General features: G+C 67.7%; 48 protein-coding genes (1 of these 48 running past the window's edge). 25 read left to right on the top strand and 23 right to left on the bottom strand.

The window, feature by feature from the left end:
- Together PMI12_RS13365 and phbB are read right to left on the bottom strand one after the other, a co-directional pair.
- A partial coding sequence (locus PMI12_RS13365; RefSeq protein ID WP_007833121.1) for a cation:dicarboxylate symporter family transporter occupies nucleotides 1-234 on the bottom strand: 234 nt, incomplete at its 3' end.
- A gap of 129 nt (nucleotides 235-363) precedes the next feature.
- Nucleotides 364-1,101, bottom strand: a complete 738-nt coding sequence (phbB, locus tag PMI12_RS13360; protein WP_007833119.1) for an acetoacetyl-CoA reductase — start codon at nucleotides 1,099-1,101, stop codon at nucleotides 364-366.
- A gap of 203 nt (nucleotides 1,102-1,304) precedes the next feature.
- On the opposite strand from phbB, the gene PMI12_RS13355 reads away from it, so the two are divergent.
- A complete protein-coding gene (locus PMI12_RS13355) occupies nucleotides 1,305-1,952 on the top strand; it encodes a DJ-1/PfpI family protein (protein ID WP_007833117.1) in 648 nt (215 codons plus the stop codon).
- Nucleotides 1,949-2,470, top strand: a complete 522-nt coding sequence (locus PMI12_RS13350) for a CinA family protein (protein ID WP_007833116.1) — start codon at nucleotides 1,949-1,951, stop codon at nucleotides 2,468-2,470. Before PMI12_RS13355 ends, PMI12_RS13350 begins: the two co-directional genes overlap by 4 nt.
- Nucleotides 2,471-2,475: 5 nt before the next feature.
- Here the strand turns inward: PMI12_RS13350 and PMI12_RS13345 are convergent, their stop codons facing one another.
- Genes PMI12_RS13345 through PMI12_RS13325 form a run of 5 tightly spaced genes read right to left on the bottom strand, consistent with a single transcriptional unit; the run spans nucleotide 2,476 to nucleotide 7,448 of the window.
- Nucleotides 2,476-3,480 carry a tripartite tricarboxylate transporter substrate-binding protein gene (locus tag PMI12_RS13345; protein ID WP_007833115.1) on the bottom strand — a complete coding sequence of 335 codons (1,005 nt, stop codon included), beginning with the start codon at nucleotides 3,478-3,480 and terminating at the stop codon, nucleotides 2,476-2,478.
- Between the two features lie 29 nt (nucleotides 3,481-3,509).
- Nucleotides 3,510-4,361, bottom strand: a complete 852-nt coding sequence (locus PMI12_RS13340) for an HpcH/HpaI aldolase/citrate lyase family protein (RefSeq protein ID WP_086012103.1) — start codon at nucleotides 4,359-4,361, stop codon at nucleotides 3,510-3,512.
- A 2-nt stretch (nucleotides 4,362-4,363) separates the two neighbouring features.
- Nucleotides 4,364-5,545 (bottom strand): CaiB/BaiF CoA transferase family protein, encoded by a 1,182-nt coding sequence (locus tag PMI12_RS13335; RefSeq protein ID WP_007833113.1) that lies wholly within the window; start codon nucleotides 5,543-5,545, stop codon nucleotides 4,364-4,366.
- Nucleotides 5,546-5,560: 15 nt separating this feature from the next.
- A complete protein-coding gene (locus tag PMI12_RS13330; RefSeq protein ID WP_007833111.1) occupies nucleotides 5,561-6,457 on the bottom strand; it encodes an FAS1-like dehydratase domain-containing protein in 897 nt (298 codons plus the stop codon).
- A 10-nt stretch (nucleotides 6,458-6,467) separates the two neighbouring features.
- On the bottom strand, nucleotides 6,468-7,448 hold the full coding sequence (locus tag PMI12_RS13325; RefSeq protein ID WP_007833109.1) for a tripartite tricarboxylate transporter substrate binding protein: 981 nt from the start codon (nucleotides 7,446-7,448) through the stop codon (nucleotides 6,468-6,470).
- Nucleotides 7,449-7,558: 110 nt separating this feature from the next.
- On the opposite strand from PMI12_RS13325, the gene PMI12_RS13320 reads away from it, so the two are divergent.
- Nucleotides 7,559-8,470, top strand: coding sequence for a LysR family transcriptional regulator (locus PMI12_RS13320; RefSeq protein ID WP_007833108.1), 912 nt, complete (start codon nucleotides 7,559-7,561; stop codon nucleotides 8,468-8,470).
- Between the two features lie 441 nt (nucleotides 8,471-8,911).
- Here PMI12_RS13320 and PMI12_RS13315 read toward each other — a convergent pair whose 3' ends face one another.
- Both PMI12_RS13315 and yghU read right to left on the bottom strand, forming a co-directional pair.
- Nucleotides 8,912-9,502: an NADPH-dependent FMN reductase gene (locus PMI12_RS13315; RefSeq protein ID WP_007833106.1), complete on the bottom strand. Its 591-nt coding sequence runs from the start codon at nucleotides 9,500-9,502 to the stop codon at nucleotides 8,912-8,914.
- Nucleotides 9,499-10,380: a glutathione-dependent disulfide-bond oxidoreductase gene (gene yghU, locus PMI12_RS13310; protein WP_007833104.1), complete on the bottom strand. Its 882-nt coding sequence runs from the start codon at nucleotides 10,378-10,380 to the stop codon at nucleotides 9,499-9,501. Before yghU ends, PMI12_RS13315 begins: the two co-directional genes overlap by 4 nt.
- A gap of 28 nt (nucleotides 10,381-10,408) precedes the next feature.
- Between yghU and PMI12_RS13305 the strand changes: the two genes are divergently transcribed.
- A complete protein-coding gene (locus PMI12_RS13305) occupies nucleotides 10,409-11,041 on the top strand; it encodes a glutathione S-transferase family protein (RefSeq protein ID WP_007833102.1) in 633 nt (210 codons plus the stop codon).
- 30 nt (nucleotides 11,042-11,071) lie between these two features.
- Here the strand turns inward: PMI12_RS13305 and PMI12_RS13300 are convergent, their stop codons facing one another.
- Together PMI12_RS13300 and phaC are read right to left on the bottom strand one after the other, a co-directional pair.
- Nucleotides 11,072-12,250, bottom strand: a complete 1,179-nt coding sequence (locus PMI12_RS13300) for an acetyl-CoA C-acetyltransferase (RefSeq protein ID WP_007833100.1) — start codon at nucleotides 12,248-12,250, stop codon at nucleotides 11,072-11,074.
- Nucleotides 12,251-12,293: 43 nt separating this feature from the next.
- Nucleotides 12,294-14,045, bottom strand: coding sequence for a class I poly(R)-hydroxyalkanoic acid synthase (gene phaC, locus PMI12_RS13295; protein WP_007833098.1), 1,752 nt, complete (start codon nucleotides 14,043-14,045; stop codon nucleotides 12,294-12,296).
- 113 nt (nucleotides 14,046-14,158) lie between these two features.
- Here phaC and PMI12_RS28200 point away from each other — a divergent pair, with 113 nt between their 5' ends.
- Nucleotides 14,159-14,485: a hypothetical protein gene (locus PMI12_RS28200; protein ID WP_081502654.1), complete on the top strand. Its 327-nt coding sequence runs from the start codon at nucleotides 14,159-14,161 to the stop codon at nucleotides 14,483-14,485.
- Here the strand turns inward: PMI12_RS28200 and pgeF are convergent.
- Nucleotides 14,414-15,175 carry a peptidoglycan editing factor PgeF gene (gene pgeF, locus PMI12_RS13290; protein WP_007833093.1) on the bottom strand — a complete coding sequence of 254 codons (762 nt, stop codon included), beginning with the start codon at nucleotides 15,173-15,175 and terminating at the stop codon, nucleotides 14,414-14,416. The genes PMI12_RS28200 and pgeF overlap by 72 nt on opposite strands.
- Nucleotides 15,176-15,180: 5 nt before the next feature.
- Entirely contained in the window at nucleotides 15,181-15,819 is a 639-nt protein-coding gene (maiA, locus tag PMI12_RS13285; protein ID WP_007833091.1) for a maleylacetoacetate isomerase, read from the bottom strand.
- Nucleotides 15,820-15,959: 140 nt separating this feature from the next.
- Between maiA and PMI12_RS13280 the strand changes: the two genes are divergently transcribed.
- From PMI12_RS13280 to PMI12_RS13265, 4 genes are all read left to right on the top strand, one after another.
- Nucleotides 15,960-16,661 carry a fumarylacetoacetate hydrolase family protein gene (locus PMI12_RS13280; RefSeq protein WP_007833089.1) on the top strand — a complete coding sequence of 234 codons (702 nt, stop codon included), beginning with the start codon at nucleotides 15,960-15,962 and terminating at the stop codon, nucleotides 16,659-16,661.
- Between the two features lie 17 nt (nucleotides 16,662-16,678).
- On the top strand, nucleotides 16,679-17,230 hold the full coding sequence (locus PMI12_RS13275) for an NUDIX hydrolase (RefSeq protein WP_007833088.1): 552 nt from the start codon (nucleotides 16,679-16,681) through the stop codon (nucleotides 17,228-17,230).
- A 14-nt stretch (nucleotides 17,231-17,244) separates the two neighbouring features.
- Entirely contained in the window at nucleotides 17,245-17,727 is a 483-nt protein-coding gene (locus PMI12_RS13270; RefSeq protein WP_007833087.1) for a CreA family protein, read from the top strand.
- Between the two features lie 155 nt (nucleotides 17,728-17,882).
- Nucleotides 17,883-18,389, top strand: coding sequence for a murein hydrolase activator EnvC family protein (locus tag PMI12_RS13265; protein ID WP_007833081.1), 507 nt, complete (start codon nucleotides 17,883-17,885; stop codon nucleotides 18,387-18,389).
- Between the two features lie 88 nt (nucleotides 18,390-18,477).
- On the opposite strand, the gene PMI12_RS13260 is transcribed toward PMI12_RS13265, so the two are convergent.
- The gene (locus PMI12_RS13260; RefSeq protein ID WP_007833079.1) at nucleotides 18,478-20,106 is read right to left on the bottom strand and encodes a phospholipase D family protein; all 1,629 of its coding nucleotides are present in this window, start codon (nucleotides 20,104-20,106) and stop codon (nucleotides 18,478-18,480) included.
- 93 nt (nucleotides 20,107-20,199) lie between these two features.
- The gene (locus tag PMI12_RS13255) at nucleotides 20,200-20,430 is read right to left on the bottom strand and encodes a hypothetical protein (RefSeq protein WP_042673331.1); all 231 of its coding nucleotides are present in this window, start codon (nucleotides 20,428-20,430) and stop codon (nucleotides 20,200-20,202) included.
- Between the two features lie 162 nt (nucleotides 20,431-20,592).
- On the opposite strand from PMI12_RS13255, the gene alkB reads away from it, so the two are divergent.
- Both alkB and PMI12_RS13245 read left to right on the top strand, forming a co-directional pair.
- A complete protein-coding gene (gene alkB, locus PMI12_RS13250; protein ID WP_007833075.1) occupies nucleotides 20,593-21,276 on the top strand; it encodes a DNA oxidative demethylase AlkB in 684 nt (227 codons plus the stop codon).
- Between the two features lie 134 nt (nucleotides 21,277-21,410).
- Nucleotides 21,411-21,617 (top strand): hypothetical protein, encoded by a 207-nt coding sequence (locus PMI12_RS13245; protein WP_157632191.1) that lies wholly within the window; start codon nucleotides 21,411-21,413, stop codon nucleotides 21,615-21,617.
- 30 nt (nucleotides 21,618-21,647) lie between these two features.
- Here the strand turns inward: PMI12_RS13245 and PMI12_RS13240 are convergent, their stop codons facing one another.
- The gene (locus PMI12_RS13240; RefSeq protein WP_007833071.1) at nucleotides 21,648-21,914 is read right to left on the bottom strand and encodes a hypothetical protein; all 267 of its coding nucleotides are present in this window, start codon (nucleotides 21,912-21,914) and stop codon (nucleotides 21,648-21,650) included.
- Nucleotides 21,915-22,121: 207 nt separating this feature from the next.
- On the opposite strand from PMI12_RS13240, the gene PMI12_RS13235 reads away from it, so the two are divergent.
- The 4 genes from PMI12_RS13235 to PMI12_RS13220 all read left to right on the top strand — a co-directional run bounded on the left by PMI12_RS13235 (nucleotide 22,122) and on the right by PMI12_RS13220 (nucleotide 26,612).
- Nucleotides 22,122-23,795, top strand: coding sequence for a hypothetical protein (locus PMI12_RS13235; protein ID WP_007833070.1), 1,674 nt, complete (start codon nucleotides 22,122-22,124; stop codon nucleotides 23,793-23,795).
- 105 nt (nucleotides 23,796-23,900) lie between these two features.
- Nucleotides 23,901-24,857, top strand: coding sequence for a S1C family serine protease (locus PMI12_RS13230; protein ID WP_007833069.1), 957 nt, complete (start codon nucleotides 23,901-23,903; stop codon nucleotides 24,855-24,857).
- Between the two features lie 65 nt (nucleotides 24,858-24,922).
- Nucleotides 24,923-25,768 (top strand): 3-deoxy-8-phosphooctulonate synthase, encoded by an 846-nt coding sequence (kdsA, locus tag PMI12_RS13225; RefSeq protein WP_007833068.1) that lies wholly within the window; start codon nucleotides 24,923-24,925, stop codon nucleotides 25,766-25,768.
- Between the two features lie 10 nt (nucleotides 25,769-25,778).
- On the top strand, nucleotides 25,779-26,612 hold the full coding sequence (locus PMI12_RS13220) for an alpha/beta hydrolase (RefSeq protein WP_007833067.1): 834 nt from the start codon (nucleotides 25,779-25,781) through the stop codon (nucleotides 26,610-26,612).
- Nucleotides 26,613-26,632: 20 nt separating this feature from the next.
- Here PMI12_RS13220 and PMI12_RS13215 read toward each other — a convergent pair whose 3' ends face one another.
- Nucleotides 26,633-27,286: an alpha/beta fold hydrolase gene (locus PMI12_RS13215; protein WP_007833066.1), complete on the bottom strand. Its 654-nt coding sequence runs from the start codon at nucleotides 27,284-27,286 to the stop codon at nucleotides 26,633-26,635.
- A gap of 272 nt (nucleotides 27,287-27,558) precedes the next feature.
- On the opposite strand from PMI12_RS13215, the gene fusA reads away from it, so the two are divergent.
- Nucleotides 27,559-29,619, top strand: coding sequence for an elongation factor G (gene fusA, locus PMI12_RS13210; RefSeq protein WP_007833064.1), 2,061 nt, complete (start codon nucleotides 27,559-27,561; stop codon nucleotides 29,617-29,619).
- Here the strand turns inward: fusA and PMI12_RS13205 are convergent.
- The 5 genes from PMI12_RS13205 to PMI12_RS13185 all read right to left on the bottom strand — a co-directional run bounded on the left by PMI12_RS13205 (nucleotide 29,616) and on the right by PMI12_RS13185 (nucleotide 35,784).
- Nucleotides 29,616-30,053, bottom strand: coding sequence for a CBS domain-containing protein (locus PMI12_RS13205; protein WP_007833062.1), 438 nt, complete (start codon nucleotides 30,051-30,053; stop codon nucleotides 29,616-29,618). The two genes, fusA and PMI12_RS13205, sit on opposite strands and share 4 nt — an antisense overlap.
- A 45-nt stretch (nucleotides 30,054-30,098) precedes the next feature.
- Nucleotides 30,099-31,154, bottom strand: a complete 1,056-nt coding sequence (locus tag PMI12_RS13200; protein ID WP_007833060.1) for a 2-oxoacid:ferredoxin oxidoreductase subunit beta — start codon at nucleotides 31,152-31,154, stop codon at nucleotides 30,099-30,101.
- On the bottom strand, nucleotides 31,151-32,992 hold the full coding sequence (locus tag PMI12_RS13195; protein ID WP_042673326.1) for a 2-oxoacid:acceptor oxidoreductase subunit alpha: 1,842 nt from the start codon (nucleotides 32,990-32,992) through the stop codon (nucleotides 31,151-31,153). The genes PMI12_RS13200 and PMI12_RS13195 overlap by 4 nt, the downstream gene beginning before the upstream one ends.
- 2 nt (nucleotides 32,993-32,994) lie before the next feature.
- Nucleotides 32,995-34,794: an FAD-dependent oxidoreductase gene (locus PMI12_RS13190; protein WP_007833056.1), complete on the bottom strand. Its 1,800-nt coding sequence runs from the start codon at nucleotides 34,792-34,794 to the stop codon at nucleotides 32,995-32,997.
- A 177-nt stretch (nucleotides 34,795-34,971) separates the two neighbouring features.
- Nucleotides 34,972-35,784 (bottom strand): class I SAM-dependent methyltransferase, encoded by an 813-nt coding sequence (locus tag PMI12_RS13185; protein WP_007833054.1) that lies wholly within the window; start codon nucleotides 35,782-35,784, stop codon nucleotides 34,972-34,974.
- A gap of 177 nt (nucleotides 35,785-35,961) precedes the next feature.
- On the opposite strand from PMI12_RS13185, the gene PMI12_RS13180 reads away from it, so the two are divergent.
- From PMI12_RS13180 to PMI12_RS13165, 4 genes are read left to right on the top strand one after another with little or no spacing between them, the layout of a single operon-like run.
- Entirely contained in the window at nucleotides 35,962-37,182 is a 1,221-nt protein-coding gene (locus PMI12_RS13180; RefSeq protein WP_007833052.1) for a hypothetical protein, read from the top strand.
- Between the two features lie 43 nt (nucleotides 37,183-37,225).
- Nucleotides 37,226-37,906 carry a Vgb family protein gene (locus PMI12_RS13175; protein ID WP_007833049.1) on the top strand — a complete coding sequence of 227 codons (681 nt, stop codon included), beginning with the start codon at nucleotides 37,226-37,228 and terminating at the stop codon, nucleotides 37,904-37,906.
- A 1-nt stretch (nucleotide 37,907) separates the two neighbouring features.
- Complete coding sequence (locus tag PMI12_RS13170; protein WP_007833047.1) at nucleotides 37,908-38,708, top strand: DUF899 domain-containing protein; 801 nt, start codon at nucleotides 37,908-37,910, stop codon at nucleotides 38,706-38,708.
- 34 nt (nucleotides 38,709-38,742) lie between these two features.
- Nucleotides 38,743-39,369, top strand: a complete 627-nt coding sequence (locus PMI12_RS13165; protein WP_007833045.1) for a hypothetical protein — start codon at nucleotides 38,743-38,745, stop codon at nucleotides 39,367-39,369.
- Here the strand turns inward: PMI12_RS13165 and PMI12_RS13160 are convergent.
- Nucleotides 39,366-40,271 (bottom strand): LysR substrate-binding domain-containing protein, encoded by a 906-nt coding sequence (locus PMI12_RS13160; RefSeq protein ID WP_007833043.1) that lies wholly within the window; start codon nucleotides 40,269-40,271, stop codon nucleotides 39,366-39,368. The two genes, PMI12_RS13165 and PMI12_RS13160, sit on opposite strands and share 4 nt — an antisense overlap.
- Before the next feature lie 75 nt (nucleotides 40,272-40,346).
- On the opposite strand from PMI12_RS13160, the gene PMI12_RS13155 reads away from it, so the two are divergent.
- The 5 genes in view from PMI12_RS13155 to PMI12_RS13135 are tightly spaced (at most 35 nt apart) and all read left to right on the top strand, a layout consistent with a single transcriptional unit that may run on beyond the window.
- The gene (locus PMI12_RS13155; RefSeq protein ID WP_007833041.1) at nucleotides 40,347-41,216 is read left to right on the top strand and encodes an HpcH/HpaI aldolase/citrate lyase family protein; all 870 of its coding nucleotides are present in this window, start codon (nucleotides 40,347-40,349) and stop codon (nucleotides 41,214-41,216) included.
- Between the two features lie 35 nt (nucleotides 41,217-41,251).
- Nucleotides 41,252-42,226, top strand: a complete 975-nt coding sequence (locus PMI12_RS13150; RefSeq protein ID WP_007833039.1) for a tripartite tricarboxylate transporter substrate binding protein — start codon at nucleotides 41,252-41,254, stop codon at nucleotides 42,224-42,226.
- 26 nt (nucleotides 42,227-42,252) lie between these two features.
- Nucleotides 42,253-43,446, top strand: a complete 1,194-nt coding sequence (locus tag PMI12_RS13145; RefSeq protein ID WP_007833037.1) for a CoA transferase — start codon at nucleotides 42,253-42,255, stop codon at nucleotides 43,444-43,446.
- Between the two features lie 4 nt (nucleotides 43,447-43,450).
- Nucleotides 43,451-44,326 carry an amidohydrolase family protein gene (locus tag PMI12_RS13140; RefSeq protein ID WP_007833035.1) on the top strand — a complete coding sequence of 292 codons (876 nt, stop codon included), beginning with the start codon at nucleotides 43,451-43,453 and terminating at the stop codon, nucleotides 44,324-44,326.
- 23 nt (nucleotides 44,327-44,349) lie between these two features.
- Nucleotides 44,350-44,577: the 5' portion of a tripartite tricarboxylate transporter substrate binding protein gene (locus PMI12_RS13135; protein ID WP_007833033.1), read on the top strand. Its footprint extends 735 nt past the window's final position; only the first 228 of its 963 coding nucleotides appear in the window; its start codon is at nucleotides 44,350-44,352; its stop codon lies off the right edge, out of view.

Here is a 44,577-nt window from a genome sequence, read left to right as displayed (position 1 = left end):
CTTCTTCATGTCCTCCATGCCGGCGATGCCCACCACCACCGTGCAGAAGATGATCGGCGCGATGATCATCTTGATCAGCTTGATGAAGCCGTCGCCCAGCGGCTTCATCGCCTCGCCCGTCGCCGGGTAGAAGTAGCCGAGCAGCACGCCGATGATCACCGCGGTGATCACCTGCACGTAGAGGGAACGGTAGATCGGGAGCTTTCTGGCGGGTGTGATTGTTGTGCTTTCCATGGCTTGCCTTCCGGAGGGTTTGGAAACTGTAGGACGCATATCGGCCGCTTTCTATCCGTGGAACCCGCATCGATGAAATGAAAAAACCCGCCGAAGCGGGTCTTGTCGATCAGGTACAGGTCCGCATGCTCAGTGCATGTGCAGGCCGCCGTTGACCGAGAAGTCGGCCCCCGTGCTGTAGCCGCCCTCGTCGGTGGCGAGCCACGCGATGATGGAGGCGATTTCGCTCGGTTCGCCCAGGCGCTTGACCGGGATGGTGGCGACGATCTTGTCGAGCACTTCCTGTCGGATGGCCTTGACCATGTCGGTGCCGATGTAGCCCGGGCTCACGGTGTTGACCGTCACGCCCTTGCTGGCCAGCTCCTGCGCCAGCGCCATGGTGAAGCCGTGCATGCCGGCCTTGGCCGCCGAGTAGTTGGTCTGGCCCGCCTGGCCCTTGGCGCCGTTGACCGAGCTGATGTTGATGATGCGGCCCCAGCCCTTCTCGACCATGTCGCCCACCACCTGCTTGGTGACGTTGAACATGCTGTTGAGGTTGGTCTCGATCACCGCGCTCCAGTCCTCGGGTGTCATCTTGAGGAACATGCGGTCCCGCGTGATGCCGGCGTTGTTGACCAGCACGTCGATCGGGCCGTGCGCGGCCTTGGCGGCGGAGAAGGCCTCGACGGTGGATTGCCAGTCGCCGACATTGCCGACCGACGCATGGAACTCGAAGCCTTCGGCTTTCTGTTCGGCCAGCCACTTGGCGTGGTCGCGCGTGGGGCCGCATCCGGCGACCACGGTGAACCCGTCCTTGTGCAGACGCTGGCAGATGGCAGTTCCGATGCCACCCATGCCTCCGGTGACATATGCAACTTTCTTGCTCATGAGATTTCCTTTATGTACATAGCAAAAGCCTGAACGGCCGCCTTCACTCTAGCGAGTTTCAAGCCGTGGTCCTCTGAGGAAAACACTGAGCCGAGCTTGCAACCAGCTGTCACGAAGCGACCTTCGTGCCCGGGCTCTATCCTCGCATCTGTACGCTCTCGCGCAAGCGTCATCGCCAACCTTATTACCAAGGAGTCGAAAGTATGAATTTCGGGATCATCGTCTTCCCCGAGGTCGAGGAACTCGACTTTGTCGGCCCCTGGGAAATGCTCACCATGTGGAGCAAGCTGGCCGGCGGTCCCGAGCATTGCCTGATCGTGGCCGAAAAGCGCGAACCGGTGGTCTGCGCCAAGGGGCTGTCCATCAACCCGCACGTGTCCTTCGCTGACTGCCCGCCGCTCGATCATCTGCTGGTGCCCGGCGGCATGGGCACGCGACGCGAGGTCGACAATCCCGCGATGACCCGTTTCCTCGCCGACCAGGCGCCGGGATGCCAAACGCTGATGTCGGTATGCACCGGCGCCTTCGTGCTGCACGCGGCCGGGCTGCTCTCGGGCAAGACCGCCACCACGCACTGGGGATCGCTGGACCGCCTGCGCGCACTGGGCGACGTGAAGGTGGTCGAGCAGCGCTTCGTGCAGGACGGCAACGTCTGGACATCGGCGGGGGTATCGGCCGGTACCGATCTGATGCTGGCCTTCATCGCCCACACCGCCGGCGATGAAGCCGCCGCCCGGGTGCAGCTGCAGGCCGAGTATTACCCGGCGGATACGGTATACGGCAGTACCGCGAGCCACGAGCGCGCGCCGGCCTACGTGACGCGTCCGGGCACGCCCTTCAAGACGCCATGAGCGCCGTTCCCCTGCCCGAACTTCTGTCCGTACTGGCCGCGCGCGTCGGCGAAACGCTGCGCGCGCGGGGCCAGACGGTGTCGGTCGTCGAGTCTTCGGCCGGCGGCCTCGTGTCTGCCGCCCTGCTCGCCATTCCCGGTGCATCGGCCTACTTCCGCGGCGGCGCGGTCGTCTATTCGCGGCGCGCCGGCCGCGCGCTGCTGGGCCTGACCGCGGAAGACATGGCCGGCATGCGCGGGGAAACCGAGCCCTACGCCCGGCTCGTGGCAGGCCGGGTGCGCGACACCCATCACACGACTTGGGGCATCGCCGAAAGCGGTGCGGCCGGCCCGTCGGGCAGTCCGTATGGCGATGCGCCGGGGCACGTGTGCGTCGCCGTGGTCGGTGGGGTCACGGTGAGCCGGACTATCGAGACCGGCGACACGGACCGTCCGAGGAACATGGAGGTGTTCGCGCGGCACCTGCTCGCGCTGTTCGACGAGACGCTGCGGGCGCAGCCGCAGACACCGCCCGCCTGAGAGATTCAATCCGCCTGCACGCCCGCTGCGCGGATCACCTTGCCCCATTTCTCGATCTCCGCCGCGAGGTGCGTGCGCAGGCCTTCCGGCGTCTGCTTGTCGAGCGGCACGATCTCCGAGCTGAGTTCGGCCAGCCGGTGCTTGACCATGTCGTCCTGCAGCGCGGCGCGCAGGGCGACGTTGAGCTTCTCGAGCACTGCGGGCGGCGTGCCCTTGGGCGCGTAGATGCCGTGCCACACCTTCACTTCGAAGCCCTTGAGCCCCTGTTCGTCGAGCGTGGGAATGGTCGGCATGCTCGACAGCCGCCTGGGCGTGGTCACGCCGAACACCTTCACGCGATTGCCGTCCTTGATGACCGGCGCGGTCTGCGTGGTCTGGTCGCACAGCAGGTCGACCTGCCCGCCCATGAGGTCGTTGAGCGCCGGGCCCGCGCCCTTGTAGGGCACGGTGGTCAGCTGAACGCCGATCTGGTTCATGAACAGCAGGCCGCACAGCTGCGACACCGCGCCCACGCCCGCATTGGCCAGCGTCACCTTGTCCTTGTGGGCCTTCACGTAAGCCAGCAGCTCCTGGTAGTTGTTGGCGGGGAAGTCCTTGCGCGACAGCAGCGTCATCGGCACGTCCATCACCTGGCCGATGTATTCGAAATCCTTCAACGGATCGTAGTTGAGCTTCTTGTAGAGCGCGGGCGCGGTGGCCATGCCCATGTGATGGATCAGGATGGTGTAGCCGTTGGGCGCCGCCTTGGCCACCCGCGTGGGCGCGATGGTGCCGCCCGCGCCCACCGTGTTCTCGACGATCACGGTCTGGCCCAGCGACTTGCCCATGGGAATGGCCAGCATGCGCGCCACCACGTCCGTCGGGCCGCCGGCCGAGTACGGCACGACCAGGGTGACGGGCTTGTCGGGCCACGCAGCCTGTGCGGCCGCCGGTGACTGAAAGGCAAGCAGGCAGGCGCTCGCCGCGGCCGCGAGCAGGGCCTTGGATTTCCAGGTCTTCGTTGCTGTCACTTCGTTGTCTCCTTCTGGGGGTTATTTATTTACGGATGTTCGAGCGCGAGCAGGCGTTCGGCCAGGCGCACCACGGGCGCGTCGACCATGCGGCCGTCCAGGCTGACGACTCCGCCGCCGGCTGCGCGCACGGCATCGATCACGCGGCGGGCCCATGCCACTTCGTCGGCGCTCGGGCCGAGCGCGGCGTGCACCGGCGCGACCTGATCGGGGTGGATGCACAGCTTGGCGCCGAAGCCGCCGCGCCGGGCGCGTGCGGTGTCGGCCGCAAGCCTTGGCGCATCGCGCCAGTCGGGCGTCACGCCGTCGATGGGCGCGGGCAGGCCGGCGCGGCGCGAGGCCAGCAGCAGCGCGAGGCGCACCGGCACGAGTTCGGCTTCGTCCGCATCGCAGGCCAGGCCGAGGTCGGCCTGGAAATCCAGGTTGCCGAACGCCAGGCGCAGCACCTGCGGGCCAGCCGCGAGCTCATCGACCGCCGACAGGCCTTCAGCCGACTCGATCAACGGCACCAGCACGCCCTTCGGGCCGATGGCTTCCGCAATCCTGGACAGATGAGCCGCGCGCTCCGCCTTGGGCAGCACGACGCCGGCAATCAAGCCTTGCGCCGCCAGTGCGCCGACCTGCGCGCAATCGTCTTCATGCCACGGCGTGCCGGCGGCATTGATGCGCACCAGCAGGCGTTGCCGGTCGATCTCGGGCAGCTTGGCGAACGAGGCGGCGAGCGCCTCGCGCGCCGCCACCTTGCGCTCGGGCGCCACCGCGTCTTCGAGATCGACGATCACGCCGCCCGCACCGGTCGCCAGTGCCCGCGCGTGGCGCTCGGGCCGGTCGGCCGGCACGAAGAGAAAGGCGCGCGCGAGAGCAAGCGGAGCCAATGGCACGCTCACACCGCCCCTGCCTCGCGCAGCGCCGCGATGTCCGCCTCGCTGCGGCCGAGGCTGCGCAGGATGGCGTCGGAGTGCTCGCCCACCGCCGGGATCGGGTCCATGCGGTAGTCGAACGCGCTCTGCCGGCCGGCCGGCAGCAAGGCCGGGATGTTTCCGGCCGGAGATCCCACCTGCCGCCAGCGCTCGCGTGCCTGCAACTGCGGATGGGCCCACAGCCCGGCCATGTCGTTCATGCGGGCGTTGGCGATCTGCGCCGCGTCGAGCCGTTCCAGCACCTGCGCGGTGCTCAGCGCGCCGAAGGTCTCGACGATGATTGAGCGCAGAGCCTCGCGGTTGTCGTTGCGCCGCGCATTGCTGTCGAAGCGCGCATCGGCCGCGAGCCCGGTCTGCAGCAGCACCTTCTCGCAGAAGGTGCGCCATTCGCGTTCATTCTGCAGGCCCAGCATCACCGTGCCGCCATCGCCGACGGGGAACGGGCCATAGGGATAGATGGTCGCGTGCGAAGCGGCGCTGCGTGGCGGCGGCGCCGCGCCTTCGTACGCGTAGTACATCGGATAACCCATCCACTCGGCGAGCGATTCGAGCATCGACACGTCGATGTGCGAGCCCTTGCCGGTCTTGCCGCGCTGCAGCAGCGCCGCGAGGATGCCGGTGTACGCATACATGCCCGCTGCGATGTCGGCGATGGAGTTGCCCGACTTGCACGGATCGTTGGGCGTGCCCGTGACCGACAGGAAGCCGGCTTCGCTCTGGATCAGCAGGTCGTAGGCCTTCTTGTCGCGGTACGGGCCGTCTTCGCCGTAGCCCGAGATGTCGCAGACGATGAGCCGCGGATGCTTCGCCTGCAGCGCCTCGGCGCCGAGCCCCATGCGCGCCGAGGCCCCGGGTGCGAGGTTCTGCACCAGCACGTCGGCGCCGGCCAGCAGCTCCTGCAGGACCGCGAGCGCGGCGGGCTGCTTGAGGTCGAGCGTGAGGCTTTCCTTCGAGCGATTCACCCACACGAAGTGCGAGGCCTCGCCGGCCACGCGGGCGTCGTAGGCCCGCGCGAAGTCGCCTACCTCGGGGCGCTCCACCTTGATGACTCGGGCGCCGAGGTCGGCCAGCTGGCGGGTGCAGAACGGTGCGGCAATCGCGTGTTCGAGCGAGATGACGGTGATGCCGTCCAGGGGTCTTGTCATGTGTTCCTTCTCCTGTCAGGCGAGTACGGCCGTGGCCTGCATCGTGAGCCAGCCGTCGGCGTCTTCGCCCCAGAGGCTGAATGTCTTTCCATCGGCGTCCGGCTTGCCGTGCACGCGGAACGGCGCGATGTCGAAGGTCGGGCGCACGGCACGAAATTCGAAGCGCGCGAGCAGCGCGCCCGGCACGTTGCGGCGAAGCAGGTCGACCAGCAGCGTCGCGATCAGCGGGCCATGCACGATCAGGCCCGGGTAGCCCTCGACCTGCGTCACGTAGCGGCGGTCGTAGTGGATGCGGTGGCCGTTGAAGGTCAGCGCGGAGTAGCGGAACAGCAGCACGTCGTCGGGCGCGATGTCGCGGCTGAAGGCAGCGTCTTTCGGCGCGGGCGTGGGCGGCGGGGCCTTCTCGCCAGGCGCGGCGGCGGCGCGGTAGACGATGTCGTGCTCCTCGGTCAGCGCGAGGCCGCGCTCGTTGCGCACCTCATGGCGCACGAGCACGAACACCAGCTCGCCGGTGCGGCCCGCCTTGTGCGTGACCGAGGCGATGGTCGAGGTGCGCTCCACCTTGTCGCCGACCTGCAGCGGATTGCCCGCCTCCCAGTTGAGCCGCCCGCCGGCCCACATGCGGCGCGGCAGCGGCACGGGCGGCAGGAAGCCGCCGCGCTTCGCATGGCCGTCGTCGCCGATCTCGGACTGGCGATGGTGCGGCAGGAAGTAGAGCCAGTGCCACAGCTCGGGCAGGCGCGTGCCGGCCTGCGGCAGCGGATCGTCGCGATCGAGCGTCGCGGAGAGCGCGCGCACGGGTGCGGCGGTGATGTCGTCGGCCAGCGTTTCGCTGCGGCCCTGCCAGGCCTGCAGCCTGGCCAGCGCCTCGCTGTCGATCATGGAAGGCGCCGTGTGGTTGTCGTTGCTCATGGGGCTTCCTTCAATCGACCGCAGCGCCGGAGGCCTTGACGATGCGCGCCCACTTGGCGAGATCGCCCTGCAGCAGCGCCGCGAACTGCTCGGGAGAAGTCGGCGCCGCGATCTCGACGCCCTGCTGTTCGAGCTTGTCGCGCAGGTCCTTCGAGGCGAGCGCCTTGCGCGTGGCGTCCTGCAAGGTCGCCAACACGTCGGCCGGCACGCCTGCGGGTGCGAACAGGCCGATCCACAATGTGCCGTTGTAGCCTGGCACCGCCTCGGCGATGGTCGGCACGTCGGGCAGCACGGCCGAGCGCTTGTCGCCGCTCACGGCCAGCGCGCGCAGCTTGCCGGCCTTGATGTGCGAGAGCGCAGAAGGCAGGCTCGCGAACACGATCGGCAGTTGCCCGCCCAGCACGTCGTTGAGCGCGGGCGCCACGCCCTTGTACGGCACGTGCTGCAGCGAGATGCCGGCCATGCTGTTGAGCATTTCGCCGAGCAGGTGGTTGAGCGTGCCGTTGCCGGCCGAGGCGTACTGGTAGTTGGCACCCTTCTGCCGTGCGAGCTTCAGGAACTCCGCGAAGTCCTTCGCCGGGAACGTGGGATTGACCAGCAGCACGTTGGGCACGGCGCCGATCAGGCCGACGGGCTTGAAGTCCTTCACCGGGTCGAAGCCCGGGTTCCTGTACAGCGCCGGGTTGATCGCCTGGCTGCTGCTGATGGTCATGAGCAGCGTGTAGCCGTCCTTCGGCCCCTTGGCGACAAGCTGCGTACCGATGTTGCCGCCCGCACCGGGACGGTTGTCGACCACCACGCTGGCGCTGTTCATCACCTCGCCGAGCTTCTGGCCCACGAGGCGCCCGACGATGTCGTTGGTGCCTCCGGCGGCCTGCGGCACGACCAATGTGATGGGGCGCGAGGGATACGGCTGGGCGCTCGCCGGGCCCGTCGGGATCAGAAGCGCTGCCGCAGCCAGCGACAGCAGCGCACGTAGGCGGAATCTCATGTGTGGTGTCTCCATGGCCGCATGGTCGTTCGCCCTCCTCCTGCGCGCAATCTGCGATTTCGGAACCCAGCCTTCTGTATTTCCGAAGGCTCGGCGCATAACATCGCCTCATGCTTTTCGATCTCACCGACCTGCGGCTGTTCGTGGCCACGGCCGAACTCGGCAACCTCACTCGGGCCGCCGAACGCCAGCACCTGTCGCTGGCCGCCGCGAGTGCGCGCATCAAGGCGCTGGAAACACAGGCGGGCCTTCAGCTGTTGCAGCGAGAAGCCCGCGGCGTGCGGCTGCTGCCGCCGGGCGAAGCCTTCCTGCACCACGCGCGCCTCGTGCTGCACCAGACCGAACAGCTGCGCGCCGACCTGCTCGAGTACGGCGGCGGGCTGCGCGGCCACCTGCGCGTGTTCGCCAACACCACCGCGGTGACCGATTTCCTGCCCGAGATCCTGCCGGGCTTCCTCGCGCACAACCCGCGCATCAACGTCGACCTTCAGGAAAAACCGAATGCTCAGATCCCGCGGGGCGTGCTCGACGGCCGCGCCGACATCGGCATCGTCGCAGGCCGCGTCGACACGCTAGGCCTGGAGGCGATCCACTTCAGCACCGACCGGCTGGTGCTCGTCACATCGCGCAAGCACCGCTTCGCGAAGCGCCGCAGGATCGCCTTCGCCGAGACGCTCGACGAGGATGCCATCGGCATGCAGCAGGGCAGCACGCTGCAGACCTTCCTGGCGCAGATCACCGACAACCTCGGCAAGCGGCAGAAGCTGCGCATCCAGCTCGGCAGCTTCGACGCGATGTGCCGGATGATCGGCAGCGGCGTGGGCATTGGCGTGGTGCCGGAGTCGGCGGCGCGGCGCAACCAGGAGAGCATGCAGCTCGCGCTGATCGATCTCAGCGATGCGTGGTGCGTGCGCGAGCGGTATCTGCTGGTGCGGAACCGGGAGGCGCTGCCGGTCTATGCGCAGGCGCTGGTCGAAACCTTGTGCCGGCACTACGCCGAACAGCAAGCCGAAGAAGACTGAGCGTGGCCTCCCGAAAAACAGGGGACTTGCAGGCGATTGCCGAACAAGTCGATCCCGTCCCCATTTTCCGTGGACAACTTTGGGGGTAACTCACGAGGAGCCTTGTAAAACAGATTTAAGTCATTGTTTTACAAGGGTAATCCTTAGTTTGCTCAAAATTTGGGCGGTGAACAACCTGAGCGGGCAAAACGGTTCCGATGGGCCTGAAAACGGCGATGAAGAGAACTTTCCTTCAATTTCTGGAGGGCAGAAAGCCCCATCGGATCAGTGACTTACGCCCGAATCAAGAAAACCTGATGTCGTCCCCATTTTCAGTGCACAACTTTGGGGATAACTCATGGGGAGCCTTGTAAAAGGCTCATAAGTTATTGTTTTATAACGAAATTAATCACTTTGCCCAAAAAATGGGCGGTGAACAAAGTGCTTCGCTTGGCCTGTCGCTCAGTATGGCGGTGCCTTGCGCCCACGTTGCGCTCGCGCCGCTTCGGTCCACCACGCCAGGTCGTCCGCAAAGCGGTCGAACGAGCGCTCGAGCGATTCACCCGCCGGCCCGGTCGGCTTGCCGGCCGCGTCCAGCGTCTGCGAGATCGGGCCAACCGCGAGCGTGCTCGACACGACGACCATGCCCATCTCCGACAGGATCGAATGCCACACCGTGCCCGAGCGCACGCCCGAGAAGCGCCCCGCCGAATAGCTCGCGATGGCCGCGGGCCGCCAGAACCACTCTTCGAGAAAGTGGTCGGTCAGGTTCTTCAGGCCCGGCTGCGGACCCCAGTTGTATTCGCCGGTAACGAAGACGAAGGCATCGGCTGTGCGGATCTTTTCGGCCAGCGCTTCCATCGCCGCCGGCGCGGTGCCCTTGGGATATTCCTTGTACATGCGGTCGAGCATGGGCAGGTCGACCACCTTCGCGTCCACCAACTCCACATCGTCGCCCCGCGCGCGAAGGCCGGAGACGATGTAGTCCGCCAGGCGCACGCCCATGCGATCGGAACGGTACGAACCGTAGAAGACCAGGATCCTGTCGCTCATCGCTGTTCCGTTTCGAGCTTGTCCTGGGTGCGGGTCCCGAAGTCGCCTGCGTCGTGGCGCTCGTGCAGCTGGCTCGAAGGCTGGCCCCAGGCGCGATTGACCATGCGGCCGCGCTGCACCGCCGGGCGCTGCGCGATCTCGTCGGTCCAGCGCAGCACGTTCCTGTACTCGCCCACCTGGAGGAACTCGCCCGCCTCGTACAGCTGCCCCTTGGCGAGCGTGCCGTACCAGGGCCAGACGGCCATGTCGGCAATGGTGTACTCGCTGCCCGCCAGGTAGCGGCTCTCGGCCAGCCGGCGGTCGAGCACGTCGAGCTGGCGTTTGGTCTCCATGGCGAAGCGATCGATCGCGTATTCGATCTTCGTTGGCGCATAGGCATAGAAGTGCCCGAAGCCGCCGCCCAGGTAGGGCGCGCTGCCCATCTGCCAGAACAACCACGACAGGCATTCGGCGCGGGCTGCCCGCTCGGTCGGCAGAAAGGCATTGCCGAACTTCTCGGCCAGGTACTGCAGGATCGCGCCGGACTCGAACACGCGGATGGGCGTAGCGCCGCTGCGGTCCATCAGCGCGGGGATCTTGGAATTCGGGTTCACCGCCACGAAGCCGCTGCCGAACTGGTCGCCGTCGCTGATGCGGATCAGCCAGGCGTCGTACTCGGCGCCGGTGTGGCCGAGCGCCAGCAGTTCTTCGAGCATCACCGTCACTTTCACGCCGTTCGGTGTCGCGAGCGAATAGAGTTGCAGCGGATGCTTCCCTATCGGCAGGTCTTTCTCATGGGTGGCACCCGCGATCGGGCGATTGATGTTCGCGAAGCGGCCGCCGCTTTCCTTGTTCCAGGACCAGACGGTGGGCGGCGTGTAGGCTGTCGTGCCATTCATGCGATGAGTTCCAGGAGTTGGACAGACGATGATCATTCTCTACGACTGCGCCACCGCGCCGAGTCCGCGGCGCGCCCGCATCCTGCTTGCCGAAAAGGGCATTGCCCATGAAACGGTGCAGGTCGACCTGGCACATGGTGAGCAATTGGGTGCAGCCTACCGCGCGATCAACCCGCAATGCACGGTGCCCGCGCTGCGCACCGAGGAAGACGGGCTGCTGACCGACAACGCCGCCATCGCGGCCTGGCTGGAGGCCCGCTACCCGGAGCCACCGCTGATGGGCCGCACGCCCAAGGAAAAGGCCGAGATCGCCAACTGGAACTGGCGCATCGAATTCGAAGGCCTGCTGGCCATTGCCGAGACGCTGCGCAACGGTTCGCCGGCCATGGCCAATCGGGCACTGCCCGGCCCTGTGGACTATGCGCAGATTCCCGAGCTGGCACAGCGCGGGCTGGCACGTGTGCAGCATTTCTTCGAGAGACTGAACGAACGGCTGGCCGGCCGCGAGTTCGTCGCCACCGACCGGTTCAGCCTGGCCGACATCACCGCCGTGGTGGCGGTGGACTTTGCCCGCGTGGTGCGGGTCAAGCCCGGGGAACAGCACCCCGAGCTGCTGCGCTGGCGCGCTGCGATGGCGCAGCGCCCGTCGATGTCGCACTGAGCGGCACGACGGCGCGCCGGGCGCTGTGGATCAGCGCTCGATGGTCAGCGCCACGCCCATGCCCCCGCCGATGCACAGCGAGGCAATGCCCTTCTTGGCGTTCTGGCGCTGCATTTCGTGCAGCAGCGTCACCAGGATGCGGCAGCCCGACGCGCCGATGGGGTGGCCGATGGCGATGGCGCCGCCGTTGACGTTCACCTTGTTCACGTCCCAGCCCATTTCACGGTTCACGGCGCAGGCCTGCGCGGCGAAGGCTTCGTTGATCTCGAGCAGGTCGAGGTCGGCCGCCTTCCAGCCCGCGCGCTGCAGCGCCTTGGTCGATGCAGGCACCGGGCCCATGCCCATGATGGCCGGATCGAGGCCGGCGGTGGCGTAGCTGGCGATACGGCCCAGCGGCTTCAGGCCGAGCGCGGCGGCTTTCTTGGCAGTCATCACCATCACGGCGGCAGCCCCGTCGTTCAGGCCCGAGGCATTGCCCGCGGTCACGCCGCCGGCCTTGTCGAAGGCGGGACGCAGGCCGGCCAGGCCTTCGGCGTTGGTCTTGCGGTTGATGAATTCGTCCTTGTCGAAGACGACGGGATCGCCCTTCTTCTGCGGAATGCTCACGCCGACGATCTCGTCCTTGAACTTGCCGGCGTCCTGCGCGGCGGCGGCCTTGGTCTGGCTGCCCAGGGCCAGCTCGTCCTGCGCGGCGCGGCTGATTTCGTACTTCTTGGCCACGTTCTCGGCCGTGATGCCCATGTGGTACTGGTTGTAGACGTCCCACAGGCCGTCCACGATCATGGTGTCGACCATCTTCCAGTCGCCCATGCGCTGGCCGTTGCGCGAGTTGGGCAGCACGTGGGGCGCTGCGCTCATGTTTTCCTGGCCGCCGGCGATGACGATCTCGCTGTCGCCCGTGGCCACGGCCTGGGCCGCCAGCATCACGGCCTTCAGGCCCGAGCCGCACACGGCGTTGATGGTGAGCGCCGGCGTTTCCTTGGCGCCGCCGCTCTTGAGCCACGCCTGGCGCGCGGGGTTCTGGCCGGCGCCGGCCGCCAGCACCTGGCCCATGATGGCCTCGCCGACCTGTTCGGCGGTGAGGTTCGCGCGGGCAATCACTTCCTTGATCACGAGGGCGCCCAGCTCGGTGGCGGGAATGCCGGCGAGCGAGCCGCCGAACTTGCCGACTGCCGTGCGTGCAGCCGAAACGATGACGATGTCTTCCATGAGGTTCTCCGTTGAAGTGATCTGAAATTCGAGGTGAGAGGGATCAGGCGCGAGCCTTGACGTAGCGGCCCGGCGCCGGCTCGATGGCCTTGTAAGCCTTGCCGTTGCCGTAAGCCTTGGGCGCGGGGATCTGTTTGCCCGCGTGGCCCTTGAGCCATTGTGCCCAGTCGGTCCACCAGCTGCCGGGATGCTCCTGCGCGCCGGCGAGCCATTCGGCCTGCGTCTTCGGGAACTTGCCGTCGTCGCGGATCCAGTGGCTGCGCTTTTTCTTGGCGGGCGGGTTGATCACGCCTGCGATGTGGCCCGAGGCGCCCATCACGAAACGCTTCTTGCCCGGCAACAGTTGCGTGGAGGCATACGCGCCGCCGATGGGCACGATGTGGTCTTCGCGCGAGCCGTAGATGTAGGCCGGGATGTCGATGTTGCCGAGGTCGATCTTCTGCCCGCATACCGTCAGCGCATTCGGCTTGGCCAGCTTGTTCTCGTGGTACGTGTTGCGCAGGTACCAGGCATAGAACGGGCCCGGCAGGTTGGTCGCGTCGCTGTTCCAGTACAGCAGGTCGAAGGGCGGCGGGGTCTCGCCCTTCAGGTAGTTGCCGACCACGTAGTTCCACACGAGGTCGTTGGGCCGCAGGAAGCTGAAGGTCGAGGCCAGGTCGCCGCCCGGCAGCAGTCCGCCCTTGCCGAGCTGCATTTCGCGGTACGCCACCATCTGCTCATCCACGAAGATGTCGAGGATGCCGGTGTCGCTGAAGTCGAGGAAGGTGGTCAGCAGCGTGACCGATGCGGCCGGCTTCTCGCCGCGCGCCGCGAGCACGGCCAGCGCGGTGCTCAGGATGGTGCCGCCCACGCAGAAGCCCAGTGTGTTGATCTGGTTGCTTCCGCTGATCTCCTGCACCGTGTGGATCGCCTTGATGGCGGCGTTCTCGATGTAGTCGTCCCAGGTGGCCTTGTCCATCGACTCGTCGGGGTTGCGCCAGCTCACCACGAACACGCGGTGGCCCTGCTCGTTCGCATAGCGGATCAGCGAGTTCTCGGGCTGCAGGTCGAGGATGTAGAACTTGTTGATGCACGGCGGCACCAGCAGGAACGGCCGCTCGTACACCTTGGGGGTGAGCGGCTTGTATTCGAGCAGCTGGAAGAACTCGTTCTCGAACACCACGGCGCCTTCGGTGGTGGCCACGTTGCGCCCCACCTCGAAGGCGCTCTCGTCGGTCATGCTGACGTGGCCCTGCTTCATGTCGTGCAGCAGGTTCTGGATGCCCTTGGCGATGCTCTCGCCCTGCGTGTCGATGGCCTTCTTCTGCGCTTCGGCATTGAAGGCCAGCGAGTTGCTGGGCGACGAGGCCGCCATCCATTGCTCGACCGCGAAGCGCAGGCGCGCCTTGGTCTTTTCGTCGGCGTCGATGGCCTCGGCCATGCCGAGCATGGTGCGGCCATTGAGCAGGTACACGGCCGCCGAGAAGGCCGACAGCGGGTTGCGGCCCCAGGCGTCGCCAGCGAAGCGCTTGTCGCCTTCGGGCTTGGCGCCGAAGCCCTGGCGCCAGAGTTCGGTGGCTTCCGCCATGTACTGCTGCTGGATGGACTGGAGCTTTTCGGGGTCGATGGAGAATTTTGGCAGCTCGGGCATCTTCGCGGCCTGCGGCAATTGCCATAGCGGCGTGCCGCCGCCGTTGAAGGCCGAAGCCCCTTGCGCGGCGGACTGCCGGAAAGCTTCCAGCGCCTGGGTCCATCCCTCGGTCATTGCCTGCTGGAAGGGCGCGAACGCATCGGCCCCCGTGGCTTGTTGCTTCATCATGTCTCCTGGTCCTCGCCTGAGTCGAAACGGATGGCTTGCGTGTTTTGAGTATCCTGCATTTCACGGGGCCCTCACAACGCCGCTTCCTTGCTTACCAACTGAAACTACTTGTGTTTATCCATCTGATCGTCATCGGTTGGTTGTACGTCGCCCTGATGATGGCGGTGGCCGAGGCCACCAACACCACAGGCACGGTGCTGGGCGCCATCTTCACATTTCTTTTGTACGGATTGGTGCCGGTGGCACTGGTGGTTTACCTGATGGGCACTCCGGGCCGCCGCCGCGCGATGAGGCAACGCGAGGCCGAGGCACAGGAAGCCGCCCGGCGTGCCGCAACCGAGAAATCGGCGCCGCCGGTCGCAGGCTCAGGCCTTCTTCCAGACCAGGGCGGCGAAGCGGCCGCTGACGCTGTCCCGCCGGTGCGAAAAGAACCTTGAGGGATTGGCGACGGTGCACCAGCCGTCGCTGCCGTCGTTGCCATGGACGGCCTCGATACCCACCGCGTGCAGCCGCTGGCGCGCCAGTGCGGGCAGGTCGGCCAGCCATTTCCCGGTGGCAGCCGCGGGCCTGAAGCAGGACGCCGCTTCGGGCGCATGCGCCTCGAAGGCAGCCCTGACCTCGGGGCCGACCTCGAAGGCCTTGGGCCCGATGCACGGGCCCAGCCAGGCGATGACGCGGGCCGCGCCATCGGCCTCGAAGGCCTTGGCGGTCTGTTCGAGCACACCGCCCGCCAGCCCGCGCCAGCCGGCATGCGCGGCCGCCACGCGGTGGCCCGCTTCGTCGGTGAAGAGCACGGGCAGGCAATCGGCCACCATGATCGTGCAGGCCAGGCCGCCGGCAGTGGCCGTGCAGGCATCACCAACGGTGCCGTCGCGCACCGCGTCCTGTGCGGCGTCGAGCGAGACGACGCCGGTGCCGTGCACCTGCTGCAGGAAGACCGGACCCGCTCCGATGGCCGCGCGCAAGCGGTTCCGGTTCTCCGCCACATGCGCGGGCTGGTCGCCCACGTGGTCGCCGAGGTTCAGGCTCTCGTAGCGCCCCAGCGAAACCCCGCCGTCGCGCGTGGTGCACACGGCCCGCACGTTCGGCGGCGCGGGCCAGTCGGGGACGAGCCAGCGCTCGTTCATGGGGCTCAGGCTTCCGCGTCGGGCGCCTGCGAGGGCTGCGCGCGCTGGAAGGCGTCGAGCTCCATGCAGGCCTCGAAGGCGGCCATGGTGCGCGGCAGGCCGCTGAAGTCGCAGTCGAAGCGGCGGCCGTTGAAGATCTGCGGCACCAGGCAGCAATCGGCCATGGTGGGTGTGTTGCCCCAGCAGTAGATGCCGGCTGGGTGCTGCGCAAGCTGACGCTCGAAGGCCAGCATGCCGTCGCGCACCCAGTGGCGGTACCAGGCGTTCTTGGCCGCATCGTCGAGCTTCAGCTCTTTCACGAGGTACTTGAGCACGCGCAGGTTGTTGAGCGGATGGATCTCGCAGGCGATCGACTGCGACAGTGCGCGCACGTGGGCGCGGCCCACCGGATCGGTCGGCAGCAACGCCGGCTCGGGGTGCACTTCGTCGAGGTATTCGATGATCGCCATCGATTGCGAGAAGCGCTCGCCCTCGTCCTCCAGCAGGGGCACCAGCATGTCGGCCGAGATGGCGGAGTAAGGGCCGGTGCGGTGGTCGCCGCGCGCGATGTGCACGGGGATGTACTCGAAATCGAGGCCCTTCAGGTTGAGGGCGATGCGCACGCGGAACGAGGAGGAGGAACGGAAATAGTTGTGCAGCTTCATGATTTCCCAAGCATAGCGCTCCGTCACGGGCGCGGCATGGCCCTTCAGCGCGCCGTTCTGGCCGGCTTCTATTGTGGACCTCCCGCCTCTGGCACACTGCCGGTCTCCCGCTTAGGTTTCGCTGAAAAGGACACGTCGCAATGGCTTCCGAGTTCGTCTTCGCCCCGCCCGCCACCGTCTCGGTGCCGGTGGCCGGCCAGCCCGCCCGCTTCCCGGTGCACCGCATCTACTGCGTGGGCCGCAACTACGAAGATCACGCCAAGGAAATGGGCTTCACCGGCCGCGAGCCGCCATTCTTCTTCATGAAGCCGGCCGATGCGCTGGTGGTGGTCGACGCGGGCCAGACCGGCACCATGTCCTACCCCTCGCTCACGAAGAACCTGCATCACGAGATCGAGCTGGTCGTGGCCATCGGCACGGGTGGCAAGAACATCCTGGCGGCCGATGCGCACAAGCACATCTACGGCTACGCCGTCGGCCTCGACATGACGCGCCGCGACTTGCAGAACGACATGAAGAAACAGGGCCGCCCCTGGGACATCGGCAAGAGCTTCGAGCAGAGCGCGCCCATCGGCCCGATCGTGCCCGTGGCGCAGGCCGGCAATGCGGAAAAAGCCGAGATCTCCCTGCAGGTGAACGGCACCGACCGCCAGCGCAGCAACGTGGGCAAGCTGATCTGGAACGTGGCCGAGACCATCGAGCACCTGTCGGCCGCGTGGGAGCTGCAGCCCGGCGACCTGATCTTCACCGGCACGCCCGAAGGCGTGGCCGCGGTGGTGGCCGGAGACACGCTCGTGGGCGAAGTCGCGGGCCTGCCCAAGCTGACCGTCAAGATCGCCTGAAGACGGCAGCCGGCTCCATGCTCCTGCGCGTACCCATCAAGCATTGCAAGAACTGCGGCACCGCGGTGGTCTACCGCGTGCCGGACGACGGCGACACCAAGCAGCGCGCCGTCTGCCCGGCCTGCCACACCATCCACTACGAGAACCCGCTGAACGTGGTGGGCACCATCCCGGTCCTGGGCGACAAGGTGTTGCTGTGCAAGCGCAACATCGAACCGCGCTGGGGCAAGTGGACGCTGCCGGCCGGCTTCATGGAGCTCGAGGAAACCACCGCCCAGGGCGCGGCCCGCGAGACCGACGAAGAGGCCGGCGCCCACTATGTGATGGAGGGCCTGTTCTCCGTCATCAGCGTGGTGCGCGTGGGCCAGGTGCACATGTTCTACCGGGCCCGGTTGCTCGACGACAGGTTCGACCCAGGCCACGAGACCATCGAGGCCAGGCTCTTCGCCGAAGAAGAGATTCCCTGGGACGAGATCGCCTTTCGCACCGTGCGCGAGACGCTCGAGCACTACTTCGAGGACCGGCGCCGCGGCAGCTTCGACCGAGTCCACACGTTCGACATCGTCTGAACCCGCAGCGCCCCATGACACTTCGCTCCATCCTGCTTCGCGCCGCGATCGGCCTCGGATTCATCCTGGCCGCGACGGCGCAGGCGGAAACCGTGGGCGACGTCGACACCGCCTTCAAGCTCATCGGCCCGGACCACAAGATCGTGATCGAGGCCTACGACGACCCCAAGGTCAGCGGCGTAACGTGCTACGTCTCGCGCGCCAAGACCGGCGGGTTGGCCGGCGCCTTCGGCGTGGCCGAGGACAAGGCCGAGGCCTCCATCGCCTGCCGCCAGGTCGGCCCCGTGAGCATCACGCAGCCGCTACCCAAGCGCGAGGAGGTCTACAGCGAGCGGCTGTCGGTGCTCTTCAAGCGCCTGCGCGTGGTGCGCATGGTCGACCCGAAGCGCAACACGCTGGTCTACCTGACCTACTCCGACCTGCTGATCGACGGTTCGCCCAAGAACAGCGTGACGGCGGTGCCCATCGACCGCGGCACACCGATCCCGCTCAAGTAGCGCCCGGGGGCCGATGGCCCCTTCACAGCCGGTTGCTCTTTCGCGGGGCGCCGTCGCGGCAGTTTGCTAGCATCGCCCGCGTGGCCTCCCCCCGCGGGCCGCGGCGAGCCAGATCGCCGGAACCCTCCGCAACGAAACCGTTCCAACACAGCGCCATGCATCTTCAGACTTTTGTTTCCCGTATCGCCGCCCTGGCCCTGGTTGCCGCGAGCCTCGCGGCCTGTACCACCACCGACCTCAACGCGCCGCGGCCCGGCCCCTCGGTCACTCCCCCCGTGCAAAGACCCACCGCGATGTTCGTGCGCCCCGCCACCGGCGCGACGCTGGCGCGCTTCGACGGCGTGCGCACCAAGGGCATCGACATCGCCGGCAACTTGGGCGATCCGGTCGTCGCCTCGGCCGACGGCCGCGTGGTGTACGTGGGCGGCGAGCTGCCGGCCTACGGCAACATGATCATCGTCAAGCACAACGAGACCTTCCTCACCGCCTACGCGCACTTGCAGACCATCCTGGTGAAGGAGAACCAGGTGGTCCGACAGGGCGAGAAGATCGGCGAGATGGGCAAGAGCAACGCCGACCGCGTGAAGCTGCGCTTCGAGATCCGCAAGAACGGCACGGCCGTGAACCCCGAGCCGTATCTCAACGGATTGCTTCAGCAATGACAGGCGGCGCCCGCCGCCCATGAAAAAAAGCCCCTCGCGGGGCTTTTTTCTTTCAGAGCGCGTCATGCCGAAGCCCTGGCCTCGCCGGCTAGAGCAGGCTCTCGGGCACCAGCGGCGCCAGCAACTCCAGCTTCCAGCGCGACCAGTAATCCGTTTCGGGCTCCTGGTGCAGGATGGTGTCGGCCGCGTCCCCCGCGGCCGGGCTCACCCACTCGATGGCGCCCGTCGGTCCCAGCTGCAGCTGATAGGCGCCGTCCAGCCGGATGAAGCCGATCAGGCTGGTGAGCTGCTGGGCGATCTGCGGGCTGAAGATGAAGATGCCGACCTCGGTGTTGTGCAGCATCGAACGCGGATCGAAGTTCATCGAGCCGATGAACACGATCTTGCGGTCGATCACCGCCGACTTGCCGTGCAGCCGGCCACTGGCCGAGCCGTACATGCCGAAGCGCCTGGTCTGCTCCACCCGCTTGGGGCTCAGTTCGTACAGCTCCACGCCCAGGCGCAGCATCTCCGCGCGGTAGCGGCGGTAGCCGATGTGCACCAGCGACTCGTCGGTGGCCGCCAGCGAGTTGGTGACGATGCTGTAGCCCACGCCGTTGCCGCGCACGAGGCGGATCGTCTCCATGCCGCCGCGCCCCGGAATAAGGTAGGGCGTGGTCTGCATGATCTCGTTCTCGGCACCGCGCAGGTAGCGGCGCACGTTGTAGAGCACGCTGTCCTTCGATTCGTCGGCGGGCAGGCCGCGCGCTTCGTCCGTCGGCGCAAGCGCCTTGGCCGGCGCGTCGGCGTAGGCCTCGGCGCGCGCCCAGACCAGCTTGAGCGCGCCCGCGTCCAGGTCCTTGGCCAGCGGGTTGTTGCCCAGCAGGTCGGTGGAGGCAAGCTCCTCGGGGTGCAGCTGCTCGGGGCCGGTGGTCAGTTTGTCGAAGCGCTCGCGCAGCTGTTGCGGCGTTTCGCCCGTGGCGGGCACCAGCGATTCGATGGGGTAGACGTACGGGCTGCTCCAGTACATGTCGAACAGCGACGACAGCCTGGGCACCACAGCGCCGGCCACCAGCGTGTCGATGTCGATGAAGTTCGAGCCCCCGTCGCGCAGGAAGTACTCGTTGGCCATGTTGCGCCCGCCCATGACGCCGATGACGTTGTCCACCACATAGAGCTTGTTGTGCATGCGGCGGTGCACACGGTCGAAGTCCAGTATCGACCAGGCCCAGCGCGTGCCGAAGCGGCCCCGCCCCGCGGGGAACGGGTTGAAGAACCGCACCTCGACGTTCGGATGCGCGGCGAAGCTGGCGAAGAGCGGGTCGGCGCCAGCCGTGTAGAGATCGTCCACCAGCAGCCGCACGCGCACGCCGCGGTCGGCCGCATCGCGCAGGGCACGCAGCAGGTAGCGGCCGGTCTCGTCGTTCTGCACGAGGTAGTACTGCACGTCGATGGAGCGCTGCGCGCGGCGTGCGAGCTCGATGCGCGCGTGCAGCGAAAACTGTGGCATGGGCAGCAGCCTGAACCCGCTGAGTGGCTCGCCGGGCGGGGCAGCCGCCTGCACGAGGCGGCCCAGGGTGGTGTCCGCGCCATCGCTGATTGCCACGGAGGGTTTGCGCTGCACGTCGGCAGGCAGTCCGGCGCAGCCGGCCATGCACAGCGCAACGATGCCGAGCAGCAGCCACGCCAGCCACCGGGCGCACGGTTCGTCGGCAGCCCGACAGGGGAAATTCGGCATGAAAAACAGAGGTGGGTTGGAGCGTGGATCGAAAAGCTCGCGGTTTCTACCACGCGCCTGTCGAACGTGCTGCACCGCCGATCGCGTCCGGGTTCAGTGCCCGCGCGTCGGCTCCCATTGCCTGACGAAGTGATCCGCCCGCAGCGTGGCCCGCTCTACCGCCGCATCCCACGACAGCTGCTGGGTGATCACCAGGGCACAGCGCGGAATGCCGCCCAGGCTCAGCTCGCAGATGCCGGCATAGGTGCCGCTGGGTGTGCGCATGAGCTCGATCCAACCCGTCCAGCCTTCTGGAACGCTGAGAGCGACTCGAGCGCTGGCCATGATGAATACACCCTACCCTTTTTGTAACGCAGCGCCAAGAATTTAAACCCTAAGCACTACAAATATCCGACAGGGCGGAGACTAAAGGCAGCGCTCTCGAACAGCATCCCTCGAATATGGGGGCCGGCACATGCCTCAGCTTTTCAGCAAAGATCGAGGAGCATGAACACAAAGACCAATTCCGGCGTGGGCAGGCCATCCACCCTCGCGCTGTTCGACGACCCGCTGCGCGAGGGGCGCGAACGGCTCGGGCCCGGAGCCTTCGTGCTGCCTGGCTTCGCCCTGCCCTTCGTCGATGCGCTCCTGCCGGCCATCGAAGGGCTGGCCGAACGCGCGCCGTTCCGCCACCTCGTCACGCCGGGCGGCTTCACGATGTCCGTGGCGCTGACCAACTGCGGCGCGCTGGGCTGGACCAGCGACCGGCGCGGCTACCGCTACAGCGCCACCGATCCCGACACCGGCAAGCCGTGGCCCGCCATGCCCGAGCCATTCACGCGGCTGGCGCGAGAGGCGGCCTTGGCAGCCGGCTTCGACGGCTTCGCACCCGACGCCTGCCTTGTCAACCGCTACGCGCCCGGCGCGCGGCTGTCGCTGCACCAGGACAGGGACGAGCGCGACTACGGCGCCCCCATCGTCTCGGTGTCGCTCGGCATGCCGGCCGTGTTCCTGTTCGGTGGACTGGCGCGTGGCGGCAAGGCGGTGCGCATTCCTCTCATACATGGCGACGTGGTGGTCTGGGGCGGCGAAGACCGGCTGCGCTATCACGGCGTGCTGCCGCTGAAGGACGAACCGCATCCGCTGCTGGGCGCGATCCGCATCAACCTCACATTCCGCAAGGCGGGGTGACATGCATGCAGGCGACCGGCAAGACAAGGAAGACATCGAAGAGGTCTTTCCTGAGGGGGCAGCCTGCAAGTTGCGCAACAACCGTCGCCAACGGCCTACAGACAAGTCCCCCTCGCCACGCCATGTTGCAAGCCATGACACATCCCATCGAACTCACCATCGTGGAGCCGCTGCCGGGCGCCTTTGTCTGGCAGTTGCTCGAAACCGACGACGCAGGTGCGCACCCGCGCGTGCTGCGCAGGGCTTACGACGCCGCGGAAAGTTATGAGCTGGCGCTCTCGGCCGGCCAGCGGGCGCTGCAAAGCGAGATCCGGCACCGCGCGCCTGCCGGCCACGGTTGAGTGGAACGCTACGCCTTACAGCCTTGGGGCTCAGGCGTGCAATGCGAAGTCGTCGACCGTGAGCGTGATGGCGCCGCGCTGTCCCGCCTGGTAGCGGGCGATCGCCACGGGCTCGATGACATGGAAGTACCGCCTGCACGTTTCCAGCAGGCCCTCTCCCATTTCGCGTGCACCGAATTCGTCGTGCAGGGTTTCCTCTGAAATCTGCGCGACGACGCGCGGCCCGTCAGGGCCTTCGGGGTAGAAGGCAAATCGCACGCTCGCCGTGTCGAAGCAATAGATGCCTTCGAAGTTCATCTCTGGTGTCTCCTTGTGAAGCGGCGGCGATTGGACGCGTGTGCCGCGGCGGTAGGGAGCGGAAATCAGCGCATCTCCGTGCAGGACATTTCCTACAGGCAATAGGGAGCGCGCTTGCATCCGGAAACGGTTCCGGCCTCCGTTGCAAGGCGTCGATGCAGCGAAGATCGGGCCTCCAATTTCCTCGCTCACGGAGCACCTGATTCGATGATGACCGCCACGATCACGCGCCCTGCACCTCGATGCGCCGCTGCATGCGCCCTCGCCGCCTCGCTCCTGCTGGGCGCGTGCACCGGAACCAGCGAGGCCCAGCGCCAGGCCACCGCCAGCACGCCGCCGCCCTCCGATTGCACCGCCTGGGTCGGTGCCGACCGCAACGCCATGATGGGCGGCTATCTGCTGCCGCAAGGCCAGAAAAACAGCACAGGCACCAAGGTCTGCGTACCGGTGCTGACGACAGCCAACCGCGCGCCAGCCGGCTACGCGGGCGGCGACTATCACATCGGCGAATTCACCGACGACAAGCTCAAGGCCCGCTGGCGCGCCTGCAAGGAAGACCCGGCCTGCTTCAAGCGCATTGACGCGCAGATGCAGCGCTGGCTGCCGCCCAACAAGGAGCGCGCCACGCGCTCGACCGGCGTGGTCGACCCTTCCGGCAAGATCGATCCGGACGGCCAGGTCGACCTGAAGCAGATTCGCCGGCCCGCCTTCTTCGCCAAGGCGCCGTACCGCGAGGGCATCGCGGAGGCCGACGCCCGCACCTACATCGTCGAATTCACCGCGCCGCGCGACACCTTCGAGCGCATCGACCTCAAGATGACCGGCGACATCAAGCTGCGCGGCTGGTACATCGAAGGCGCCGGCGTCGATGACGGCAAGGGCAGGAAGGTGCGCGCGCTGGCCATCATGGCGCCGGGCGGCGGCGGGCAGCTCACGGCCATCCAGCATCCGGACGAAGCTGCGTACCGCATTGACGAGAAGACCGGCAGGACCGTGCCCATCAGTTTTCCCAACGCGACCACCGAGACCATGGGCCAGCGCTGGTGGCGCGAGAACCTGTACGCGCTCAACCAGGCCGGCTTCGACGTGCTGGCCTACGACCGGCGCGGCGAGGGACTGTCGGGCGGCTTCAGCGACACCAACACGCTGGAGCAAGGCGAGGACGTGTTCCGCGCGCTCGCCGCCCTGGACACCGGGCGCGGCCTGCGCATCCTCACGCCGAAGGGCGAGGTGCTCGAAGGCAACGCCACCCGGGGCCGGCTGCTGGCGGGCATGGCGTCGAGCGAAATTCCGCTGGTGCTCGGCGGCTATTCGCGCGGCTCGATGTCCACTGCGTGGGCCATGACCCGCAACTACGTGGCGCAGTGCAGCTTCGACATGCCCGAGCCCAACTGCACGCCGCCCAAGGGCCTGCGGAACATCCGCGGCGCGATATTGCTGTCGTCGTTCGCCAGCGGCGCGGGCTACGTGGGCGATTCGCCCGACCTGGCCGATCGCAACCTGTTCCTGGGCGGCATGGCGGCCGAGCACCACATCGCGTTCTATCCGAACTCGTCCACGCTCGCGGGCATGGACCGCTGGCCGGCGGCCTTCTTCGGCAAGGGCCTATGGGACCGCGCGGAAACGCTCGAAGGCACGGTGGCCGCCTACAACCGCATCCGCGGCGTGAAGGAGATCGTGCTGGCGCGCGGGCCGCATTCGATCGAGACCTGGCCCGCCTCCGACCAGGCCTACCTGCGCGAGCGCATGGTGGTGTTCGCGAAGGCGGTGATCGTCGGCGGGCGTACCATCCCGGGCGCTCGGCCCTGGAAGGACTTCAAGTCCCTGGTCGCAACCACGCCTGACTCGTGGGAGCCGTCGTCGCGGCCCAAGGCGCCTTGAGCGGCCACCGCACGCGCGTGCCGGGGGCGCCCGTCACGGCCGGGTTGAAAACCTCCGGCACGCCGCCACCTCCTCTGGGATCCAGGCGACTGAAAGAGGTGCTCCATGGGCGCGCGCGACGAATTCATTCTTGACTCCTACTCGGCCACCGTCACGCGGGTGGCGCACACCGCCAGCGCGGCGGTCGCGCACATCAAGGTCCGCAAGGCGGCTCAGCGCGGCAACGCAGCCTCCCACGGCAGCGGCTCGGGCTTCCTGTTCACGCCCGACGGCTTTTCGCTCACCAACGCCCACGTGGTCGAGGGCGCAACCGAGTTGCGCGCCGCGTTCGCCGACGGCACCGAAAGCATCGCGCGCCTGGTGGGGCTGGACGCCTCGACCGACATCGCGGTGCTGCGCATCGAGTCGCACCCGGGGGCTTTCCTGCCGCTGGGCAGCTCGGCCACCCTGCAGCCCGGCCAGCTGGCCGTGGCGGTCGGCAACCCGCTCGGCTTCGATTTCACCGTGACCGCGGGCATCGTGAGTGCGCTGGGGCGCAGCCTGCCGGCACGCGGCGGCCGGATGATCGAGGACGTGATCCAGACCGACGTGGCCCTCAACCCCGGCAACTCGGGCGGCCCGCTGCTCGACAGCGCGGCGCAGGTGATCGGCGTGAACACGGCGGTGATCCCGTCGGCGCAAGGCCTGAGCTTCGCGGTGGCCATCGACACCGCGCGCTGGGTGGCCGGCGAGCTGATGCGCCATGGCGCAGTGCGCCGCGGCAAGCTGGGCGTGCAGTGTGCAGCGGTGGCGCTGCCCAGGCGCTGGGTGCGCGAGAACGAATGGCCCGTGGCCACCGGCGTGCGTGTGGTCGAGGTGGTGGCCGGCTCGGCCGCGGCGCGCGACGGACTGCGCAGCGGCGACATCCTCATCGGATGCGACGGGATACCGCTTGCCCAGCTGTCCGACCTGCTCAAGCGGCTGGCGGGCGAAGGGTACGGGCGGCCGCTGCTGCTCAAGCTGCTGCGGCCGGTGGCCGGGACGCTGACGCCGTTCTACATCACGGTATCGCCGGCAGGCTGAGATGAAGACCGGCCGGCGCAACGACAATAGGCGCCTGCAGCGAAGCACCCGTCCAGGAGAAAACCTTGTCCACCGTCACCATCACCCCTCAAGTCAACGCCGGCAACGACGCCCCCTTCGTCCTCTTCGGCGGTGTCAACGTTCTCGAATCGAAGGACCTGGCACTGCGCTCCGCCGAGGAGTACGTGCGTGTCACGCAGAAGCTGGGCATTCCCTACGTCTTCAAGGGCAGCTTCGACAAGGCCAACCGCTCCTCCATCCACTCCTACCGCGGTCCCGGCCTGGATGAAGGCCTGAAGATCCTGCAGGCCGTGAAAGACAGCTTCGGTGTTCCCGTGCTGACCGACGTGCACGAGATCGCGCAGGCAGCGCCTGTCGCCGAAGTGGTCGACGTGCTGCAGCTGCCCGCCTTCCTCGCGCGCCAGACCGACCTCGTGGTGGCGCTAGCGAGGACCGGCCGCGTCATCAACATCAAGAAGCCGCAGTTCCTGAGCCCGTCGCAGATGCTCAACATCGTCGAGAAATTCAAGGAGGCCGGCAACGACAAGCTCATCCTGTGCGACCGTGGCACCTGCTTCGGCTACGACAACCTCGTGGTCGACATGCTGGGCTTCGGCGTCATGAAGAAGGTCACGCAGAACCTGCCCGTCATCTTCGACGTGACCCATGCGCTGCAGCAGCGCGAAGCCGGTGCCGCCGCGTCGGGCGGCCGCCGCGAACAGGTGGCCGACCTGGCGCGCGCCGGCATGGCGGTAGGCCTGGCCGGTCTTTTCCTCGAAGCCCACCCGGACCCGGCGCAAGCCAAGTGCGACGGCCCGAGCGCGCTGCCGCTGGACAAGCTCGAACCGTTCCTGGCGCAGATCAAGGCGCTGGACGATCTGGTCAAGTCGTTCGCACCCCTGAATATCTGAAGAACCCATCTTGTCATCCAAAGTCTCCCGCATTGCCCTGTCGGCTTCGGCCGCCGCCATCGGCGGCATCGCGGCGTACTGGACCCTCCTCGCGACGCGCCAGGGGCACATCCTGTTCAACGCCCGCAAGCTCCCCGTCGTCCACCTGTCGGACGACTTCTCCACCTACTCCCACACCGTGCCGGGCGGGATGGTCCGCGGGTATGTCTACCACCCCCAGGGTGAAGACACGCTGCAGGACCTGTTCGTCTATTTCGCCGGCCGCGGCGAGGACGTGCGCGCCACCGCGCAGATGCTGCACTGGCTGCCCAAGGGCTTCGGCTTCGCCGCGATCAACTACCGCGGCGTGGCCGACTCGCAGGGCCATCCTTCCGAGATCGCCTCGGTGGAGGACGCGGCCCAGTTCGCCAACCACCTGCGCCGGGCCTTTCCGCAGGCACGCCTGCACGTCGTCGGCCGCAGCCTGGGAACTGGCGTTGCCATCCAGCTGGTGGCGCTGCAGGACTTCGAGAGCCTGCAGCTGGTGACGCCCTACGACTCGATGCTGGAGATTGCGAAGAAACGGTTCCCGCTCGTGCCGCTGTCGCTGTTGCTGCGGCACCAGTTCAACTCGCTGGAGCATTCCAAGGAAGTCGCCGCGAAAACCCAGGTGCTGCTGGCAGAGCACGATGACGTTGTCGTGCCCGAGCGCTCGCAAAAGCTCATCGCCGCATGGCCCACGCCGATCAGCGTGCAGACGATTCCGGGGTCGAACCATCACAGCATCATGGGGCTCGAAGCGACCTGGCTTCATCTCATCGACTTTGCGTTGACGGCGATTCTTCCGGAGCCGAAGGCGGCTTAGGGCTTGCAGGCCCGGCTTTCCTATACGTACTTCAAGAGAATCCTCGCGAGAGCTTCGGGGGCCAGCCGCGGAACATCGTGTGCGCATTCGAGGCGATGCGTGGCCCATTCAGGGTCCAGCCGCAGGCGTTCGTACAGCTCGACGAATGGGCTTCCTTCCCAGCCGCACGCGGCGATGAAGGCTTTGCTGCGGACGTTGCGCCAGTTGCCGGTCAACTTGATCGCCTGCAGGAAGGTAGCGATCGGATGGGGACGGCATCGCCTGTCGAGATGGGCCGGCGGCGCGCAAGTCAATCCATCCGCAGCCGCGCCCGCTATGAAACGCTCCCGGTAGCTCGGTGTGGCGAGCGCCCAGACCGATGCACCGTTGTCCGGCACATAGGCATCGGCGTAAACGATGGCCTTGATGCGCGACGGCTCCTTGTCCGCCGCGCCGGTGATGACCATTCCCCCATACGAATGACCGACGAGAACGGCACTCGCATCGCGCCCGCGAACCGCTTGGACCACCTCGTCGATATGACTGTCGAGATTGGCGCCATCCGCGGGCTCGTCGCCCAGTCCCGAGAGAGTGAGCGCCTGGACTTCATGGCCTGCGCCTGACAGCGCATTGCCGACAGCCTCGAATGCCCAGGCCCCGTGCCAACCACCTGGCACCAAAATGAATCTTGCCATCCAGTTTGTCCTCTCGGATACGGCTGCAGAGCAGGCGCCGGGCCATCGGCCGCAGCAATTTCGCCGTGCGCACATTGTTGCTTGGGGATCGTGTTCGCGCCAAGCTCGGCGCTGACCGGGATGCGAGGGCTCCTGTCCCCGCGACATGCCAGCAAGCAGCACCGGCTTGCGTTGACACGTTCAATCCCGTACGCTGGCTTGGCGTCCACGCGCAGCACCCGAGCCCTCGCGGGCCGCCGGACCGGCCTTGCGGACGTGAAGGAGTCCACGCCATGCCAAGCCGATCGAACGGCCCCACGGCCGAAATGGAAGCAGTGCGAACGCTGGCGCTCGTCGGTGCCGCCGCAGCCGGCAAGAGCTCCCTTGCCGAGGCCTTGCTGCACAAGGCTGGCGCCATCGCAGCGTGCGGCAGCATCGAGCGCGGCAGCACCGTCAGCGACTACGACCCGCTGGAGCGCCGCATGCTGCACTCGCTCAACGCATCGGTGATGCACCTCACGCATACCGGCACGCGCGTCCACTTCATCGACACGCCCGGCGGCCCCGACTTCCTTGGCCAGAGCCTGCCGGCGCTGGAGGCGGTCGAGACGGCGGCGGTGGTCATCAATGCCGCCACCGGCATCGAGCCGATGACGGTGCGCATGATGGAGTACGCGGCCTCGCGCCACCTCGCCCGCATGATCATCGTCAACAAGATCGACTCGCAGGGCGTCTCGCTGGCGCGCCTGCTGGCCGACATCCAGGCCACCTTCGGCCGCGAATGCCTGCCGCTGAACCTGCCCGACGGGGTCGGCAAGCAGGTGGTGGACTGCTTCTTCAACCGCTTCGGGCAGTCCGACTTCGGCCCCGTCGAAGCAGCGCACCGCGCGCTGGTGGAGCAGGTGGTCGAGGTCGATGCGGCCTTCGTCGAGCGCTACCTGGAAGAGGGCGACATGGATCCGGCCGAGCTGCATGCGCCGCTCGAACAGGCGCTGCGCGAGGGCCACCTGATTCCGGTCTGCTTCGTCTCGGCGCGCAGCGGCGCGGGCGTGGCCGAGCTGCTCGACGTGATCGTCAGGCTGCTTCCCGACCCCGCCGAAGCCAACCCGCCGGACTTCCTGGTCGGTGAAGGCGCGGATGCCAAGCCGATGCAGGCCAGGCCCGATCCGTCGCTGCATGTGCTGGCGCATGTGTTCAAGGTCATGGGCGACCCTTATGTCGGCAAGCTCGGCATCTTCCGCGTGCACCAGGGCACGGTCGCGAGCGACAGCCAGCTTTACATCGGCGACGGCCGCAAGCCCTTCAAGGTGGGCCATCTGTTCATGCTGCAGGGCAAGGACCACGTGGAGGTGTCGCGCGCCGTGCCGGGCGACATCGTGGCGGTGGCGAAGATCGAGGAGATCCACTTCGACGCCGTGCTGCACGACGCGAGCGAAGACGACCACGTCCATCTCGCGCCGCTGGAGTTTCCTGTGCCGGTGCACGGACTCGCCGTGGAACCCGCACGCCATGGCGACGAGCAGCGCACCTGGGAGATCCTCGGCAAGCTCGCGGCCGAAGACCCCTGCCTGCGCATCGAGCACGTGGCCGCCACCAACGAAACGATCCTCTACGGCCTCGGGGAGCTTCACCTGCGCACGGTGCTCGAGCGCCTGCGCGAGGTGTACCGCTTCGAGGTCCGGACGCGGCCGCCGCGCATCGCCTATCGCGAGACGGTGGCCGCACCGGCCATGGGCCATCACCGCCACAAGAAGCAGACCGGCGGCTCCGGCCAGTTCGGCGAAGTCTTTTTGCGCATCGAGCCGCTGGCGCGCGGCGCCGGCTTCCAGTTCGATGACGAGGTCAGGGGCGGCGCGATACCGAGCCAGTTCATCCCCGCGGTCGAGAAAGGCGTGCGCGAGGTACTGCTGGGCGGTGTGATCGCCGGCTACCCGGTGGTCGACGTGCGGGTGGTGGTGTACGACGGCAAGCACCACAGCGTCGACAGCAAGGACATCGCCTTCGCGACTGCGGGCCGCAAGGCCTTCATGGCGGCAGTCCGCGAGGCCAGGCCGGTCGTGCTGGAGCCGATCGTCCAGATCGAGATCGTCGTATCCGAGCATTCCGTGGGCGACGTCACGAGCGACCTGTCGTCGCGGCGCGGCCTGGTCACGGGCACGTCGGCCATGGGAATCGGCAGCGTGGTCGTTCGCGGGCAGGTGCCGATGGCGGAGCTGGCCAGCTACCAGTCGCGGCTGAATGCGATGACCAGCGGCCAGGGCCGCTACACCATCGCGCTGTCGCACTACGAAGCCGTGCCGCCGGCAACGCAACAGGCGCTGATGGGCCAGTTCCAGGTGCGCGACGAGGCTTAGCCCAAAGCGTCGTTCACCTGCTCGCGGAACTCGCTCAGGCTGACTGCGGCGCCGATTTCCCGCGGCAGCGCATCGCGCACCGAGAACACGCCGAGCACCTTCGCTCCCGCCACCAGCGGCAGGTGGCGAAAGCCGCGCTCGAGCATGAGCACCACGGCATCGGACACCAGCGTTTCAGGCGGCACGCAGATCGGGTTGGGCGTCATGACTTCGCGCACCGCGGTGTGATCGGGATCGAGTCCCCGGGCCAGCACCCGGGTCATGAGGTCGCGCTCGGTGAGGATGCCCAGCAGGGTGTCCGGCAGCTCCATGACGAGCACGCTGCCGCAACTGGCCCGCGTCATCACGCAGGCAGCGTCGCGCACGCTGGCCTGCGGGCCCAGGCTGACCACATGTGCGCGCGAGATGGATTGGAAAACGGTGCGCTCGGCCATGGTGCGCCCTCCGGAAGTAGCGTGAATGGTGCCGCCGGCTTTCGCTCAGCGCAAGGAGTCGTTGAGCCGCTCCAGCGCCTCGGCGCCGGGGCACAGATGGGCCGGCCCCAGCGCGTTGAGCGGCCGGTCGCTGGTGTTGAGCGCCGTGTGCAGGTCGGTGGCCAGCGGATCGACATAGAGCAGTCCGGTGACCACTTCGCCCATCTCCTGGTGCCGTTGCATGTAGGCCATAGCGGCATAGCGGTCGCCGGGGTTGTAGTCGGAATGCAGGCTGCGCAGGCGCAGCAGCGTGCCGTCGTGCTGGCGCACGTCCACCACTTCGCCCGCCCCCATGTCGACGGTGATTTCCTCCCGCCCGCTGATGAAGTCGATGCGGCTCACCGCCTCGTTGTGCTCGCGCACGTAGTCGTAGCTCTTGGTGCTGCCGGGGTGGTTGTTGAAGGCCACGCAGGGGCTGATCACGTCGATGAAGGCAGACCCGCCGTGGCTGATCGCGCCCTTGATGAGTGGCACAAGTTGCGCCTTGTTACCCGAAAACCCCCGCCCCACGTAGCTGGCTCCCAGTTGCAGCGCCATGGCGACAAGGTCCACCGGGCTGTCGCTGTTGACGACGCCCTTCTTGCTCCTGGAACCCTGGTCGGCGGTGGCCGAGAACTGGCCCTTGGTCAGGCCGTAGACGCCGTTGTTCTCCACGACGTAGGCCATGCGCACGCCGCGCCGCATGGCGTGGGCGAACTGTCCCAGGCCAATGGACGCCGAATCCCCGTCGCCCGAGACACCCAGGTACAGCAGGTCGCGGTTGGCCAGGTTGGCGCCGGTCAGCACGCTGGGCATGCGGCCATGGACGGTGTTGAAGCCGTGCGATGCACCGAGGAAATAGTCCGGCGTCTTGGAGCTGCAGCCGATACCCGAGAGCTTGGCCACGCGATGCGGTTCGATGTCCAGCTCCCAGCAGGCCTCGATGATGGCGGCGGAGATCGAATCGTGGCCGCAGCCGGCGCACAGCGTGGAGATCTTGCCTTCGTAGTCGCGCCGCGTGTAGCCGACCTTGTTGGTGGTCAGCGTCGGATGGCGCAGCCGGGGCTTGGCGAGATAGGTCATGCAAGTTCCTTCGTCCCGGTGCTGCCGGATGCATGCGTCTGCACGTGCGAGCTGATCGCCTGCACGATGAAGCGCGCGGTGATCGGCGTGCCGTCGAAATGCAGCACGCGCACGAGCCGGGCGGGGTCGGCGTCCAGTTCGTTGACCAGCAGGCTGCGCATCTGCGCGTCGCGGTTCTGCTCGACCACGAACACCTTGTCGTGCTGCGCCAGGAACTGCACCACGCTGTCCGGAAAGGGAAAGGCGCGCAGCCGCAGTGCATCGAGGTGGATGCCGCGCTCTTCCAGCGCCTGCAGCGCCTCATGCATCGACGGGCTGGTCGAGCCGAAATAGATCACGCCGAGCGCGGTCTTTTGGGCGGCAGGCCGCAGCACCGGCTGCGGCACCAGCGTGGCCGCGGTCGCGAACTTCTTCAGCAGCCGCTCCATGTTGTAGATGTAGTCGGGGCCGCGCTCGGAATACCGGGCATAGGCGTCGCGCGTCGTGCCGCGCGTGAAGTAGCTGCCCTTGGTCGGGTGCGTACCCGGCAGCGTGCGCCACGGAATGCCGTCGCCGTCCACGTCCTTGTAGCGGCCGAAGTCGCGGCCCGCCTCGAGCTCCTCGGCGCTCATGACCTTGCCGCGGTCGTAGGCCTTGCTGTCGTCCCAGGCGAAGGGCTTGCACAGGCGCTGGTTCATGCCGATGTCCAGGTCCGTCATCAGGAACACCGGTGTCTGCAGCCGGTCGGCCAGGTCCAGCGCCGCCGCCGCTTGCTCGAAGCATTCGTGCGGGTCTTCGGGGAACAGCAGCACGTGCTTGGTGTCGCCGTGCGAGGCATAGGCGCAGGACAGGATGTCGGCCTGCTGCGTGCGCGTCGGCATGCCGGTGGAAGGGCCGCCGCGCTGCACGTTGATGAGCGTGATCGGGATCTCGGCGAAGTAGGCCAGCCCGATGAACTCGGCCATCAGCGAAATGCCCGGCCCCGAAGTCGCCGTGAAGGCGCGTGCGCCGTTCCAGCCGGCGCCGACCACCATGCCGATCGAGGCCAGTTCGTCTTCCGCCTGCACGATGGCGAAGCGGTGCTGGCCCGTGGCCGGGTCCACGCGGAATTTCGCGCAGTACTTCTGGAAGGCCTCGGCCACCGAGGACGACGGCGTGATCGGATACCAGGCCGCGACCGTGGCGCCGCCATACACGCAGCCCAGCGCCGCGGCACTGTTGCCGTCCACAAAGATCCGGTCGCCCACCCGGTCGGCGCGCCGCACCTGCAGCCCCACGGGCTCGCGCAGGTTCTCCCTCGCGAAGTCGCAGCCCAGGTGCAGTGCCTGCACATTGGAGGCCAACAATTTTTCCTTGCCCTTGTACTGCTCGCCGAACAGCTTCTCGACCACTTCCGGCTCGATGCCGAGCAGGATCGCCAGCGCGCCCACATAGACGATGTTCTTGAACAGCTGGCGCTGGCGCGGGTCCTGGTAGACCGCGTTGCAGATCTCCGTCAGCGGCATGCCGATGACGCGGATGTCGTCGCGGAACTTCGATGGCGGCAGCGGCCGCGTGCTGTCGTAGAAGAGATAGCCGCCGGGCTCCAGTTCGGCCACGTCGGCGTCCCAGGTCTGCGGGTTCATCGCCACCATCATGTCGGTACCGCCACGCCGCCCGAGATGGCCCTGCTCGGTCACCCGCACCTCGTACCAGGTCGGCAGGCCCTGGATGTTGCTCGGGAAGATGTTGCGCGGGCTCACCGGCACGCCCATGCGCAGGATGGCCTTGGCGAACAGTTCGTTGGCCGAGGCCGAACCCGAGCCGTTGACGTTGGCGAACTTGATGACGAAGTCGTTGACCGCCTCTATCTGCTTCATGCTCATGCGGCCACCCCCTGCCCTGCCGGCGTCATCTTCAGCAGGAACTTCTGCATGTCCCACGCGCCGGTGGGACAGCGCTCGGCGCACAGGCCGCAGTGCAGGCAGACATCTTCGTCCTTGACCATCACGCGGCCCGTCTTGAGCCCGCCGGAGACGTACAGGTCCTGCGCCAGGTTCAGTGCCGGCGCCTTGAGCCGGGGCCGCAGTTCGGCTTCGTCGCCGTTGTCGATGAAGTTGATGCAGTCCATCGGGCAGATGTCCACGCATGCATCGCATTCGATGCAGGCGGCCTCGGTGAACACGGTCTGCACATCGCAGTTCAGGCAGCGCTCGGCCTCCTTGAAGGCGGTGGCGGCGTCGAAGCCAAGCTCAACCTCCACACGGATGCTCGCCAGCGCCATCTCGGCCTTGGCCCACGGCACCTTGTAGCGCAGGTCGTTGGAGGTGTCGTTGCCGTAGCTCCATTCGTGGATGCCCATCTTCTGCGACACCAGGTTGGTCATGGGCGCGGGCCGCACATACACCGGTTCGGCACGCAGAAGCTTGTCGATCGACACTGCCGCCTCGTGCCCGTGGGCCACGGCCGTGATGATGTTCCTGGGCCCCAAGGCCGCATCGCCACCGAAGAACACGTTGGGCACCGTCGACTGGAAGCTGGTCTTCTCGAGCACCGGCAAGCCCGACTTGTCGAAGTCGATGCCGCTGTCGCGCTCGATCCACGGAAAGGCGTTTTCCTGGCCCACCGCGACCAGCACCTCGTCGCATTCGAAGTACGCGTCCGGTGCGCCCGTCGGCACCAGCGTACGGCGGCCCTGGCTGTCGTATTCGGCCCGGACGATTTCGAAGCGCATGCCCAGCAGCTTGCCCTCCTCGTGCACGAAGGCCTTGGGCACATGGAAGTCGATGATCGGAATGCCTTCGTGCTGGGCATCTTCCTTCTCCCAGGGCGAGGCCTTCATTTCGTCGAAGCCGCTGCGCACGATGACCTTCACGTCGGTACCGCCCAGGCGGCGTGCCGACCGGCAGCAGTCCATCGCCGTGTTGCCGCCGCCCAGCACGATCACGCGCCGGCCGATGCTGCTGACGTGGCCGAAGGACACGGAGTTCAGCCAGTCGATGCCGATGTGGATGCCGGCCGATGCCTCCCGGCGCCCGGGAACGTCCAGGTCGCGCCCGCGCGGTGCGCCGCAGCCGACGAAGATCGCGTCCCATCCCTGCGCCAGCAATGCCTTCATCGAATCGATGCGCTCGCCGCCGCGGAATTCGACGCCCAGGTCGAGGATGTAGCCCGTCTCTTCGTCGATCACCGACTCCGGCAGGCGAAAGCGCGGTATCTGCGTGCGGATGAACCCGCCGGCCTTGGCCTCGCCGTCGAACACCGTCACTTCGTAGCCCAACGGCGCGAGGTCGCGCGCCACGGTGAGCGAGGCCGGCCCCGCACCGACGCAGGCGACCCGCTTGCCGTTCTTCGGTTCGGGCTTCGGCATGCGCGCGCGCACGTCTTCCTTCATGTCGGCCGCCACGCGCTTGAGGCGGCAGATCGCCACCGGCTCGGGCTCCTTCGTGTTGCCTTCTTCCACCCGCCCGCGCCGGCAAGCCGGTTCGCAGGGACGGTCGCAGGTGCGCCCCAGGATGCCGGGAAAGACGTTGGAGACCCAGTTGATCATGTAGGCGTCGCCGTAGCGGCGCTGCGCGACCATGCGGATGTATTCAGGGACGGGGGTATGCGACGGACAGGCGTACTGGCAATCGACAACCTTGTGGAAGTAGGCCGGATCTGCAATGTTGGTGCGTTGCAATGCGTGTCTCCTGGCAAGCCTCCCTCGACCCCGGAGGGGCCGGCATGCGGCTTTGCCGCCAGTATGCGCCGCACTGGCGGGCGCACGGCCTTGGTGGAATCCCGCAGCGCTCCGGGCTATGCCTCGGTGGCCAATCCCCGCATCGATGCTGGCAATGCGTGTGCGCCCGGGCCTGCGCTATCCCTTCGCAACGATCACGTGCGCCTGTATCTTGCCGGCCACCGGGCCTTCGCCATGGCGGCTGGCGATCGCCTGCGTTGCGCGGTCCGTCGCGAGCTGAAGCAAGCTGGCGTCGCGCGCCTCGATTTCGTTGCGCAGAGGCGTTCCCTGGCAATAGGCGGTGGCGACCTCGCGTGCCGAGGGCGCGCGACTCACCTCCTCGCGCGTCTCGATCTCGATGCCGGTGAACCCTGCGCGGCTCACATCCTCTCGGATCAGTGCGACATCGTGATAGCCGTGCGGCGTGCGGGCAAGGAATCGCGGAGGGTCGTCCGGAAACATCGCGGCAACGGCGTTGGTGACATCGTCGGCAAAGGCGTTCTCTTCGATGCGGTCCCAGACGTTGAAGACGAAGCGCCCGCCAGGCCTCAGCACGCGACGCGCCTCGGCGTAGCCGGCGACCCTGTTGGGGAAGAACATCGCGCCGAACTGGCAGCAAACGACATCGAACGAGGCATCTTCGAACGGCAGGCCGAGCGCATCCGCCTGCCGCCATTCGATGCGGCCGTCGGGGCCCTGGCGGGCGGCAGCATAGTCGAGCATGGGCTGGTTGAGGTCGCTCACCACATAGCGTGCGTCGGCGCGGAGTCTTGGTGCAAGCGCACGCGTGACCACGCCGCTGCCGGCGGCCGTCTCAAGCACCGCGCCGGGCGAGAAGGCAGCGACGCGTTGCGCCATGTCGGCGGCATAGGCCTCGAAGATCAGGGGGACCATCAGCGTGTCGTAGAACTTCGGGATCGAACCCGCGAACACCTTGTCGCTCTCAGCCATGGGATCTCCTTGAAAGCTCCGAACGGCGCCTTGAGCTTCCGTTCCCGAGCGGGCCAGTCCTCCCCGACGAGTCCGCCGCCTGGTGGGACACCCGCGACGACCCGCCATGGTGGACGCGCCTGCCGGCCTCGTCAACGTCGTCGTCCTGCGGACTGCCCCTCAAGGTAACCTGTCGCCATGGATTCCCTCATCGCCGCCTCCGCCCGCGCCCTTGCCGCCGGCGATGCACTCGGCGCCCTCAAGCGGATCGCCCTGCGCGACGATCCGCCGGCGCTGGCCCTGCGCGGCATCGCCATGGCGCAGCTCGGAGAACACCCCCGCGCACGCGAGTTGCTGCGGCGCGCCGCGCGCGACTTCGGCGCCCATGAAGAGCTGTCGCGCGCCCGCTGCATCGTCGCCGAGGCCGAGGTCGCGCTGGCCATGCGCGACCTCGGCGGCTCCCCGCGCCCGCTGACCGCGGCGGCAGCCACGCTGGAGGCGCACGACGATCACGCCAACGCATTGCAGGCGCGGCTGATCGCGGCGCGCAGGCTCCTGCTGCTCGGCCGCCTCGACGAAGCCGCCGCCGCACTGCTGCACATCGATGCGCGCGGCCTGCCGCCAGCGCTGGGGGCGGTGGCCGAACTGACCTCGGCCGAACTGGCGCTGCGCTCGCTGCGCATCGGCCCGGCCCAGGCCGCACTCGCCCGCGCACACGAAGCGGCCGGCCGCGCGCGCGTGCCCGCGCTGCTGGCCGAGGTGGCAGAGGCGCGTGCGGCCTTCGAGCGACCCGCCGCGCGGCGCCTCTTCGCGGGTGGCGAGCAGGCGCTGCGCCTCGACGAAGTAGCCGCCCTCCTCGCCTCGAACGCGCTGGTGGTCGACGCCTGCCGCCGGGGTCTGGGCGCTGGCGGCGCCTGGCTGCCCCTGGCTCGCCGGCCGATCCTGTTCACGCTGGCACGCGCGCTGGCAGAAGCATGGCCCGCAGACGTCGACCGCGAAGCCTTGATCGCATCCGCCTTCCGCACCCACCGCCCCGACGAAACGCATCGCGCGCGGCTGCGGGTCGAGATCGGCCGCCTGCGCGCGCTCGCCACCACGCTGGCGGGCATCGAGGCCACGCCGCGCGGCTTCGTGCTCAAGCCGCATGGCGAGCGCACCGTCGCGCTGCTGGCACCGCCCATCGACGGAGACCAGGCCTCGCTGGTCGCGTTGCTGTCCGACGGCGCGGCGTGGTCGACCTCGGCCCTGGCGCTGGCGCTCGGGGCCAGCCAGCGCACCGTGCAGCGCGCCCTCGCCGAACTGGAGGCCGAAGGACGGGTGCGCTCCATCGGCCAGACGCGGGCGCGCCGCTGGCTGTCGCCGCCGCTGGCGGGATTCACGACGATCTTGTTACTCCCCGCTGCGCTGCCGTTTGAATAAAGTTGTCTCCAGGCGCCGATCCACGGCGCTACAGGAGCCAACAATGACCAGCAGGAAGAGCAAGGACACCACCCAGCCCACGGTGCGGCCGGCCGAGATCGTGCGCGAGTACGGCCCCTTCGGCGGTTCCGGCAGCATCGCCGGCGTGACCCATGACGGCCAGCGCGTCTGGGCCGCCACCGGCACCAAGCTGGTGGCCTTCGACCCCGCCAGCGGCGAGACCACGCGCACGCTCGATGCCGCCTGCGACGCCGGCACCGCCTTCGACGGCACACACCTCTACCAGATCGCCGAGTCGCGCATCGACAAGATCGACCCCGCCACCGGCAAGGTGCTGGCGTCGATCCCCACACCCGGCCACGGCTACGACTCGGGGCTCACCTGGGCCGAAGGCAGTCTGTGGGTGGGGCAATACCGCGACCGCAAGATCCACCAGATCAACCCCGAGACCGGCGCCATCGTGCGCACCATCGAGTCGAACCGCTTCGTCACCGGCGTGACCTGGGTCGACGGCGAGCTATGGCACGCCACCTGGGAAGCCGAAGAAAGCGACATCCGCCGGATCGACCCGCAAAGCGGCGCCGTGCTCGAGCGGCTCGAGATGCCGCGCGGCGTCGGCGTGAGCGGGCTCGAATCCGACGGGGCCGATCTCTTCTATGCCGGCGGCGGCGAGAGCGGAAAGGTCCGCGCCGTTCGCCGTCCCCACAACCCTACGGAGCACTGACATGACCGGCCTCGCCACCACCGCCAAGAACCCCGCCATCGAACCGGGCCTCGCCAACCATCCCGTCGTATCCGGCGAACGATGGCTCGCCGAGCGCAAGGCATTGCTGGCGCGCGAGAAGGAGCTCACGCACCTGCGCGACCAGATCGCCCGCGAGCGCCGCGCGCTGCCGTGGGAGCGCGTGCAGAAGAACTACCTCTTCGACACGCCCGCCGGCCAGCGCACGCTCGCCGGACTCTTCGAGGGCCGGCGCCAGCTGCTGGTGCAGCACTTCATGTTCGGTCCGGGATGGGAGCAGGGCTGCCAGAGCTGCTCCTTCATGGCGGACCACACCGACGGCATGAACGTGCACCTGGCGCACCGCGACATCACGCTGGTCGCCATCTCGCGCGCACCGCTGGCCGAGATCGCGCGCTTTCGCGAGCGCATGGGCTGGCAGTTCAACTGGGTGTCGTCGAACGGCAGCGACTTCAACCGGGACTTCCACGTCAGCTTCTCGCCCGAGGAGCGCGCCGGCGGCGAGGTCTACTACAACTACGGCATGCAGCCCTTCCCGCAGGAGGAAGCGCCCGGCGTCAGCGTGTTCTACAAGGACGACGCAGGCGAGGTGTTCCACACCTACTCGACCTTCGGCCGCGGCGTGGAAGTGATGATGGGCGCGTACAACCTGATGGACCTCATGCCGGAGGGCCGCGGCGAGCGCGACGTGCCCTACAAGATGGAATGGGTGCGCCACCACGATCTGTACGAACCACAGCCCGATGCGAAGGCTGCCGGGTCGTGCTGCTCGGAACACAGCTGAAGCGCGAGCGGCCCCGGCGCGTGGAGACAACATCATGGCAAGCCTCTGGCCATGGCTGGCGGTCGCGGGGGTCGGCGCCCTTCACGGGCTGAACCCCACCACCGGCTGGATGTTCGCCGCCGCCCGGGGCGTGCGGTCGCGCGACCGGACGAAGGCGCTGCGGGCCCTGCTGCCGATCGCCATCGGACACGCCGCATCGGTCGCGCTCGTGGCCGCCGCAGTGGCGCTTGGCCTGTCGATGGGCGGCGTGATGCTGCAGGTGCTGGCGGGCGGGCTTCTTGTCGCCGTCGCGGTGCATCACCTGCGGCGCCGCAATGCAGGGCATGCGCGGGCAGCGGCCGGGAATGCCGGGCTGGCACTCTGGTCTTTCATGATGTCCACCGCGCACGGCGCGGGGCTGATGCTGGTGCCGGCGCTGATCCCGCTGTGCATGAGCGGCGCACCGGCAGCCCGCGAGATCACCGCGTCGGGCTCGCTGCTGCTGGCGCTCGCGGCCGTCGGCGTTCACACCGCGGCGATGCTCGCCGTCACCGGCGTGACGGCCATTGGTGTTTGCCTGGGCTTCAACGCCGTCCGTGCTACCTCCGCTCCTTCGGCAGGCGAAAATCCGGCGACAGACGGTCTGGCGCGCCGGCGTCGGTTCGCCCCGAACCGGAACTAGCGGGCGGCCGATCCGCGAGCGCCGCTGCCCTTGCCCGCAATGACAAGCCCCGCGCTCTCGACGAATCCGTGAATCAATTTCAGCCGCGGCGACGCGCGCGGCCACAGGACGCCGAAGCGCCGGGTCTCCGAGGGCAATGGCAGTGGAATCTTGGCGACCCGCTGCCCCTCCAGCAGCGGCGATGCGATGTCGGGCACGATCGACACGCCAAGGCCGCGGTCGACCATCATCGCGATGGCCAGCAGTGAACTGAGCTCGAAGCGCTCCTGCGGAACGATGCCCGCCGCGCGCAGGTAGCGGTCGGCCTGCTTGCCGCCGCCGAGATTGCGGTCGTAGCGGATGAGCGGTGAAGTTCGCAGCAGCCCGTGCGGGTCGCGCCGCGCGAGCCGACTGGGCGCGAGCAGCACCAGCGGCTCCTCGCGCAGCAGCGCCCAGTCGAAGGTCTTCGCGAGCGCGAACGACGGATACAAGCACACGGCCGCATCGAGTTCGCCCTGCTGCATCGACTTGTAGAGCGTGGCGGTGGTGCCCGACTGCAGGAACACCTTGACGCCCGGATGCGTCTTCACGAAGCGCGCGAGGATGTCCGGCAGCAGGCTGTGGATGGCCGTATTGATGGTGCCGATGACCAACTCGCCGCTGGCTGCTTCGCTGCCGAGCATCGCCTTGATGTCGCTCACATCGCGCAGCAGCGTGCGGGCCCGCTGAACCAGCCGGTGCCCCGCCTCGGTCGGCTGCACCGTGCGGCCGGCGCGCGCGAGCAGCGGCGCGGCGAGTTCGCGCTCGAGCGCGCGGATCTGCTGCGCCACCGCGCCGGGCGTCAGGTCGAGCCGGCGTGCGGCCTCCGACATCGAGCCCGATTCCACCACCAGAAGAAAGCTTTGCAGGTAGGCCGTTTCCATGAAGATAGATTTTCTACGATGTGATCGCAGGAAGCAGCTGTTTTTCTCCTCTCACGAACTGCGGACACTGCATCCATGAGAAGCAAACTCTTCGTTCCCGGCACCCGCCCAGAGCTGTTCGCCAAGGCACTGGCCAGTGCAGCGGATGCCATCTGCCTCGACCTGGAAGACGCGGTGTCCGAGCCGCGCAAGGACGAGGCACGCGAAACCGTGCGCAAGTTCCTCGAAAGCGGCGAAGCGGCGGCGTCGCACAAGACGCTGATCATTCGCATCAATGCCATGGACACGCCGCACTTCGAGCGCGACGTAGCAGCGGTGGCGCAGGCCGGCGTGCACCTGATCAACTTGCCCAAGCCGCAGAGCCCGGCGCATGTGCGCACGGCGGCCGAAGCCATCGAGCGCGCGGAGCGGGCCAACGGTGTGCATGCGCCCATCGGCTTGCTGCTGAACATCGAGACACCCGCTGCCCTGCGCACGGCCGCCGAGCTCGCACTGGCGCATCCGCGCGTGGCGGGGTTGCAGCTGGGGCTGGGCGACCTCTTCGAGCCGCTGGGCATCGCGCGGCGCGAGCCCTCCGCGATCCGGCAGGCAATGTTCGCGGTGCGCATCGCGGCCGGCGAAGCGGGCCTGTATGCCTGCGACAGCGCCTTCGCCGACATCCGCGACGCCGAGGGCTTTCGCGCCGAGGCAATGCTCGCGCGCGACCTCGGCTTCCTCGGCAAGACCTGCATCCACCCGAGCCAGATCGCCATCGCCAACGAAGTGTTCCGACCGACCGACGAAGAAATCGCGCACGCCCGCAAGGTGGTCGAGGCGGCGCAAGAGGCCGATGCCAAGGGCGTCGGCGCCTACGTGGTGGACGGAAAGATGATCGACATCCCCTTCGTGATCCGCGCGCGCGCCATCGTCAAGAGCGCACGCAGCTCGGGGCTGTTGCCTGGCTGAGCTTCCCTATTCGAAAAAAGAACCGGAGACAAAAAATGCGTATCCCTTCATTCATTCGTCCGCTCGCGCTGGCCTCGGCCGTCGCACTCGCCGGCACCGCGTTCGCACAGGCCGCCTATCCCACCAAGGCCATCACGATCGTCGTGCCCTACCCGGCCGGCGGATCCAACGACACCTTCGCGCGCCAGGTTGCCAAGGAGCTCGGCGATGCGCTCAAGCAACCCGTGATCATCGACAACCGCCCCGGCGCGAGCGGCAACACCGGCACCGGCCAGGTGGCCAAGGCGGCGCCGGACGGCTACACGCTCGTGGCCGTGTCCTCCAGCATGACGACCAATGCGGCCGTGCAGTCGAAGCTGCCCTTCGATCCGGTGAAGGGCCTCGCGCCCGTGGCCATGTTCGCCAAGGGCCCGTTCATCGTCGCGGTCAACAACGAGTTTCCCGCGAAGACGCCGGCCGAGCTGATCGGCGCCATCAAGGCGAAGCCGGGCCAGTACAACTACGCCTCGTCGGGTTCGGGCAGCGTGAACCAGTTCGGCACAGAGCTGCTCAAAGCCAAGGTAGGCGACCTGCAGATCGCGCACATCCCCTACAAGGGCATGGGCCCGGCCGTGACGGACCTGGTCGGAAACCAGACGCAGCTGCTGATTTCCAGCGGCCCCTCGCTGCTGCCGATGGTGCGTGCCGGCAAGCTGCGCGCCGTCGGCATCACGAGCCTGAAGCCCAGCCCCATCGCCCCCGATCTCACGCCAATGGCCACGGCCGTGCCCGGCTACGAGTTCGAACTCTGGTGGGGCCTGCTGGCACCGGCGGGCACGCCGACCGACGTGGTCGCGAAGCTGAACGGAGCCGTCAACCAGATCCTGGCAAGGCCGGAGATCAGCGCCAACTTCCTGCGCGAAGGCGCCATCGCCACCCCGCTCACACCGGCGCAGTTCGGCACCGTCATCGCCGAGGACGTGGAGCGCTGGAAGAAGCTGGCGAAGCAGCAGAACATCACCGCCGATTGAGGAAAGAAAGAAGGAAAGAAAAGCCCATGAGCACCACCGTCCCCGACGACGCGTCCCTGCCTGTCCGCCAAGGCCCCTCCGGGCCGTTGAGCGGCTTGCGCGTGCTCGACCTGAGCGCCTACATCGCAGGCCCCTACGGCTGCTCGCTGCTGGCCGACCAGGGCGCGGAGGTCATCAAGATCGAGCCGCCCACCGGCGACAACCTGCGCAAGTACCCGTCGTCGCTGGAGGCCGAGAGCCGCGCGTTCGTCGGCGTCAATCGCAGCAAGCTGGGCGTGGTGCTCGACCTCAAGAACCCGCAGGACCTTGCCGCGCTGATGGCGCTGGTGCGCACGGCCGACGTTCTGGTGCACAACTTCCGCCCCAGCGTGCCGCCGCGGCTGGGCATTGCCTACGACCAGCTGAAGGCCGTGAACCCGCGCCTCATCTACTGCGCCGTGACGGGCTACGGCGAGACGGGGCCGCTGCGCGAGAAGGCCGGCTACGACCAGGTGCTGCAGACCATGACCGGCATGTGCGCACTGCAGGGCAAGCGCGGCGAGCCGCCCGAGATCATCTACGGCTCGGTGGTCGACTACTACGCGGCCGCGCTGGTGGCCGCCGGCGTCGCCTCGGCGCTGTACGAGCGCGAGAAGAGCGGCGAAGGCCAGTTCGTCGGCGTGTCGCTGCTGCGCTCCGCGCTCACGATGCAGTCGGCGCGCATGGTGTGGGCCGAGGGCGAGCCGAAGGACGTGGGACGCGACATGCGTTCGGGCGGCATCACTGGCATCCACCCGACCCGCGAAGGGCACATCTACATCTCGGCCAACACGCCGCATTTCTGGCAGGCGCTGTGCGCCAAGGTCGGGCTGCAGGAGCTGGCCAACGACGAGCGCTACGACTCGGTGCGCAAGCGCGCGCAACATTTCGCGGAGATCGTTCCGAAGCTTCGCGCCGCGCTGGCCGAACGCACCGCGCTCGAATGGGAAGAACTGTTCGGCGAGGACGTGCCCTGCGCCGCGGCCCGCACGGTGGAAGACATGTTCGACGACGAACAGGTGCTGGCCGAGGACATGGTCGCGAACTTCGCGCACCCCACGCTGGGCTCCTACCGCGGCTTCACCCGTCCCGTGAAGTTCGGCCGCACGCCCGGCCCCGAACCCTTCGCGGCGCCCACACTGGGCCAGCACACGCAGCACGTGCTGACCCCGAAAGCGGCCGCCAGCCGCACGGGCGACTGAGCCCATGCGCGCCGATCTCGTGGTGCCGCACAGCAGCGGCACACGCAAGCCCACCCATGCGGCGCCCGAAGACGCCTGCGACGCCCACATGCACGTGTACGACCGCCGCTTCGCGCTGCAGGGATCGCCCGACGCCATGCTCGACCATGCCACCGCCGACGACTATCGCCTGCTGCAGCGGCGCATCGGCACGCAGCGCACGGTGGTCGTGCAGCCGCGCGTGCACGGCACCGACAACAGCGTGACACTGGCGGCCATCCGCGAACTGGGCGCGCAGCACACACGCGGCGTGGCGGTGGTGCGGCCCGACGCGAGCGACGCCGAACTCGAAGGGCTGCACGCGGGCGGCATCCGCGGCATCCGCTTCACGCTGTACACGCCGGCGAATGCAGCGACGGATTTCGGCATGGTCGAGCCGCTGGCGCACCGGGTGCATGCGCTCGGCTGGCATGTGCAGCTGCATTGGAGCGCCGGCCAGATCGCGGAACACGCGGCGCTGCTCGCGCGGTTGCCTTGCACCGTCGTCTTCGACCATCTCGCGCGCATGCCGCAGCCCGACGCGCAGGCGCATCCCGCGTCCGAGGTGATGCACCGGCTGCTCGACAACGGCCGCACCTGGATCAAGCTGTCCGGCGCGTACCTTGACTCACGGGTCGGCGCGCAAGGCGGCTATGCCGACACCGTCGCGCTCGCGCGAGCGTGGGTGATGCAGGCGCCCGAACGCGTGGTGTGGGGCAGCGACTGGCCGCATCCCACGGAGCGCATCGCCAAGCCCGACGACGCGCAGCTCTTCGACCTGCTGAGCCAGTGGGTGCCCGACGAAGTGCAGCGCCGGCGCGTGCTGGTCGACAACCCGGCGCAGCTCTACGACTTTTCCTGAACCACAAGACCCGAGACATCGACATGAACAAGCGACTCCTGAAATCCGTCGCGGCCCTGGCCGCCTGCGCCGCTCCACTGCTGGGCTGGGCCGCCTGGCCCGACAAGCCGATCCGCATGGTGGTGCCGTATGCCGCGGGCGGCGGTGCCGACAACACCGCGCGCATCGTTGCGCAGCAGATGAGCACCGCGCTGGGCCAGCAGATCGTGATCGACAACAAGCCGGGCGCGGGCGGCGTGATCGGCGCCGAC

The sequence above is a fragment of the Variovorax sp. CF313 genome (assembly GCF_000282635.1).
GTDB lineage: Bacteria > Pseudomonadota > Gammaproteobacteria > Burkholderiales > Burkholderiaceae_C > Variovorax.
The sequence above is the reverse complement of the archived record's forward strand: the minus strand, read 5'-3'. Positions and strand labels throughout refer to the sequence as shown.

Excerpts from the sequence above, each read along its gene's own strand:
- PMI12_RS13240 (WP_007833071.1), bottom strand. The coding sequence starts at position 21,914 with ATGAACTTCGAAGGCATCTATTGCTTCGACACGGCGAGCGTGCGATTT.
- PMI12_RS13150 (WP_007833039.1), top strand. The coding sequence starts at position 41,252 with ATGCGTATCCCTTCATTCATTCGTCCGCTCGCGCTGGCCTCGGCCGTC.
- yghU (WP_007833104.1), bottom strand. The coding sequence starts at position 10,380 with ATGAATGGCACGACAGCCTACACGCCGCCCACCGTCTGGTCCTGGAAC.
- alkB (WP_007833075.1), top strand. The coding sequence starts at position 20,593 with ATGAACACAAAGACCAATTCCGGCGTGGGCAGGCCATCCACCCTCGCG.
- PMI12_RS13205 (WP_007833062.1), bottom strand. The coding sequence starts at position 30,053 with ATGGCCGAGCGCACCGTTTTCCAATCCATCTCGCGCGCACATGTGGTC.
- PMI12_RS13255 (WP_042673331.1), bottom strand. The coding sequence starts at position 20,430 with ATGGCCAGCGCTCGAGTCGCTCTCAGCGTTCCAGAAGGCTGGACGGGT.
- pgeF (WP_007833093.1), bottom strand. The coding sequence starts at position 15,175 with ATGAACGAGCGCTGGCTCGTCCCCGACTGGCCCGCGCCGCCGAACGTG.
- PMI12_RS13170 (WP_007833047.1), top strand. The coding sequence starts at position 37,908 with ATGACCGGCCTCGCCACCACCGCCAAGAACCCCGCCATCGAACCGGGC.
- PMI12_RS13260 (WP_007833079.1), bottom strand. The coding sequence starts at position 20,106 with ATGCCGAATTTCCCCTGTCGGGCTGCCGACGAACCGTGCGCCCGGTGG.
- PMI12_RS13270 (WP_007833087.1), top strand. The coding sequence starts at position 17,245 with ATGACACTTCGCTCCATCCTGCTTCGCGCCGCGATCGGCCTCGGATTC.
- phaC (WP_007833098.1), bottom strand. The coding sequence starts at position 14,045 with ATGAAGCAACAAGCCACGGGGGCCGATGCGTTCGCGCCCTTCCAGCAG.
- PMI12_RS13185 (WP_007833054.1), bottom strand. The coding sequence starts at position 35,784 with ATGGCTGAGAGCGACAAGGTGTTCGCGGGTTCGATCCCGAAGTTCTAC.
- PMI12_RS13200 (WP_007833060.1), bottom strand. The coding sequence starts at position 31,154 with ATGACCTATCTCGCCAAGCCCCGGCTGCGCCATCCGACGCTGACCACC.
- PMI12_RS13160 (WP_007833043.1), bottom strand. The coding sequence starts at position 40,271 with ATGGAAACGGCCTACCTGCAAAGCTTTCTTCTGGTGGTGGAATCGGGC.
- PMI12_RS13165 (WP_007833045.1), top strand. The coding sequence starts at position 38,743 with ATGGCAAGCCTCTGGCCATGGCTGGCGGTCGCGGGGGTCGGCGCCCTT.
- PMI12_RS13145 (WP_007833037.1), top strand. The coding sequence starts at position 42,253 with ATGAGCACCACCGTCCCCGACGACGCGTCCCTGCCTGTCCGCCAAGGC.
- PMI12_RS13155 (WP_007833041.1), top strand. The coding sequence starts at position 40,347 with ATGAGAAGCAAACTCTTCGTTCCCGGCACCCGCCCAGAGCTGTTCGCC.
- PMI12_RS13320 (WP_007833108.1), top strand. The coding sequence starts at position 7,559 with ATGCTTTTCGATCTCACCGACCTGCGGCTGTTCGTGGCCACGGCCGAA.
- phbB (WP_007833119.1), bottom strand. The coding sequence starts at position 1,101 with ATGAGCAAGAAAGTTGCATATGTCACCGGAGGCATGGGTGGCATCGGA.
- PMI12_RS13280 (WP_007833089.1), top strand. The coding sequence starts at position 15,960 with ATGGCTTCCGAGTTCGTCTTCGCCCCGCCCGCCACCGTCTCGGTGCCG.
- PMI12_RS13265 (WP_007833081.1), top strand. The coding sequence starts at position 17,883 with ATGCATCTTCAGACTTTTGTTTCCCGTATCGCCGCCCTGGCCCTGGTT.
- fusA (WP_007833064.1), top strand. The coding sequence starts at position 27,559 with ATGCCAAGCCGATCGAACGGCCCCACGGCCGAAATGGAAGCAGTGCGA.
- PMI12_RS13140 (WP_007833035.1), top strand. The coding sequence starts at position 43,451 with ATGCGCGCCGATCTCGTGGTGCCGCACAGCAGCGGCACACGCAAGCCC.
- PMI12_RS13350 (WP_007833116.1), top strand. The coding sequence starts at position 1,949 with ATGAGCGCCGTTCCCCTGCCCGAACTTCTGTCCGTACTGGCCGCGCGC.
- PMI12_RS13355 (WP_007833117.1), top strand. The coding sequence starts at position 1,305 with ATGAATTTCGGGATCATCGTCTTCCCCGAGGTCGAGGAACTCGACTTT.
- maiA (WP_007833091.1), bottom strand. The coding sequence starts at position 15,819 with ATGAAGCTGCACAACTATTTCCGTTCCTCCTCCTCGTTCCGCGTGCGC.
- PMI12_RS13180 (WP_007833052.1), top strand. The coding sequence starts at position 35,962 with ATGGATTCCCTCATCGCCGCCTCCGCCCGCGCCCTTGCCGCCGGCGAT.
- PMI12_RS13230 (WP_007833069.1), top strand. The coding sequence starts at position 23,901 with ATGGGCGCGCGCGACGAATTCATTCTTGACTCCTACTCGGCCACCGTC.
- PMI12_RS13300 (WP_007833100.1), bottom strand. The coding sequence starts at position 12,250 with ATGGAAGACATCGTCATCGTTTCGGCTGCACGCACGGCAGTCGGCAAG.
- PMI12_RS13235 (WP_007833070.1), top strand. The coding sequence starts at position 22,122 with ATGATGACCGCCACGATCACGCGCCCTGCACCTCGATGCGCCGCTGCA.
- PMI12_RS13305 (WP_007833102.1), top strand. The coding sequence starts at position 10,409 with ATGATCATTCTCTACGACTGCGCCACCGCGCCGAGTCCGCGGCGCGCC.
- PMI12_RS13315 (WP_007833106.1), bottom strand. The coding sequence starts at position 9,502 with ATGAGCGACAGGATCCTGGTCTTCTACGGTTCGTACCGTTCCGATCGC.
- PMI12_RS13245 (WP_157632191.1), top strand. The coding sequence starts at position 21,411 with ATGACACATCCCATCGAACTCACCATCGTGGAGCCGCTGCCGGGCGCC.
- PMI12_RS13330 (WP_007833111.1), bottom strand. The coding sequence starts at position 6,457 with ATGAGCAACGACAACCACACGGCGCCTTCCATGATCGACAGCGAGGCG.
- PMI12_RS13335 (WP_007833113.1), bottom strand. The coding sequence starts at position 5,545 with ATGACAAGACCCCTGGACGGCATCACCGTCATCTCGCTCGAACACGCG.
- PMI12_RS13325 (WP_007833109.1), bottom strand. The coding sequence starts at position 7,448 with ATGAGATTCCGCCTACGTGCGCTGCTGTCGCTGGCTGCGGCAGCGCTT.
- PMI12_RS13215 (WP_007833066.1), bottom strand. The coding sequence starts at position 27,286 with ATGGCAAGATTCATTTTGGTGCCAGGTGGTTGGCACGGGGCCTGGGCA.
- PMI12_RS13175 (WP_007833049.1), top strand. The coding sequence starts at position 37,226 with ATGACCAGCAGGAAGAGCAAGGACACCACCCAGCCCACGGTGCGGCCG.
- PMI12_RS13195 (WP_042673326.1), bottom strand. The coding sequence starts at position 32,992 with ATGAAGCAGATAGAGGCGGTCAACGACTTCGTCATCAAGTTCGCCAAC.
- PMI12_RS13275 (WP_007833088.1), top strand. The coding sequence starts at position 16,679 with ATGCTCCTGCGCGTACCCATCAAGCATTGCAAGAACTGCGGCACCGCG.